The 56,017-nt window shown below is 66.0% G+C and carries 47 protein-coding genes and 2 pseudogenes (2 of these 49 only partly in view); 28 read left to right on the plus strand and 21 right to left on the minus strand.

The window, feature by feature from the left end:
- The 4 genes from purT to ACTIEY_RS12730 form a co-directional block, all read left to right on the plus strand.
- Nucleotides 1-249 carry the final stretch of a formate-dependent phosphoribosylglycinamide formyltransferase gene (gene purT, locus ACTIEY_RS12715; RefSeq protein ID WP_439519502.1) on the plus strand. The gene continues 966 nt to the left of window position 1, outside the view, so the window shows 249 of its 1,215 coding nt (coding positions 967-1,215); its start codon lies off the left edge, out of view; the stop codon is at nt 247-249.
- A gap of 119 nt (nt 250-368) precedes the next feature.
- Entirely contained in the window at nt 369-974 is a 606-nt protein-coding gene (locus ACTIEY_RS12720) for a DUF3455 domain-containing protein (protein WP_439519503.1), read from the plus strand.
- A 99-nt stretch (nt 975-1,073) separates the two neighbouring features.
- Nucleotides 1,074-1,634, plus strand: a complete 561-nt coding sequence (locus ACTIEY_RS12725; protein ID WP_439520289.1) for a sigma-70 family RNA polymerase sigma factor — start codon at nt 1,074-1,076, stop codon at nt 1,632-1,634.
- Entirely contained in the window at nt 1,631-2,344 is a 714-nt protein-coding gene (locus ACTIEY_RS12730; protein WP_439519504.1) for an anti-sigma factor, read from the plus strand. Before ACTIEY_RS12725 ends, ACTIEY_RS12730 begins: the two co-directional genes overlap by 4 nt.
- A 12-nt stretch (nt 2,345-2,356) precedes the next feature.
- Here ACTIEY_RS12730 and ACTIEY_RS12735 read toward each other — a convergent pair whose 3' ends face one another.
- Nucleotides 2,357-3,865 carry an AMP nucleosidase gene (locus ACTIEY_RS12735; protein ID WP_439519505.1) on the minus strand — a complete coding sequence of 503 codons (1,509 nt, stop codon included), beginning with the start codon at nt 3,863-3,865 and terminating at the stop codon, nt 2,357-2,359.
- Between the two features lie 52 nt (nt 3,866-3,917).
- Here ACTIEY_RS12735 and ACTIEY_RS12740 point away from each other — a divergent pair, with 52 nt between their 5' ends.
- Nucleotides 3,918-5,198, plus strand: a complete 1,281-nt coding sequence (locus ACTIEY_RS12740) for an MgtC/SapB family protein (protein ID WP_439519506.1) — start codon at nt 3,918-3,920, stop codon at nt 5,196-5,198.
- On the opposite strand, the gene gorA is transcribed toward ACTIEY_RS12740, so the two are convergent.
- Both gorA and ACTIEY_RS12750 read right to left on the minus strand, forming a co-directional pair.
- Nucleotides 5,188-6,591, minus strand: coding sequence for a glutathione-disulfide reductase (gene gorA / locus ACTIEY_RS12745; RefSeq protein WP_439519507.1), 1,404 nt, complete (start codon nt 6,589-6,591; stop codon nt 5,188-5,190). The genes ACTIEY_RS12740 and gorA overlap by 11 nt on opposite strands.
- A 69-nt stretch (nt 6,592-6,660) precedes the next feature.
- Nucleotides 6,661-7,512 carry a 3-hydroxybutyryl-CoA dehydrogenase gene (locus tag ACTIEY_RS12750; RefSeq protein WP_439519508.1) on the minus strand — a complete coding sequence of 284 codons (852 nt, stop codon included), beginning with the start codon at nt 7,510-7,512 and terminating at the stop codon, nt 6,661-6,663.
- A 166-nt stretch (nt 7,513-7,678) separates the two neighbouring features.
- On the opposite strand from ACTIEY_RS12750, the pseudogene ACTIEY_RS12755 reads away from it, so the two are divergent.
- Nucleotides 7,679-9,283 (plus strand): annotated as a pseudogene (locus ACTIEY_RS12755) (GMC family oxidoreductase); the annotation flags it as partial.
- Nucleotides 9,284-9,292: 9 nt separating this feature from the next.
- On the opposite strand, the gene rocF reads toward ACTIEY_RS12755, so the two are convergent.
- Nucleotides 9,293-10,210, minus strand: a complete 918-nt coding sequence (gene rocF, locus ACTIEY_RS12760) for an arginase (RefSeq protein ID WP_439519509.1) — start codon at nt 10,208-10,210, stop codon at nt 9,293-9,295.
- Between the two features lie 77 nt (nt 10,211-10,287).
- Here rocF and ACTIEY_RS12765 point away from each other — a divergent pair, with 77 nt between their 5' ends.
- Entirely contained in the window at nt 10,288-11,370 is a 1,083-nt protein-coding gene (locus tag ACTIEY_RS12765) for a DUF6352 family protein (RefSeq protein WP_439519510.1), read from the plus strand.
- A 7-nt stretch (nt 11,371-11,377) separates the two neighbouring features.
- Here the strand turns inward: ACTIEY_RS12765 and icmF are convergent, their stop codons facing one another.
- From icmF to ACTIEY_RS12790, 5 genes are all read right to left on the minus strand, one after another.
- The gene (gene icmF, locus ACTIEY_RS12770; protein ID WP_439519511.1) at nt 11,378-14,671 is read right to left on the minus strand and encodes a fused isobutyryl-CoA mutase/GTPase IcmF; all 3,294 of its coding nucleotides are present in this window, start codon (nt 14,669-14,671) and stop codon (nt 11,378-11,380) included.
- A gap of 33 nt (nt 14,672-14,704) precedes the next feature.
- On the minus strand, nt 14,705-15,583 hold the full coding sequence (locus ACTIEY_RS12775; RefSeq protein WP_439519512.1) for a PPK2 family polyphosphate kinase: 879 nt from the start codon (nt 15,581-15,583) through the stop codon (nt 14,705-14,707).
- Nucleotides 15,584-15,714: 131 nt separating this feature from the next.
- Entirely contained in the window at nt 15,715-17,733 is a 2,019-nt protein-coding gene (locus ACTIEY_RS12780) for a TRAP transporter large permease (protein ID WP_439519513.1), read from the minus strand.
- Nucleotides 17,733-18,350 (minus strand): TRAP transporter small permease subunit, encoded by a 618-nt coding sequence (locus ACTIEY_RS12785; protein WP_439519514.1) that lies wholly within the window; start codon nt 18,348-18,350, stop codon nt 17,733-17,735. Before ACTIEY_RS12785 ends, ACTIEY_RS12780 begins: the two co-directional genes overlap by 1 nt.
- Nucleotides 18,351-18,409: 59 nt before the next feature.
- On the minus strand, nt 18,410-19,528 hold the full coding sequence (locus tag ACTIEY_RS12790; RefSeq protein WP_439519515.1) for a TRAP transporter substrate-binding protein: 1,119 nt from the start codon (nt 19,526-19,528) through the stop codon (nt 18,410-18,412).
- 249 nt (nt 19,529-19,777) lie between these two features.
- On the opposite strand from ACTIEY_RS12790, the pseudogene ACTIEY_RS12795 reads away from it, so the two are divergent.
- The 3 genes and pseudogenes from ACTIEY_RS12795 to cqsA form a co-directional block, all read left to right on the plus strand.
- Nucleotides 19,778-20,278: pseudogene (locus tag ACTIEY_RS12795) on the plus strand (MBL fold metallo-hydrolase); the annotation flags it as partial.
- Nucleotides 20,279-20,482: 204 nt separating this feature from the next.
- Nucleotides 20,483-20,902, plus strand: a complete 420-nt coding sequence (locus tag ACTIEY_RS12800) for a rhodanese-like domain-containing protein (RefSeq protein WP_439520290.1) — start codon at nt 20,483-20,485, stop codon at nt 20,900-20,902.
- 168 nt (nt 20,903-21,070) lie between these two features.
- Nucleotides 21,071-22,327, plus strand: a complete 1,257-nt coding sequence (gene cqsA / locus ACTIEY_RS12805) for an alpha-hydroxyketone-type quorum-sensing autoinducer synthase (RefSeq protein ID WP_439519516.1) — start codon at nt 21,071-21,073, stop codon at nt 22,325-22,327.
- On the opposite strand, the gene ACTIEY_RS12810 is transcribed toward cqsA, so the two are convergent.
- The gene (locus ACTIEY_RS12810) at nt 22,324-23,310 is read right to left on the minus strand and encodes a response regulator (protein WP_439519517.1); all 987 of its coding nucleotides are present in this window, start codon (nt 23,308-23,310) and stop codon (nt 22,324-22,326) included. The genes cqsA and ACTIEY_RS12810 overlap by 4 nt on opposite strands.
- A gap of 7 nt (nt 23,311-23,317) precedes the next feature.
- Complete coding sequence (locus tag ACTIEY_RS12815; protein ID WP_439519518.1) at nt 23,318-24,526, minus strand: sensor histidine kinase; 1,209 nt, start codon at nt 24,524-24,526, stop codon at nt 23,318-23,320.
- 210 nt (nt 24,527-24,736) lie between these two features.
- Between ACTIEY_RS12815 and ACTIEY_RS12820 the strand changes: the two genes are divergently transcribed.
- Nucleotides 24,737-25,405 (plus strand): helix-turn-helix domain-containing protein, encoded by a 669-nt coding sequence (locus ACTIEY_RS12820; protein ID WP_439519519.1) that lies wholly within the window; start codon nt 24,737-24,739, stop codon nt 25,403-25,405.
- 138 nt (nt 25,406-25,543) lie between these two features.
- A complete protein-coding gene (locus tag ACTIEY_RS12825) occupies nt 25,544-26,314 on the plus strand; it encodes a type III pantothenate kinase (RefSeq protein ID WP_439519520.1) in 771 nt (256 codons plus the stop codon).
- A 4-nt stretch (nt 26,315-26,318) separates the two neighbouring features.
- Here the strand turns inward: ACTIEY_RS12825 and ACTIEY_RS12830 are convergent, their stop codons facing one another.
- The gene (locus ACTIEY_RS12830; RefSeq protein ID WP_439519521.1) at nt 26,319-27,884 is read right to left on the minus strand and encodes a wax ester/triacylglycerol synthase family O-acyltransferase; all 1,566 of its coding nucleotides are present in this window, start codon (nt 27,882-27,884) and stop codon (nt 26,319-26,321) included.
- A gap of 160 nt (nt 27,885-28,044) precedes the next feature.
- Here ACTIEY_RS12830 and ACTIEY_RS12835 point away from each other — a divergent pair, with 160 nt between their 5' ends.
- Nucleotides 28,045-28,299 (plus strand): acyl-CoA-binding protein, encoded by a 255-nt coding sequence (locus ACTIEY_RS12835; protein ID WP_439519522.1) that lies wholly within the window; start codon nt 28,045-28,047, stop codon nt 28,297-28,299.
- Nucleotides 28,300-28,329: 30 nt separating this feature from the next.
- Here ACTIEY_RS12835 and ACTIEY_RS12840 read toward each other — a convergent pair whose 3' ends face one another.
- From ACTIEY_RS12840 to ACTIEY_RS12850, 3 genes are read right to left on the minus strand one after another with little or no spacing between them, the layout of a single operon-like run.
- Nucleotides 28,330-28,653, minus strand: a complete 324-nt coding sequence (locus tag ACTIEY_RS12840; protein WP_439519523.1) for a polyhydroxyalkanoic acid system family protein — start codon at nt 28,651-28,653, stop codon at nt 28,330-28,332.
- Between the two features lie 21 nt (nt 28,654-28,674).
- A complete protein-coding gene (locus ACTIEY_RS12845; RefSeq protein WP_439519524.1) occupies nt 28,675-29,766 on the minus strand; it encodes an aminopeptidase in 1,092 nt (363 codons plus the stop codon).
- Nucleotides 29,766-31,832, minus strand: a complete 2,067-nt coding sequence (locus tag ACTIEY_RS12850; RefSeq protein WP_439519525.1) for a molybdopterin-containing oxidoreductase family protein — start codon at nt 31,830-31,832, stop codon at nt 29,766-29,768. Before ACTIEY_RS12850 ends, ACTIEY_RS12845 begins: the two co-directional genes overlap by 1 nt.
- A gap of 190 nt (nt 31,833-32,022) precedes the next feature.
- On the opposite strand from ACTIEY_RS12850, the gene ACTIEY_RS12855 reads away from it, so the two are divergent.
- The 3 genes from ACTIEY_RS12855 to ACTIEY_RS12865 all read left to right on the plus strand — a co-directional run bounded on the left by ACTIEY_RS12855 (nt 32,023) and on the right by ACTIEY_RS12865 (nt 35,633).
- Nucleotides 32,023-33,174 carry an ABC transporter substrate-binding protein gene (locus tag ACTIEY_RS12855; protein WP_439519526.1) on the plus strand — a complete coding sequence of 384 codons (1,152 nt, stop codon included), beginning with the start codon at nt 32,023-32,025 and terminating at the stop codon, nt 33,172-33,174.
- Nucleotides 33,175-33,288: 114 nt separating this feature from the next.
- A complete protein-coding gene (locus ACTIEY_RS12860) occupies nt 33,289-34,506 on the plus strand; it encodes a M20 aminoacylase family protein (RefSeq protein WP_439519527.1) in 1,218 nt (405 codons plus the stop codon).
- Entirely contained in the window at nt 34,503-35,633 is a 1,131-nt protein-coding gene (locus ACTIEY_RS12865; protein ID WP_439519528.1) for a M14 family metallopeptidase, read from the plus strand. Before ACTIEY_RS12860 ends, ACTIEY_RS12865 begins: the two co-directional genes overlap by 4 nt.
- On the opposite strand, the gene ACTIEY_RS12870 is transcribed toward ACTIEY_RS12865, so the two are convergent.
- The 4 genes from ACTIEY_RS12870 to ACTIEY_RS12885 form a co-directional block, all read right to left on the minus strand.
- Complete coding sequence (locus tag ACTIEY_RS12870) at nt 35,597-36,370, minus strand: hypothetical protein (RefSeq protein WP_439519529.1); 774 nt, start codon at nt 36,368-36,370, stop codon at nt 35,597-35,599. The two genes, ACTIEY_RS12865 and ACTIEY_RS12870, sit on opposite strands and share 37 nt — an antisense overlap.
- Before the next feature lie 9 nt (nt 36,371-36,379).
- A complete protein-coding gene (locus ACTIEY_RS12875) occupies nt 36,380-37,039 on the minus strand; it encodes a TetR/AcrR family transcriptional regulator (RefSeq protein ID WP_439519530.1) in 660 nt (219 codons plus the stop codon).
- A gap of 8 nt (nt 37,040-37,047) precedes the next feature.
- Nucleotides 37,048-38,310 (minus strand): patatin-like phospholipase family protein, encoded by a 1,263-nt coding sequence (locus ACTIEY_RS12880; protein WP_439519531.1) that lies wholly within the window; start codon nt 38,308-38,310, stop codon nt 37,048-37,050.
- A 125-nt stretch (nt 38,311-38,435) separates the two neighbouring features.
- A complete protein-coding gene (locus ACTIEY_RS12885) occupies nt 38,436-38,972 on the minus strand; it encodes a phasin family protein (protein WP_439519532.1) in 537 nt (178 codons plus the stop codon).
- A gap of 226 nt (nt 38,973-39,198) precedes the next feature.
- Between ACTIEY_RS12885 and ACTIEY_RS12890 the strand changes: the two genes are divergently transcribed.
- The 9 genes from ACTIEY_RS12890 to ACTIEY_RS12930 all read left to right on the plus strand — a co-directional run bounded on the left by ACTIEY_RS12890 (nt 39,199) and on the right by ACTIEY_RS12930 (nt 50,644).
- Nucleotides 39,199-41,184 (plus strand): SDR family oxidoreductase, encoded by a 1,986-nt coding sequence (locus tag ACTIEY_RS12890; protein ID WP_439519533.1) that lies wholly within the window; start codon nt 39,199-39,201, stop codon nt 41,182-41,184.
- Nucleotides 41,185-41,243: 59 nt separating this feature from the next.
- Complete coding sequence (gene argB / locus ACTIEY_RS12895) at nt 41,244-42,143, plus strand: acetylglutamate kinase (RefSeq protein WP_439519534.1); 900 nt, start codon at nt 41,244-41,246, stop codon at nt 42,141-42,143.
- Between the two features lie 148 nt (nt 42,144-42,291).
- Nucleotides 42,292-42,984 (plus strand): nucleoid occlusion factor SlmA, encoded by a 693-nt coding sequence (gene slmA / locus ACTIEY_RS12900; protein WP_439519535.1) that lies wholly within the window; start codon nt 42,292-42,294, stop codon nt 42,982-42,984.
- A 168-nt stretch (nt 42,985-43,152) separates the two neighbouring features.
- On the plus strand, nt 43,153-43,854 hold the full coding sequence (locus tag ACTIEY_RS12905; RefSeq protein WP_439519536.1) for a TetR/AcrR family transcriptional regulator: 702 nt from the start codon (nt 43,153-43,155) through the stop codon (nt 43,852-43,854).
- Nucleotides 43,855-43,898: 44 nt separating this feature from the next.
- Nucleotides 43,899-45,695, plus strand: a complete 1,797-nt coding sequence (locus ACTIEY_RS12910) for an acyl-CoA dehydrogenase C-terminal domain-containing protein (RefSeq protein ID WP_439519537.1) — start codon at nt 43,899-43,901, stop codon at nt 45,693-45,695.
- Nucleotides 45,696-45,732: 37 nt separating this feature from the next.
- Nucleotides 45,733-46,173 (plus strand): DUF2147 domain-containing protein, encoded by a 441-nt coding sequence (locus ACTIEY_RS12915; RefSeq protein WP_439519538.1) that lies wholly within the window; start codon nt 45,733-45,735, stop codon nt 46,171-46,173.
- A 31-nt stretch (nt 46,174-46,204) separates the two neighbouring features.
- The gene (locus tag ACTIEY_RS12920) at nt 46,205-48,604 is read left to right on the plus strand and encodes a 3-hydroxyacyl-CoA dehydrogenase NAD-binding domain-containing protein (RefSeq protein ID WP_439519539.1); all 2,400 of its coding nucleotides are present in this window, start codon (nt 46,205-46,207) and stop codon (nt 48,602-48,604) included.
- Nucleotides 48,605-48,615: 11 nt separating this feature from the next.
- Nucleotides 48,616-49,824 (plus strand): acetyl-CoA C-acyltransferase, encoded by a 1,209-nt coding sequence (locus tag ACTIEY_RS12925; protein ID WP_439519540.1) that lies wholly within the window; start codon nt 48,616-48,618, stop codon nt 49,822-49,824.
- A gap of 4 nt (nt 49,825-49,828) precedes the next feature.
- Nucleotides 49,829-50,644, plus strand: a complete 816-nt coding sequence (locus tag ACTIEY_RS12930; protein ID WP_439519541.1) for an acyl-CoA thioesterase — start codon at nt 49,829-49,831, stop codon at nt 50,642-50,644.
- 8 nt (nt 50,645-50,652) lie between these two features.
- On the opposite strand, the gene ACTIEY_RS12935 is transcribed toward ACTIEY_RS12930, so the two are convergent.
- The gene (locus tag ACTIEY_RS12935) at nt 50,653-52,935 is read right to left on the minus strand and encodes a patatin-like phospholipase family protein (RefSeq protein ID WP_439519542.1); all 2,283 of its coding nucleotides are present in this window, start codon (nt 52,933-52,935) and stop codon (nt 50,653-50,655) included.
- A 92-nt stretch (nt 52,936-53,027) separates the two neighbouring features.
- On the opposite strand from ACTIEY_RS12935, the gene ACTIEY_RS12940 reads away from it, so the two are divergent.
- The gene (locus ACTIEY_RS12940; RefSeq protein WP_439519543.1) at nt 53,028-53,792 is read left to right on the plus strand and encodes an enoyl-CoA hydratase; all 765 of its coding nucleotides are present in this window, start codon (nt 53,028-53,030) and stop codon (nt 53,790-53,792) included.
- A 257-nt stretch (nt 53,793-54,049) separates the two neighbouring features.
- On the opposite strand, the gene ACTIEY_RS12945 is transcribed toward ACTIEY_RS12940, so the two are convergent.
- On the minus strand, nt 54,050-54,949 hold the full coding sequence (locus ACTIEY_RS12945) for an SDR family oxidoreductase (RefSeq protein WP_439519544.1): 900 nt from the start codon (nt 54,947-54,949) through the stop codon (nt 54,050-54,052).
- Between the two features lie 149 nt (nt 54,950-55,098).
- Here ACTIEY_RS12945 and ACTIEY_RS12950 point away from each other — a divergent pair, with 149 nt between their 5' ends.
- Nucleotides 55,099-55,335, plus strand: coding sequence for a hypothetical protein (locus tag ACTIEY_RS12950; protein WP_439519545.1), 237 nt, complete (start codon nt 55,099-55,101; stop codon nt 55,333-55,335).
- Between the two features lie 51 nt (nt 55,336-55,386).
- Nucleotides 55,387-56,017: the 5' portion of an ATPase domain-containing protein gene (locus ACTIEY_RS12955; protein ID WP_439519546.1), read on the plus strand. It continues 887 nt past the right edge of the window; the window shows 631 of its 1,518 coding nt (coding positions 1-631); it begins with the start codon at nt 55,387-55,389; the stop codon falls past the right edge of the window.

Below are 56,017 nucleotides of genomic sequence, written 5' to 3' on the forward strand. Positions count from 1 at the left end.
GTCTCCACCGTGCTCAAGAGCCCGGGCGCCAGCGCGGTCATCTACGGCGGCGTGGAGGCTTCGGGCATTGCGTTCGACGGCGTGGACGAAGCCCTGCGCGTCCCGCAGACCGAACTCCGCCTGTTCGGCAAGCCCGAAAGCTTCACGAAAAGGCGCATGGGCGTGGCCCTGGCCTTTGACGCCGACGTGGAGAAGGCGCGCGCCCATGCCAAGCTGGCGGCCTCGAAGGTGAAGCCTCGCAGGGGCTGAATCCCCGGATCCGGTTTTTTTTGCATCCGGGTGCATCCAAACGCCGCGCTGGGGCGTAGTGGGAGCAGTGGCGCTGTTTTTGCGCCGCTATCCACAACCCACCAACGAGGAGTTTTCCCATGATCATCAAGACCACCCTGGCTGCTGCCGCCGCGCTCGCTCTGACCGCCTGTGCCCAGACGGGCAGCTCCAACATGAACAGTTCCGTCAGGAACACCCCCTCGATGGGCAGCCCCACCACCGGCATGCCCGCCATGATGTTCTCGCAGGCCAGCCTGCCCGACGCCGTGAAGGTGCCTGCAGGCAACCGCGTGGCCCTGGAAACCGTCGGCGTGGGCCAGATCACGTACGAGTGCAAGGCCAAGGCCAACATGCCTGGCCAGTTCGAATGGGTGTTTGGCGGCCCCGATGCCAAGCTGATGGACCGCTCCGGCAAGCAGGTGGGCAAGTACTACGGTCCGCCCGCCACCTGGGAAGCGATGGACGGTTCCAAGTTCACCGCCACGCAGATCGCCGTGGCGCCCGCAGGCGACGGCAACATCCCCCTGCAACTGGTGAAGGCCAACCCCGCCATGGGCATGGGCGCCATGACCGGCGTGACCTACACGCAGCGCGTGGCGACCAAGGGCGGTGTGGCACCGGCTTCGGCCTGCGGCGCGTCCAACATGGGTGCCAAGCAGATCGTGCAATACCAGGCCGACTACATCTTCTACAAGGCTTCCTGATCGGTCTTCGGCTAGTATGGCCGGCAGTCACGGGGCCTGGCGCCACAAAGGTGCCAGGCCCCGCTTCTTCCGCCCAGCTGGTCCGAGCCGCCCTTGCCGATACCCGATACCGATCCGTTCGATCACGATGCCGCCCTGGCCGCTTGCGCGCGGGGCGATCGTGCGGCCCTGCGCCGTCTCTACGAGCGCGAGGGCCGCTATTTGTTGGGCGTGGCCTTGCGCATCGTGCGCGACCGCGCCACCGCCGAAGACGTGTTGCACGACGCATTCATGAACATCTGGACCCGGGCCGCCAGCTTCGATGCCAGCCGCGGCGCGGGCCGCGGGTGGATGTACGGCATCGTGCGCCACCGCGCGCTCGATGCGGTGCGGGCCGGTAGCCGCACCGTGTCTGCCGACGAAGACGACATGGACGCGCTGCAGACCGATGACGCCCCGGCCGCACCCGACATGGCCGAAGCCTTTGCCATGCGCGCCGACCTGGGCCGCCTCGACGACTGCCTGGCCCGCCTGGACACGCCCAAGCGCAACTGCGTGCTCTATGCCTACCTGGAAGGCTGCACCCATCCCGAGATCGCCGAGCGGCTGGGCGCACCGCTGGGGTCGGTGAAAGCCTGGATTCGCCGGGGGCTGGCCTCGCTGCGGGAGTGCCTCGCATGAGCGCGCAAGATTTCGACGACATCGACGCGCTGGCCTCGGCCTACGTGCTGGGCACGCTGTCGGGCGCGCGCCGTCGCGAGGTGCAGGAGCGCCTGCCCAACGACGCCATGCTGCGCACCGCCGTCGATGCGTGGGAAGCCCGCCTGCTGCCACTGACCGCCCTGGTCGAGCCGGTGGAACCTCCGGCGGCGCTGTGGACCCGAATCGAAAAGTCCTTGCCGGCCGTGGCGGTGCGTGGCCAGACCAACTCCAGCCCCTGGAACAACTGGTGGCGCAACATCAATTTCTGGCGCGCCGTGGCCGCCACGGGCTTCGTGGCCGCTTCGGTGGCGGTGCTGCTGCCCTCCGCCGGCCTGTTTGCGCCTGCCGCGCCGCAATACATGGTGGTGCTGGTGGCGCCCAACGGCACCGCACCCGGCTGGGTGGTGCAGACCAGTGGGCGGGACACGCTGCGTCTGGTGCCGCTGGGCACCACGGCCGTGCCGGAACAACGTTCGCTGCAGTTCTGGACCAAGGCCGACGACTGGAACGCGCCGGTGTCCCTGGGCCTGGTGCAGCCCGGCCAGCCGCTGGAAGTGAAGCTCGACCAGTTGCCGCCGCTGGTGCCCAACCAGCTGTTCGAAATCACGCTGGAACCCTACGCCGGCTCGCCGACCGGGCGGCCCACCGGGCCCATTCTTTACATCGGGCGTGCGGTCAAGCTGACCTGAACCCGGCCGCGTTCACTGGAACGCCACCTCCGCAAAACTCCGCAGCTTGCGGCTGTGCAACTGGTCGGTGCCGCCTTCGCGCAGGATGTGGATCGCGCGGATGCCGATGCGCAGGTGCTGGTCGACGCGCTCGCGGTAGAAGTGGTTGGCCATGCCGGGCAGCTTGATTTCACCGTGCAAGGGCTTGTCGCTCACGCACAGCAGGGTGCCATAGGGCACGCGGAACCGAAAGCCGTTGGCCGCGATGGTGGCGCTTTCCATGTCGAGCGCCACGGCGCGCGATTGCGAAAAGCGGCGCTGCGGCATGTTGTCCGGTAGCAGTTCCCAGTTGCGGTTGTCGGTGCTGGCCACGGTGCCGGTGCGCATGATGCGCTTGAGTTCGTGCGGCGGCACGCCGGTCACATCTGCCACGGCGCCTTCGAGCGCGAGCTGGATCTCGGCCAGCGCGGGAATGGGCACCCACAGCGGCAGTTCTTCGTCGAGCACGTGGTCTTCGCGCACGTAGGCGTGGGCCAGCACGTAGTCGCCCAGTTGCTGCGCGGTGCGAAGGCCGGCGCAGTGGCCGAGCATGAGCCAGGCGTGCGGGCGCAGCACGGCGATGTGGTCGGTGATGGTCTTGGCGTTGGCCGGACCCACGCCGATGTTGACCATGGTGATGCCGCTGCGGTCGGCGCGCATGAGGTGGTAGGCGGGCATCTGCGGCAGGCGCGGGGGTGCGTGGCCCAACTCGTCGCCGGGTTCGGCGGCCAGGCCGGTGCGACGCATCACCACGTTGCCGGGTTCGACGAAGGCGATGTACTCGCTCTCGGGATTGGCCATTTCGGCGTGGCCGAGCTTGATGAACTCGTCGATGTAGAACTGGTAGTTGGTGAACATGACGAAGTTCTGGAACCACTCGGGCGCAGTGCCGGTGTAGTGGCGCAGGCGCTGCAGCGAGTAGTCGACCCGCGGCGCGGTGAAGAGCGACAACGGATGCGCTTCGCCCGCCTTGGGCACATAGGTGCCGTTGGCAATGCCGTCGTCCATGGCGGTGAGGTCGGGCAGATCGAACACATCGCGCATCAGGGCGCGGCGCCCCACGTCCATGGCGCCTTCCACGTGGTCGTGTTCGGCGAAAGAGAAATGGATGGGAATGGGCTGGGTGCTGGTGCCCACTTCCAGTTCACCGCCGTGGTTGGCCAGCAGCAGGCTGAATTGCTGCAGGTAGTAGTCGGCGTACAGGTCGGGTCGGGTGAGCGTCGTCTCGAATCGGCCCGGGCCGGCCACGAAGCCGTAGCTCAGCTTCTTGATGGCGGGGCTGTCGGGCGCGGCGCCTCGGCGCAAGGTGCTGTGGGCGTGCACGCGCACGTAGGGATAACAGGCGCGCACATGCGAGCCAGAGAAGTCGCCACCGGCCACGTAGTCGCGCATGGCCTGGCGCAGGAATTCCACGTTGTCGTGGTAGATCCGTTGCACCTGGGCGAGGGCCTGGGCGGGGTCGGTGAAGACGAGGGGGGCGGTAAAGTCGGGCTTCTTGTGCATGGCGCTATTGTCACCCTGCGTTGTGACGGCCGCATCGACCGCCATCCCCCGAATGCCCGAACTCAACCACCCCCTGCTGGTCTCCGCCGCCCTCACGCTGGCCGTGGCACTGGGCTGCGGGCTGTTGATTGGTGTGGAGCGGGAGCGGCGCAAAGGCGTGGGCCCCGGCCGCGCGCTGGCGGGCCTGCGCAGCTTTGCGCTGGTCTGTGTCACTGGCGCGGCGGCCGCCCTCACGCAGATCGACGGGCTGGTGGTGGCCGGCGCGCTGTTCGTGGGCGCGCTGGGCGTGGTGGCCTACTGGCGGGACCGGTCCGACGATCCCGGCATCACCACCGAAGTGGCGCTGCTGCTCACCTACCTCATCGGCGTGCTCTGCACCTGGAGCCTGCCGCTGGCCGCTGCGCTGGCGGCGGCTCTCACGGTGGTGCTGGCCGGGCGCGAACGCATGCACCGCTTCGTCAGCCACTGGCTCAAGCCCGCTGAAGTGCGCGACGGCATCGTGCTGGCCGCCCTGGTGCTGCTGGCCCTGCCACTGATGCCCGACCGCCCGCTGTGGGGACCCGTGCTCAACCCGCATGTGATGGTGCAACTGCTGGCGCTGCTGCTGGCGGTGCAGTCGCTTGCCCACCTGGGCCGGCGGCTGCTGGCAGCGCGCCACGCCGTGGCGCTGTCTTCACTGGCGTCGGGCTTCGTCTCCAGCACCGCCACCATCGCCACGCTGGGCCTCGCGGTGCGCGAAGGCCGCTCGGGTGCTCGCCTGATGGCCGGCGGCGGACTGCTGTCCTGCGTGTCCACCCAGATGCAGTTGCTGCTGGTGGCAGCCGCCGTGCAGCCCGCCTGGCTTTCGCGGCTTTGGATGCCCGCCCTGGCGGGCGCTGCACTGGCCGCGATATGGGGCTTCTGGCTCGTGCGTGGCGCGCCGGCCGAGGGTGAGTTGGGCGCCGTGTCCACGCCACGCGTGGAAGGGGCGCCCGGCGCTGGCGAGGAACGCATGTTCAGCTTGAAGGGCGCTGCGGCTGTGGCCGCTCTGCTCACTGGCATCCAGCTGCTGGTGCACGCGTTGGAGCTTTGGCTGGGCGCGGCGGGCTTGATGGTGGGCACCTTGCTGGGGGCATTGGCCGACCTGCACGCCGCGCTGGCAGCGGTGTTCGCCTCCAGCCTGCCCGCCAGCGGCGCCCAGCAGGCGGTGATGCTCGCGCTCGGCGTGCACGCGTTCAGCAAGAGCGTGACGGCCTGGCTGGTGGGCGGTGCGCAGTACCTGGTCTGGCTGGCGCCAGGACTCTGGGCTCACACCTTGCTCGGTGTGACGCTCCTCGCCATCGTCAGGTCTTGACAGGTTCTCTCATCGTCACGAACTCCTCCGCCGCCGTCGGATGGATGCCGATCGTGCTGTCGAACACCGCCTTGGTGGCACCGGCCTTCATGGCCACCGCGAAGCCCTGCACGATTTCGCCGGCTTCGGCGCCCACCATGTGCAGCCCCACCACGCGGTGGCTCTTCGTGTCCACCACCAGTTTCATCAGCGTGCGCTCGGTGCTGCCCGAGAGCGTGTGCTTCAAGGCCTTGAACTCGCTGCGGAAGACCGTCACATCGCCGAATTTCTCTCGCGCTTTCTCTTCGCTGTAGCCCACGGTGCCGATGCTGGGATGCGTGAACACCGCGGTGGGCACGAACTCGTAGGCCATGCTGCGCGGCATCTTGCCCGCGGCCGGGCCGAAAAGCTGGTCCACCACCACCATGGCTTCGCCCAGTGCCACCGGTGTGAGCTGCAGTCGGTTGGTGACGTCGCCCAGCGCAAAGACGGAGGGCACGTTGGTCTGGTAGCGCTCGTTGACGAGAATCTCGCCCTTCGCACCCTGGGCCACGCCCACGGTTTCCAGGCCCATGTCGGCCACGTTCGGCACGCGCCCGGTGGCGTACAGCACGGCATCGGCCATCACCAGCGCGCCGCCTTCGCATTCCACGCGCAGGCCTTCGTCGGTCTGGCGGATGTCGACCACGCCGGCATTCAGGTGGAGATTCACACCCGCCTTGACCATCTCGGCCGAGACGAAATGCCGGATCTCGTCGTCAAAGCCGCGCAGGATCTGGTCACCTCGGTAGAGTTGGGTGACCTTCGACCCCAGGCCATTGAAGATGGAGGCGAACTCGCTGGCAATGTAGCCACCACCCACCACCACCAGTCGCTTCGGAAAAGGCTCCAGGTCGAAGATTTCGTTGGACGTGATGACGTGCTCGCGCCCCACGAAGTGCGGCACGTGGGGCGTGCCGCCGGTGGCGATCAGGATGTGCCTGGCCGTGAATTCCTGGTGGCCGGGTGATCCGTCCGCATTCAAGGTGGACAGCGCAACGCCATTGGCGCCGGTCAGCCGCGCGAAGGCCTCGAACACCGTCACGCCCGAGCCGCGCAACAGGTTGCCATAGACGCCATTGAGTCTGCTGATTTCCCGCGCGCGGTTGGCCTTGAGTGTGGCCCAGTTGAAGACGGGTTTCTCGCCTTCCCAGCCGAACCCGTGCGATTCCGCGAACGCCTCGCCGTAGTGCGCCGCATAGCTGTACAGCTTCTTCGGGATGCACCCCACGTTCACGCAGGTGCCACCCAGGCCTTCTTGGCCCAGCACTTCGGCCATGCCCACGCGCGCGCCGCGCTGGGCGGCCATGCGCGCGGCACGCACGCCGCCGCTGCCGCCACCGATGACGAAGAGGTCGAAGTCGAATGAAGTCATGCGGTGCTGTCCTGAGGTGGAGCAGGGATGTTAGGTCCGAGCCAATGACACTGCCGGCGCAGGTTCAATTCAATAGGTGTACACACCCCGCCCGGTCTTGCGACCCAGCCAGCCCGCGGCCACCATTTCCTTCAGCAGCGGAGCAGGGCGGTACTTGCTGTCGTTGAACTCGGCCATGTAGACGTTCATCACGGCCAGGCACACGTCAAGGCCGATCATGTCGGCCAGCGCCAGCGGGCCGATGGGCTGGTTGGTGCCAAGCTTCATGCCGGCATCGATGTCGTCGGCGCTGGCGCTGCCTTCGGCCAGCACGAAAAAGGCCTCGTTGATCATGGGCACCAGGATGCGGTTGACCACGAAGCCCGGCGCGTTCTTCACCGTGATGGGCGATTTGCCCAGCGCCTCGGCGAGGCTTTTCACCGCGTCGTGCGTGGCATCGCTGGTCTGCAGGCCACGGATGATCTCCACCAGCGCCATCATGGGCACGGGGTTGAAGAAGTGCATGCCGATGAAGCGGTCGGGCCGTTGCGTGGCGGCAGCCAGCTTGGTGATGCTGATCGAACTGGTGTTGGTGGCCACGATCACCTCGGGCGCGAGCAGGCCGTCGAGCTGCTGCAGGATCTTGATCTTCAGGCCCTCGTTCTCGGTGGCGGCTTCGATGACCAGCTGCGCGCCCTTGAGGTCCTCGTAGTTCGTCGAACCTTTGATGAGCGCCAGCGCCGCGTCCTTGTCGGAGGCGCTGATCTTCTCCTTCTTGATCAGGCGGTCCAGGCTGCCGGCCACGGTGGCCAGCCCTTTGTCCACGGCGGCCTGCGCGATGTCGACCATCACCACGCGGATGCCCCGCGTGGCGCAGGCTTGTGCGATGCCGTTGCCCATGGTGCCCGAGCCGATGATGCCGACGGTCTGGATGGTGTTCATGAATGCCAACTCCTGAATTTGATTGCGGTCTTGTTGGGGGTTTTCCCGGCGTCGCCGGTGTGTCTTTCCTAGGCAGCACCGCCTACTGGTGCCCGGGCGCCTGTGCTAACTTGCCCCACGGATTGTCGCGCACCGGCTTCGGCGCGTGGCCCACACGGAGACACCCATGTTCGACTACATCATCGTCGGCGGTGGATCGGCCGGCTGCGTGCTGGCTTCCCGCCTGAGCGAAGACCCTGCGGTTCGCGTCGCCCTCATCGAAGCCGGCCCGAGCGACCGCAGCGTGCTGATCCACTGTCCCGCCGGCCTGGCCGCGATGGCGCGTTTCGAGCTCAATGGCTGGGGCTACGGCACGGTGCCGCAGCCCGGCCTGAACGGGCGGCGAGGCTACCAGCCGCGCGGCAAGGTGCTGGGAGGATCCAGCTCCATCAACGCCATGATCTACGCGCGCGGTCACGCCAGCGACTACGACCGCTGGGCGGCTCAGGGCAATCCCGGGTGGTCTTTTGCGGACGTGCTGCCGTATTTCAAGCGCGCCGAACACAATGAACGCGGCGCTGACGCACTGCACGGCCAGGGTGGCCCGCTCAACGTGATGGACCTGCGGAGTCCGAACGCCTTCCTCCCTTCGTTCGTGGAGGCGGGCGTGCAGGCAGGCTATCCGCTCAACACCGACTTCAACGGCCCGCAGCAGGAAGGCGTGGGCGTCTACCAGGTCACGCACAAGAACGGCGAGCGTTACAGCGCGGCCAAGGCCTACCTCACACCGCACCTGGAGCGAAGCAACCTCCAGGTGATCACCCGTGCGCTGACCACCCGGGTGGTGCTGGACGAAGAGGAATCGCCACCGCGCGCCGTGGGTGTCGAATACCGTGGCAACGGCGGCCGCGGGCCGCTGCAGATCCTGCGGCTGCGCGAAGGCGGCGAGGTGGTGCTGAGTGCCGGCGCCTTCGGTTCACCGCAGCTGCTCATGCTCTCGGGCATCGGCCCGGCTGACCACCTGGCCGAACACGGCATCCGGGCGGTGCACGACCTCCCGGGTGTCGGGCAGAACCTGCACGACCATGTGGACGTGGTGCTGGTGGTCAACGCACCCAAGGTGAAGGATCTCTTTGGTCTTTCGTTGGGCGGCGTGGGGCGCATGGTGCGGGGCATCTTCGATTGGCGGGGCCGGCGCAGCGGCATGCTCACCACCAACTTCGCCGAAGCCGGCGGCTTCATCAAGAGTTCGGCGGACGAACCCATCCCCGACCTGCAGCTGCATTTTGTCGTCGGCAAGCTGGTCGACCACGGGCGCAAGACCGTGTTTGGCCACGGCTTCTCGTGCCATGTGTGCCTGCTGCGCCCGAAGAGCCGGGGCACGCTGCGCCTGTCCAGCGCCGATCCGCAGGCCGCGCCCCTGATCGACCCGGCCTTCCTGAAGGAGCCGGACGACATGGCGCGTCTGCTGCGCGGCTTCAAGCTCATGCGCAGCCTGCTTCAGCAACCCGCGCTCGCACGCCACGGTGGCACCGAGTCCGCCTCGTCTGCCCAGGCGCAGAGCGACGCGCAGATCGAGCAGTTCATCCGCAACCATGCCGACACCATCTACCACCCGGTGGGCACGTGTCGCATGGGTCCTGGTGCGATGGATGTGGTGGACGCCAGCCTGCGCGTGCACGGCGTGGCGGGATTGCGGGTGGTGGATGCGTCGGTGATGCCCGAGGTGGTAGGCGGCAACACCAATGCGCCGGTGATCATGATGGCCGAAAAGGCCGTGGACATGATTCGAGGTGAAAGGCTACTTCCGGCGCATCAGGGTCGACTTGCCGAACAGGCTCTCGATCAGGTCGACGGCCAGTTCGGCGGTGCGGTTGCGAACGTCCAGCGCGGGGTTGAGCTCCATCACGTCCAGTGAGGCCAGCCGACCGGTGTCGGCAATCATCTCCATGCACAACTGGGCTTCCCGGTACGTCGGCCCGCCGAGCACGGTGGTGCCCACGCCGGGCGCGATCTCGGGGTCGAGGAAATCGACGTCGAAACTCACGTGCAGGTGGGTGTGGTCGTCCACGCCCTTGAGCGCTTGTTCCATCGTGTGCCGCATGCCCATCTCGTCGATGTAGCGCATGTCGAACACCTCCAGACCGGCCTGGTGCACCAGGCGCTTTTCGCCCGCGTCCACGCTGCGGATGCCGATCTGCCGCACCTGGCTGGCTTCGATGGCGGGCGTGTGACCACCGATGCCGGTGAGGCGCGCCGGGCCGTAGCCGCAAAGCAGCGCCACCGGCATGCCGTGGATGTTGCCGCTGGGAGTGAGGTCGGCGGTGTTGAAGTCGGCGTGGGCGTCGAGCCAGAGCACGCGCAATTTCCGGCCCGATGCGCGGCAATGGCGCGCCACCGCGCTGATCGAGCCCAGGCCCAGGCAATGGTCGCCGCCCAGCACGATGGGCAGGTGCCCCTGCACCAGTTCAGCGTGCACCGCCTCGTGCAGGCGCTCGTTCCAGGCCACCACTTCGTCCAGGTGCCGATAGCCTTCGGCGGGCGGCTGCCAGGGATTGGAGGGCCCGGCGAGGTTGCCCCGGTCCATCACCCGCAACCCCTGGCCCTCCAGCACGGTGGCCAGGTTGGCCACCCGCAAGGCTTCGGGACCCATGGAAGCGCCGCGCGCGCCGGCGCCGATGTCGGTGGGGACGCCGATGAGGCTGATGTCGGGTTGCATGGCGCCATTGTGGTGGAAGGCGCGGGGACGTGGCGAGGTGAACGACAATCCCTCACCCTTGGCTGAGCGTTTTCTTCATGTCCGATTCCTCCGACGTCTTCTGGTCTTCCTGCGGTCACGACCGCCTCGCTCGCAACGCGCGGGGCTGGCTGGTGCCCACCGCCGACTACTGGCGGTTCTGGCTGTCGCGTCCCGAACTGGCGCTGGTGGAAGAGTCCTGCGATGCCGAGAAGGCGCTGCAAGCGAGCCTGATGCAGGAACCCCAACGGGCCGTGGCGGCACACGAACTCGAGGCGGTGGAAGACGCCGACGTTCGCGCCAACCACCGGCTGTTCCTGGACTGGCGCGACGCGGTGATCGCCGCCGGTTCGCTTGAAGCGGCCTACGCGGGCCTCTTCAAGGCAGGCGCCATCCAGGTGCCGCCCCTGTTCCTGGATCTCATGGTGCAGGCCATCGTCTGCCATTTGCTGGGCCAGGAGTCCGATCCCTGGCGCTGGCGGGCGGCGGAACTGCTGTTTCGCCGACAGCGCGTGAGCGTGCAGGACGGGCGGGTGCTCAGCGGCGACAGCGAGGTGCTGGACATGCTCAACGAGACCGCTGGCCTGGGCGAAGTGGGTCGCCTGCTCCTGCAGGGTGGCGCTGCCTTGCCGCAGACGCAGATCGAGGTGCTGGGCGACGACAGCGCCGAACGCTACCTGCGCAGCCGCCAGGGCGCTGGCCGGTTCAACTTCGTGCTGGACCTCACCCACGAAGTGCAGAACGAGTTGCCCCACGGCCTCACGCTGACCATGACGCGCGCACGCTCGGGGCTCAAGGCGCTGGCCGCGGTGCTGGAAATGTGGGTGCAGCATTTCCACGGTGTGGTGGTGAAGATCCAGCCCGAGGCACGGGTGGAAGATCCTTCATGGCGCTGGCACCTGGGGCTGGACGTGGAATCGAGCGCATTGCTCAACGACCTCTACCTCGGCCATGAGGTCGAGCCCGAACGCCAGCAGCGGCTCATCAGCCTCTTCCGGCTGACGTTTGACGACCCGCAGCACATGCGCGCCGACGTGCGCGGCAAGCCGGTCTACCTGGGCCTGGCGATGACGGCCGGCGGTTTGCTCAAGCTCAAGCCGCAGAACCTGCTGCTGAACCTGCCGCTGGCGCAGCCGGCCTGAACAGGCCCTACATGTTGCGGCGGTACTGCCCGCCCACCTCGAACAGCGCGTTGGTGATCTGGCCAAGCGAGCACACGCGCACCGCGTCCATCAGCACCTCGAACACGTTGCCGTTCTCGATCACCGCCTGACGCAGTCGCTGCAGCATGGCTGGGGACTCCGCAGCGTGGCGCGCATGGAAATCGGCCAGGCGCTGAAGCTGGCTCTGCTTTTCCTCGTCGGTCGAGCGGGCCAGTTCCAGCGTCTCGGGCGTGGGGTCGCCGTGCGGGTTGCGAAACGTGTTCACGCCCACGATCGGGTATTCGCCCGTGTGCTTGAGCATTTCGTAATGCATGGATTCGTCCTGGATCTTGCCGCGCTGGTAGCCGGTTTCCATCGCACCCAGCACGCCACCGCGCTCGGCGATCTTCTCGAACTCCTGCAGCACCGCTTCTTCCACCAGCTCGGTGAGCTCGTCGATGATGAAGGCGCCCTGGTTGGGGTTTTCGTTTTTCGCCAGACCCCACTCGCGGTTGATGATGAGCTGGATCGCCATGGCGCGGCGCACCGAGTCTTCGGTCGGCGTGGTGATGGCCTCGTCGAACGCGTTCGTGTGCAGGCTGTTGCAGTTGTCGTAGATCGCAATCAAGGCCTGCAGCGTGGTGCGGATGTCGTTGAACTGGATCTCCTGCGCGTGCAGGCTGCGGCCGCTGGTCTGGACGTGGTATTTCAGCTTCTGGCTGCGCTCGTTGGCGCCATACCGGTCGCGCAAGGCCACCGCCCAGATGCGCCGCGCCACCCGGCCCAGCACGGTGTACTCCGGGTCCATGCCGTTGCTGAAAAAGAAGCTCAGGTTGGGCGCGAAGTCGTCGATGTGCATGCCGCGCGCCAGGTACGCCTCGACAAACGTGAAACCGTTGGAGAGCGTGAAGGCCAGCTGGCTGATCGGGTTCGCACCGGCCTCGGCGATGTGGTAGCCGCTGATCGAGACCGAGTAGAAGTTGCGCACGTCGTGGTGCACGAAGTACTCGGCAATATCGCCCATCACCTTGAGCGAGAACTCGGTGGAGAAGATGCAGGTGTTCTGGCCCTGGTCTTCCTTGAGGATGTCGGCCTGCACCGTGCCGCGCACATTGGCCAGCACCCAATCGCGGATCTTGGCGGCTTCGGTGGCGGTCGGCTGGCGGCCGTTCTCGGCTTCGAACTTCTCCAGGTTCTGGTCGATGGCGGTGTTCATGAACATCGCCAGAATGCTGGGCGCCGGACCGTTGATGGTCATGGACACCGACGTGGCCGGGTGGCAGAGGTCGAATCCGCCGTACAGCACCTTCATGTCGTCCAGCGTGGCGATGCTCACGCCCGAGTTGCCCACCTTGCCGTAGATGTCCGGGCGCGGGTCGGGGTCGTTGCCGTAGAGCGTGACCGAATCGAACGCGGTGGACAGTCGCTTGGCCGGTGTGCCTGCGGAGAGCAGCTTGAAGCGGCGGTTGGTGCGGAATGGGTCGCCTTCGCCGGCAAACATGCGCGTGGGGTCCTCGCCCTCGCGCTTGAAGGCGAAGGTGCCTGCGGTGTACGGAAAGCTGCCGGGCACGTTGTCCAGCATCAGCCACTTGAGGATCTCGCCATGGTCCTCGTATTTCGGCAAGGCCACTTTGCGTATGACGGTGCCCGAGAGGCTTCGGGTGGTGAGCGCGGTGCGGATTTCCTTGTCGCGGATCTTCACCACGTACTCGTCGCTGGCGTAGGCCTTCTGCATGTCGGGCCATTGCACGAGCAGTTTGCGCGCCGCAGGATCCTGGTCGAGCTCGCGCACCTGGGCCAGGTCGATGACCGCTTCGGCGGCGCGCGAACGCTCCGGCTTTTCCACGCGCAGCATGGCGGCGCTGGCTTGAAGCTGCTGGATCTCGCGTGCCAGGCGGGCCTGCTCGATGGCTTTCTTCTTGTAGCCGCGCACGGTGTCGCTGATGTCGGCCAGGTAGCGCGTGCGCGCGGGCGGCACGATGGGCGTCTGGTTGGTGCTGTGCCGCACGGTCACACGGGGCAACTGGCCGTCCTGGAGCGGCAGGCCGAGCTCGCCCAGCCGGATCTTCAGCGCCTGGTAAAGCGCGGTCACGCCGTCGTCGTTGAAGCGCGCGGCCATGGTGCCGAACACCGGCATCTGGTCGGGCGGCGTGCCCCAGGCTTCCTGGTTGCGCTGCACCTGCTTGGCCACGTCGCGCAGCGCATCCAGCGCGCCCTTGCGATCGAACTTGTTGATGGCGACGAAGGCGGCGAAGTCGAGCATGTCGATCTTCTCGAGCTGGCTGGCCGCGCCGAATTCGGGCGTCATCACGTACATGGGCACGTCCACGTGCGGCACGATGGCCGCGTCGCCCTGGCCGATGCCGGAGGTCTCGACCACGATCAGGTCGAAGCCGGCACACTTGCAGGCCGCGATCACGTCGGGCAGGGCGGCGCTGATCTCGCTGCCGAAATCGCGCGTGGCCAGGCTGCGCATGTACACGCGCTGTCCCTGGCTCCAGGGGTTGATGGCGTTCATGCGGATGCGGTCGCCCAGCAGGGCGCCGCCGCTCTTGCGGCGAGAGGGGTCGATGGAGATCACGGCCACGCGCAGGCGGTCCGCCTGGTCCAGGCGCAGGCGGCGGATGAGTTCGTCGGTGAGCGAGGACTTGCCCGCGCCGCCTGTGCCCGTGATGCCCAGCACCGGGACCTTTTTCGATGCGGCCTGCTCGCGAAGCGCGGAGACCACCGAAGCGTCCGCGTTGCCGTTCTCCAGCGCGGTGATGAGCTGCGCGAGCGCGCGCCAGTTCATCTCCCCCTGGCCCTCGATGGCGGTCAGCGCCTTGGGCGCGTAGGGACTCAGGTCGCGGTCGCAGCGCATCACCATCTCACCGATCATTCCGGCCAGGCCCATCTTCTGGCCGTCTTCTGGGCTGTAGATGCGCGTCACGCCGTAGTCCTGCAGCTCGCGGATTTCGGCCGGCACGATCACACCGCCGCCGCCACCGAACACCTGGATGTGCTCGCCGCCGCGGCTCCTGAGCAGGTCCACCATGTACTTGAAGTACTCGACGTGGCCGCCCTGGTAGGAGCTGATGGCGATGCCCTGCGCGTCTTCCTGCAGCGCGGCGGTCACCACCTCATCGACCGAGCGGTTGTGGCCCAGGTGGATCACCTCGGCGCCCATGCCTTGCAGGATGCGCCGCATGATGTTGATGGCCGCGTCGTGCCCGTCGAACAGGCTGGCGGCGGTGACGAAGCGCACCTTGTGCGTCGGACGGTAGTTGGCCAGGGCCTGGAATTCGGCGGCTAGGTTGCTCATGGTTGTCTCTCTGGGGCGTCTTGTTCGGAAAACTCAGGCGATGCGCAGTTTGCTCAACGCGGGATTCTCGGGGGGATAACGCAGTTTCAATGCCTTGAGCGTGTCGCGCACCACGGTGGCGATCATCAGGTTGCGGTGGGTCTTGGAGTCCGATGGCACCACCGTCCACGGTGCCCAAGGGGTGCTGGTGGCGTTCAGCAGCGCTTCGTAGGCCGCTTGGTAGTCGTCCCACTGCTTGCGCACCTCGAGGTCGCCGAGGCTGAATTTCCAGTGCTTGGTGGGATCGTCCACGCGTTCCTGCAGGCGCTCGCGCTGCTCGTCCTTGCCGATGTGCAGCATGAACTTGAGGATGACGGTGCCGGTTTCGGCGAGCAGGCGCTCGAAATCCTTGATGTGCTCGTAGCGTCGTTGCGTCTGCTCGGGCGTGATCCAACCGTTGACGGTGGGCACCAGCACGTCCTCATAGTGGCTGCGGTTGAAGACCGTGATCTCGCCGGCGGCGGGCACCTTCTGGTGGATGCGCCAGAGATAGTCGCGCTCGCGTTCGGGTTCGGTAGGGGCTTTCCACCCCACGGTGTGCACGCCCAGCGGGCTGGTGCGCGCGAACACGCCGCGCACGGTGCCGTCCTTTCCCGAGGTGTCGGTGCCCTGCAGCACCACCAGCAACTTGAAGCGCCGATCGGCATAGAAGAGGTTCTGCAGTTCGTCCAGCTCGGCCGACAGCGCCGCGACGGCTTCCTGGTCGGCCGCCTTGTTGCCGCCGGAGAACGGTTTGGCGTCGGTCTTGAAGGATTTGAGCGACACGCCCCGCGCCTTGCCGGGCATCACCTGCCAGTCGCGCCAGGTCGAGCCCTTGCCGGCAACCACGGCGGAAGGGGGAAAGGGCAGGTCGGCGTCGTTCAGGCTGGGCATGGGCGTCGCATGAAGTGAGGTTTGGGACGTTGACGTTTACGTAAACGTCAACAACGCAGGATGTTAACCCCATCGGGCAAAAAAAGGGGCGCCGAAGCGCCCCCTGCAGGGTTTTGCCGGACGCGCCCGGATCAGCGGTACAGCACCTGCGGCAGCCACATGCCGATGGCGGGGAACTGGTACAGCAGCACGATGGCCAGGATCTGGATGCCCATGAAGGGCAGCATGCCGGCGAAGATCTGGTTCAGCGTCACGTGCGGCGGACTCACCCCCTTCAGGTAGAACGCGCTCATGGCCACCGGGGGGCTCAGGAATGCGGTCTGCAGGTTCAGCGCCACCAGGAGGCCAAAGAACAGCGGATCCACCCCGAAGTTGTCCAGCAGTGGAATGAAGATGGGCATGAAGATCACGATGATCTCGGTCCATTCCAGCGGCCAGCCCAGGATGAAGATGATCACCTGCGACAGGATCAGGAACTCCGTCTTGGACAGGTTCATGCCCAGCACCCAGTTTTCCACCAGTTCCTGCCCACCCAGCAGCGCGAACGCCGCCGAGAAGATGGCCGAACCGACGAACAGCCAGCACACCATGGCGCTGGTCTTGGCGGTGAGGAACACGCTTTCCTTGACCACGCCGAAGGTGAGTTGCCGGTAGGCCGCCGCGAGCAGGAAGCCACCGAACGCGCCCACCGCCGCCGCTTCGGTGGGCGTGGCCAGGCCGAACACGATGGATCCGAGCACGGACAGGATGAGCACCAGCAGCGGGAAGAAGCTGGAGAGCAGCATCTTGAACACTTCCAGTCGCGTGAAGCTCAGGATGGCGTAGAAGATCACCATCGCCAGGGCGCCCACGGCCAGCCCGATCCAGAAGCTCATGGAGGCGGGTTTCGTGGTGGCGACCTCTTCGGCTGGCGTCTGGGCACTGGCGGTCGCTGCGGCAGCAGGCTCGGCCACGGCACCGGGTGGCTCGGCCACACCGCCAGCCCGTTCGGCACCCGGCGGCTCCGACACGCCCCCTGCCTCGGTACTCGGCGGCTCGGCCAGGGCGCCGTCTTCCGACGGTGGCTCGGCCAGGCCGCCTTCATCGGAGGAGGGGGGCTCGGCCAGACCGCCTTCGCTGCCGCTGTCCTCATCCACGCTGGACCCGGCGCCCATGGGCTGCAGTTCTTCGTAGGTCTCCACCGGCACCACCGTGGTCGCGCTCTGGTAGCTCGCGAACGCCACCGCAGCAAACAGGATGGCGGGCAGCAGGGCGATGCCGAGCTGGCCCAGCAGGTAGCCCGTGGACACGCCCTGGTTGCGCTTGCCCTTCAAGGCCTTGACCAGGTGGGAGACGGCCCAGCCGTCGCCTCGGGCGCCAATGGCCGTCAAGGGCGCAGGCAGCGGCACGAAGCGCTGCGCAGCGGTGAGCGGCGGAGCCCAGGCCGGCTTGAGCTTGGCCATGATGATCACGTACAGGATGTACAGGCCCGCCAGCATGATGCCGGGGAAGAAGGCGCCCGCGTACAGCTGCACCACCGACACGCCGGCGGTGGCGCCATACACGATCAGCAGGACCGAGGGCGGGATCAGGATGCCCAGGCAGCCGCCGGCCGTGATCACGCCGGCAGAGAGCCGCACGTCGTAGCCCGCCCTCAGCATCTGCGGCAGCGCCAGCAGGCCCATGAGCGTGACAACGGCGCCCACGATGCCGGTGGCGGTGGCGAACACCGCGCAGGTCACCAGCGTGGCCACGCCCAGCGAGCCGGGCACGCGCGCCAGCGCCAGGTGCAGGCTTCTGAAGAGCTTGTCGATCAGGTTGGCGCGCTCCACGAGGTAGCCCATGAACACGAACAGCGGGATCGAGATCAGCACGTCGTTGCCCATCACCGAGAACGCGCGCTGCACCATCAGGTCCAGTGTCTGCTTCATGGCGCCGGCCGCGGTCTGGTCGCCCGAGTGGTAGGCGAAGAACGCGAACATCATGCCCATGCCCATGAGGGTGAAGGCAGTGGGAAAGCCCAGCATGATGGCCACGACCACCAGGGAAAGCATGAGCAGGCCGTAGTGCCCGTTGGTCATGGTCTCCACGCTGAACACCATCGCGAGTGCCGCGGCGCCGATGAGCGCCATCAGGGTGAAGCCGAACCAGAGTTCCTTGCGAATTTTCATCACTGGCCGCCTTTCTTCACGACCAGGCTGTCCAGCGCTTCAATGTCGGCGTCTTTCACGTTCACCATTTCCTTGAGCTTGTCCACGTCCACTTCTTCCACGTCCTCCTCCCGGGAGGGCCACGCGCCGGTCTGCAGGCACATGATGCAGCGGATGATTTCGACGATGCCCTGAAGCAGGAGGAAAGCGCCTGCGATCGGTACCACGAACTTGAACGGGTAGAGCGGCAGAGGGTCGGCGTTGAAGGTCTGTTCGCGGATGGCCAGCGATTCGTTGGCGAAAAACCAGCCGGCGTAGGTCAGGGCCACGATGCCGGGGAGGAAGAACAGCAGGTAGAGCGTGAGATCGATGGCGGCCTGCGTGCGGGGCCTGAAGAAGCCATAGAGCACGTCGCCGCGCACGTGGCCGCTCTTGGCCAGTGTGTACGCGCCGGCCGTCATGAACAGCAGGCCGTACAACATGATCTGCGCGTCCAGCACCCAGGCATGCGGGGTGTTCAGCACATAGCGGGAGAAAACCTCCCAAGTGATCAGCACGGTGAGCGCAATCACGCTCCACGCGCACGCTTTCCCGAACCACGTCGACAAACGGTCAACGGACAGCAGTAGTTGTTGCATGTGTATTTCCAGAAACAGAAAGGGGCGCCCGCAGGCGCCCCGAGCGACAGCGAGCCCGATCAGGACTTCTTGGCGCCCTTGCCGAAGTAGTGGTTGTACGCCATCTTGAAGTCGACCATGTAGTCGTTCTGCCACTGGCCGGCACGCTCGGCAAACGCCTTCTGCGAATCCAGCACCTTCTGGAAGACGGGGTTGGTCTTGGCCTTCTCGGCGATGGTCTCGTCCCATGCCGCGAGCTGGGCGCGCAGGATCGGGTCGGGCGTCTTGTAGAACTTCACGCCAGCCTTCTTCAGCTCGATGTAGTCCTGCGAATTGCGCTGGATCGCCTTCCAGCTCATGTCGGCGCTGGCGGCCTGCACGGCGTAGTCAACGATGGCCTTGACTTCGGCGGGCAGGGCGTTGAGCTTGGTCTTGTTGAACAGGATCTCGAACTGCTCACCGCTCTGGTGGAAGCTTTGCAGCATGCAGTTCTTGGCCACGTCGGGGAAGCCCAGCACGCGGTCAGAGGACGCGTTGTTGAACTCGGCCGCGTCGATCAGGCCGCGGTCGAGCGCGGGCACGATCTCGCCGCCGGGCAGCGGGTTCACGGCGGTGCCCATCTTGGTGAACACGTCCACCGCCAGGCCCACCGTGCGGAACTTCAGGCCCTTCATGTCGGCCACCTTGGAGACCGGCTTCTTGAACCAGCCCAGTGGCTGCGTGGGCATGGGGCCGTAGAGGTAGGAGGTCACGTCCAGGTTCAGGCTGCCATAGATCTCTTCGAGCAGCGCCTTGCCGCCACCGTAGTTGTGCCAGGCCAGCACCATGTTGGGATCCATGCCGTAGGCCGGGCCGGAGCCCCAGAGCGCCAGTGCGGAGTTCTTGCCGTAGTGGTAAGCCACCACGCCATGGCCGCCATCGAGCGTGCCCTTGGCCACGGCTTCAAGCAGCTGGAAGGCCGGCACCACGGCACCAGCGGGCAGCACTTCGATCTTCAGACGCCCGCCGGCCATGTCGTTGACCTTCTTGGCAAAGTCCTGGGCGTACTCGTGGAAGATGTCCTTCGAGGGCCAGGTGCTTTGAAAGCGCAACGAGGTCGTCTGTGCTGTTGCAATCATGGGCACGGACATGGCGCCAGCCGCGACGGCTGCACCTTTGAGGATGCCTCGGCGCGAAGTGACGGTTTTCTGATCTGACATCGGTTTGTCTCCAGTACGGGTTGATGAGCAGTCGATGATGCGCCATCGACCCTGTTGCACCGCGCAGGGTTTTCACCGACCGGCGGTCAATTAAGCGACGGCTCACGGTCACCTCTGCGGGGATACCCGCATCCCGATGAACCCGTTTGATCTATCTGATATTGCATTCTGGTATTTCCTTCGTTGTGGGTTCGCCGCCTCGGGGAGTTGCCGATATCCTTTGCCGCTCTGCCCGATTTCGCTGCTCCCATGAAACCCATCCAGCTCTTCGACCCCGCATCGAGCACCTACACCTACCTGCTGTTCGACCAGCAGAGTCGCGAGGCAGTCCTCATCGATCCCGTGGACGAGCAGCTTGAACGCGACCTCGCCACGCTGCAGGAATACGGACTCAAACTGGTGTGGACGGTGGAAACCCACGCGCACGCGGACCACATCACCAGTGCGGGTCGGCTAGCCGAGCTGGCAGGTGCGCGCACCGCAGCGCCCCATGGTTGTGGCATCGGCACGGCGGGCGTGCAGCTGCATCACGGCGACACGCTGAAATTCGGCGCCGAAACCCTCCAGGCCCTGCACACGCCGGGCCACACCGCGGGCAGCATGAGCTTTCTCTGGCGGGCCCACGTCTTCACCGGTGACACCCTGCTCATCAACGGCTGCGGACGCACGGACTTCCAGTCGGGCAGCGCCAGCGAGCTCTACCGCAGTCTCACGCAGGTGCTCTACACCTTGCCCGATGACACCGCCGTGTGGCCCGGACACGACTACCAGGGGCGCAGCCATTCCAGCATCGGACAGGAAAAGGCCGCCAACGCGCGGGTTGCCGGCAAATCGGAAGCCGAGTTCGTCGCCCTCATGGAGGCCCTGCAGTTGCCGCGGCCACGCCGCATCGACGAAGCGGTGCCCGCCAACCTGAGCTCCGGCTTGCGCCACGACGCCGACAGCGTGCTGCACATGCAGCCCAGCCCGGCCGCTGGCGTGCACCAAGGCAGCTACGCTGGCGACGTGTCGCCCGAACTGGCCTGGCAGTGGATGCAGGCGGGCGAAGCGGTGCTGGTGGACGTGCGAACCGATGCCGAGCGGGAATGGGTGGGCTTCGTGCCCGGGGCAGTGCCGGTGGCCTGGAAGCAGTGGCCGGGCATGGCCTTGAACCCGGAATTCGACCGCCAGATCCAGGACGCCGCCGGTGGCAAAAAGCTGGTGCTGCTGTGCCGCAGCGGTGTGCGTTCGATCGCGGCCGCCAGGCGGGCCACCGAACTGGGGCTGGAGGCCTACAACATCCTCGAAGGCTTCGAAGGCGACCCCGATGCCAGCGCCCAGCGCGGCAAAAAAGGGGGATGGCGCCGGCGCGGACTGTCATGGCGACAGAACTGAGACATATGTCACACACCGTCTGTGGCGGTTTTGCGTCACCGCCTGTCGGCTAAAACGACCGAAACTTGAGTAGAAAGCGTCACAACCCCTGTCAACCCTGACAGGGGTTGTGCGATTTTTCACGGATTTCTTTTTTCAATGGGGTTTTCTATCCGTTAGGAGAACTCCATGGCAACGCTGGAACTGGTCAGGGAAACCGTATCTAAGGAGCCGCCGCTCGCCAAATCTTTGCTGCAGCGCATTGAAAAAGACTTCAAACCGCGCTGGAACGGTCCATGGGGCGGCAAATTTGTGCTTCACGGTTCCCAGCCGGGTCCCAATGCGGTGCGTCTGGATGGCAACGACTACCTGAGCGTCACCGGCCACCCCGACATCGTGGCGGCCCAGGTGGAGGCCATCACCCGCAGCAGCGAGTTCGTCGTCCAGTCCGGCGTCTTCCTGTTGCAGCAGCACCCCACCCGTGCCCTGGAGATGTCGCTGGCCGACTGGGTGGGCAAGGAAGATGCCTTTGTCTGCCAGTCGGGCTATTCGGCCAATGTCGGCCTGCTGCAGTCCATTGCCGACGCCAATACGCCCGTGTACCTCGATACCCAGGCCCACGCCTCGCTCTGGGAAGGCGCCCACGCCGCACGCGCCCCCGCCCACGCGTTTCGCCACAACGATCCCGCGCACCTGGACAAGATGATGACCAAGAACGGTCCCGGCGTGGTGGTGGTGGACTCGGTCTACAGCACCACCGGCTCCGTGTGCCCGCTGGAGGACATCATCGAAGTCGTGGAAAAGCACGGCAGCATGATCCTGGTCGATGAGTCCCATTCGCTGGGTACCCACGGCCCGTCCGGGGCCGGTCTTTGCGCCGAACTCGGCCTCACCGATCGCGTGCACTTCATCTCGGCCAGCCTGGCCAAGTCGGTCGCCGGTCGTGCGGGTTTCTTCACTGCGCCGGCCAGCATGCGCTACTACATCCTGAGCTCGAGCTTCCCCAACATCTTCAGTTCCTGCCTGCTGCCCCATGAGATCGCCGGCCTCCGCGCCACCGTGGAAGTGCTGCGCAAAGCTGATGCGGAGCGCGCGCGCCTCAAGGTCATCACCGCCCGCGTGCGCGACACCCTCAGCGGCCTGGGATACCCCATCCACCACGGCACCGAGCAGATCATTGCGCTGGAGGCCGGCACCGAGCCCGACACCATGCGCCTGCGCGACGAGCTCGAAACGCGCGGCGTCTTTGGTGCGATCTTCTGTGCGCCCGCCACCAGCAGCAAGCGCGCCCTGGTGCGCCTGACGCTCAATGCGGCGCTCACCGAGGCCGAACTGCTGCACCTGGAAGCGGTGGCGCGCGAAGTCGCCCCGATCGTCAAGCCCTGGGACTGGCCATGTGCCCGCCGCGCCCGCGCCCAGGCCGGTCCACTGGAAATGGCCGCTTAGTTGTCGTGCACGGCCCGCCCGCCCTGGGCTTCCAGAAAATGCCGGTAGGCATAGATGGGCTGGGGCAGGTCGTCGGCATTCAGTGAGAACACCGCGGCGGTGAGCACGCCGTCGTCGCCAATGGGGAACGACACCGCAGTGCGCACCGGGCCGCGCAAGCCCATCTGCTGGTGAAGCTCGACGGCCGCCAGGCGCTGCCCGGCGCGCACCGCTCGCACCGCGTCAAAACCCAGCCCGGCCGATCCCGCCAGCTCGGCGAGATCCGGCAGGCTGGACGTGGGCTCCAGCTGCAGCCAGTGGCACTGGCCAGAGGCATCGAGGCCGATCAGACCGAACGGCTCACCCAGCACCACGTACTCCACCCAGTGCTGCTCCGTGTAGGTGCGCAGCGCCTGAGCCACCGAAGGAATCTGGAGCATCGACTGTTGCGCAGGCCGAAGCGCGGCCCGCCACAAGGTGTTCAGCCGGGGATGTGGTGTTTGCGACAGCTTGCGCAGCACACCCAGCAAATGGCGCGTGATGTCAGTGGTCTGCTTGGGCACGAACTGGTCGATGAGGCCGTTGTTGAAGGCCTGGATGGCGATCTGCTCGTCGGCCTGCCCGGTTAGCAGGACGCGCGAGCCCGGCCAGTCCAGCAGGGTGTTGAGCACCTTGAGCCCGTCGGTGCCAGGCATGGCGTAGTCGACCACGCAAGTCTGCGCCAGTTCGTAGCGCGAGGCGTTGATGGCCCAGTAGCGCAGCACCTGCGGCAACAGCGGCTGGCCCTGGCGCCAGCGCTCGATCATCTGCAGCTGCGCCATGGCATCGGCTTCCCATCGCGCGGGCTCGTTCTGCATGCGGGTAAAGAAGCCCGAAGGCCGGGAAAACAGCTCCACCTGCCAGTGCGCGGGAATGACCATTCCGAGCATTTCCAGGTAGTCGGTGTCGTCGTCCAGGAACAGGATGCCTCCCGGTCGGTGGAAAAGGGAAATGGTGAGTGCCATGTTGTCTTCAGCCTGGTGCAACCTCGGTCGGGTCGGCGGGGTTGTTGAGCGGCAGGTCGATCATGAAGACCGCGCCGAGCCCGGGTTCTGAGTGCACGCTGAGTCGGCCGTGCGCTGCTTCGACCACGTTCTTGCAGAACGTCAGGCCCAGACCGTTGCCGGCGCCGGCCTGGGTCGAGAAAAAGGGTTCGAAGATCCGCTGCTGTTGCTCGTGCGTGATGCCGATGCCGTCGTCCGACACAGCGATGCGCCCTTTGCCATGGTGGATGCCGACGTCCACACGCAGGTCGCCCGGACTGGGCGCGTTGCTCGCCGCCGCCAGCGCATGCAGCGCGTTCTTCATCAGGTTGGTCAGCACTTGGGCAAACAGGGGGCGCGAGGCGAGAAAACAGAAGTCGTGCTGGATGTGGACCTGCACGCAATCGCGCTCGCGCGACGAGCGGTAGGGATACTGGCTCACCACTTCCTGCACAAGCTCGGCCGCCATGATGGGGGACTGCTCGCGCGGCAGGCGCATCAGTTGCGCGTTGGAGATCTGCGTGTCGATCTGGCGGTTCATGCTGCGCACGAGGTTCTGCAGGCGCGTGGCCAGTTCCTCCAGCTTCTTGCGCTTGGCTTCAGGTACCTCGTGCTGAACCAGGTTGCGCAGCACATCGCCCATGAGGTTGACGGTGGCCAGTGGCGTGCGCAGCTCGTGCGCCATGACGCCCATGGTGCTGAGCGTGTTGAGCAACCGCGCTCGCCGCAGGTTGGCGCTGGAGAAACCCAGCATCAGGCCCATCAGCCACGCGAACACGATCACCACCGCGTTGGCCAGGGGTTGCTCGATGGTGTGCGTGGAGCCGCTGAGCAGCTCGGCAGAGAGCCACCCCGCCGTGCCGCCAGAGATGAGCCCGATCGTGGCGAGTCGCCAGTCGGTGGCGTGGTAATAGATCAGGATCATGGCGGCCACGCTGGCCACCCAGGCCGCATTGCCGCCGTTCATCCAGTACATCCAGGTGAAGAACCAGGGCAACTGGATCCAGGTGGCGATGGTGAACAGCCGGCCGCTTTCGGTGGACGTGGGGTCCTTGCTGGTCTTGGGCAGCACATAGATGAGTGCCAGGAACGCCATCAGCAAGCGAGCCCACACGTTTTCATAAGGCTGCGGAACCCAGTGGCCCCAGATGCCGTAGATGATGAGGTGGCCGGTGAACGTGAATGCGCCAATCCACAACAACCGATTCCTGGAAGGGTGCAGAATAGGCTCCATGGGGGCGTGGACGACTTCGTCCAGCAGCCACCGCCAGAGTCGGGCTCTGGCGCTGACCATCCACAACCGGTCCAAAGACAATATGCACTCCTTCGTTCGTCGGACACCTGCCGCGTATGACAACTCCCATCCTGACCCAGATGGCATTGTCTATGCAACAGGGTGTTGCAAACCATGACCTTGCCTGTCAACTTTGACAGTGTGGGCCTGGACGGCATTCTGGCCGACTGGTTGTGCGCGCTTCGCGAGCAGGGTGTGGAAGCGGTGCTGGTGCTCGGGCCCGATCCACTCGGTGGACGTGACCAGCGCGACGTGCTGGCGGTGCACCCGCCGCGCTTGCTCGGACCTGCTCAGGCGTTGGCCGAAAGCCTGGACTTCGGCGCTGGCTGGCGCGACAGCGATGCGCCGCTGGTGGCCTGGCAGGACATCTCCAAATCGGCTTTCGAACAATCCAGCCGCTGGCGGCGCCTGTGGCTGGCGCACGGCTACCAGACCTTGGTCCGGGTCGCGTTCAGCCTGCCCGCGGGCCGCGCCTTCGAGTGCTTCATGTTCAGCCCGCGTGCGTTCGCAGACCGTTCCGAGGCTGCCGCGCTGGCCTGGTCGGCCTTCAATGTGTGGCCGATGCTGCGGCGATCGATCGCCGAGCAGCGGGTGGCGCTGAGCCCTCGCGAACTGGAAAGTCTCAACCTCGCCTTCGAAGGGCTCACCGCTCGGGAAACTGCGCAGCGCATGGATTGCTCCGAGCGCACGGTGAACTACCACCTGGCCAATGCCATGGCCAAGCTGCAGACGGACAACAAGCTGGCGGCCGTCCAGCGGGCCTGCTGGATCGGCCTGATCTAGGCCCCCCGCGCTCCACCGCTGCGCGGGTCGCTGCCCCCCGTGGGCCTGATCCGGCTTGGGGCGGCCCGGGGCCGCATCGTCAACGCCACGTGCTGCACCGCATCAAAGGTGCCGCCGGCCCATGGTCATAATCCGCGCATGACTTTTCTGGCCCTCGACGTAGGGAACACCCGTCTCAAGTGGGCCCTGTACGACGCTCCGCGCGTGGGGGCCGCCCTGCTGGCCAGTGGCGCGCAGTTCCTCGAAAACATCGAATCCCTGCAGGAAGGCGACTGGCACGACCTGCCCGCGCCCGACAAGGTGCTGGGCTGTGTGGTGGCCGGTGATGCGGTCAAGCGGCGGGTGGAAGAGCAGCTCGAGCTGTGGGACGTGGTGCCGCAGTGGGTGGTCTCGAGCAGCGCCGAGGCGGGGCTGACGAATGGCTATGACCATCCGGCCCGGTTGGGCTCCGACCGCTGGGTCGCCATGATCGGTGCACGCCAGCGTCTGCTGGCCAGAGGCCTTCGCCGTCCGTGCATTGTGGTGATGGTGGGCACGGCCGTGACGGTGGAGGCCATCGACACCGAGGGGCGTTTTCTGGGTGGCATCATCCTGCCGGGACACGGCATCATGCTGCGCGCGCTCGAGTCCGGCACCGCCGGACTGCATGTGCCCACTGGCGAAGTCTGCGACTTCCCCACCAACACCAGCGACGCGCTCACCAGCGGAGGCACCTTCGCCATTGCCGGCGCCGTGGAGCGCATGGCCGACAACCTTCGCCGGCACTGCGGCGAGGAACCGGTCTGCTTCATGACCGGCGGCGCCGGCTGGAAGATGGCACCCAGCATGTCCACGCCGGTGGAGCTGGTGGAGAGCCTGATCTTCGACGGCTTGCTGGAAATTGCGGATCGCCGGCTGGCGATGGCCTGAAGGGTCAGGCCTTGGCCCGTGCCTCCCCCCAAGGGAGCATGAGGGTGAGCGTGAGCAAGCGTGAAAACTCCGGTTCGAACTGGTCAATGATCTTCTGCGGGTCCGGGCACAGGGTGGTGTCGGCGATCACGCCGAACTGCACGCCGCCGCCGTAACTCAGGATCGATACGCCAAGTCCCACGGTGCCGGTTTGTGGCACCCAGAACATCGTCTGCTCCAGGGTGGCGCCGCACACCTTCAGCTTGGTCGCCGGCCCAGGCACGTTGGTCATGACCGCCGTTGTCTTGCGCCCAAACAGGCTGAGCATGGCTTCCTGCGCGGGCTTGATCATCAGCCCGGCCACCGACAGCAAGCCGAAGGTCAGCAGGGGCTGAAGGCTGCCCTTGAGGTTGTTCATGCGTGAGCGCACGGTGAACACGCGCTCGATCGGATTGTCGAGCCCGATCGGGAGCACCAGCGGCACGAGGCCGAAGCGGTTGCCCAGTTTCCACGCGTCTTCCATGGGGCGAAGGTTGATCGGCACCATGGCGCGAATTTCCTTGCCCTGGATGTCGTCGCCCAGGCTGCGCAGATACGCGCCGATGGCACCGGCCACACAAGCCAGCAGCACGTCGTTGACCGAGCTGTTCAGCGCCTTGCCGATGGCCTTGACCTCATCCAGCGGAATGGGCTGGCACCAGGCCACGCGCTTGGCGGTGCCAGGCTGGCCCTTCAGGCGCGTGGGGGAGTCGTCGGGCATCAGGGCGAGCGCCGCCAGGTCGCTGGCGAGCTGGCCGCCCATGCGCGCCAGATCCATGGCCTGCCCCAGCGTGCTGCCCAGGCTTTGCTGTGGCGCGGCCAGCATGGAGAGCGATCTCGCGGCCCCGCCGCCCGCGGCTTCCAGGGCTTTGGCGGTGATGTCGCCAAAAGGCCGAATCAGGGTGTCGGCCAGCCAGTCCTCGGCACCGTTCAGGCCTGCCTTGCGCGACCGGCTCTGGCGCTGCGGCGGTGCGCCTCCGCCATCGACCAGGCTCATCATCACGCTGATCAGCGCGATGCCGTCGGCGATGCAGTGGTGGATGCGTGCAATCAGCGCCGATCCACCGCCGTATTGCTCGATGAGTTCAAAACGCCAGAGTGGGTGATCGTGGTCCAGCGGCTGCATGGCGAGTTCGGCCACGCGCTCCTGCAGGGCTTCCTGTTCGCTCTGTCCCCGTTTGCGCTTGAGCGCGCGAGTGACCACATGGCGTTCGAGTTGAAAGTCGGTGTCGTCCGACCAGTGCGCGCCTGCAGCGTCCTCGCGCGCCACCTGCACAAAACGCCGGTAGGGCAGGAGCCGCTCGCGCACGCGCTCGGCCAGCGCGGCATGGTCGATGCCCGGGCGCAGGATCCAAACGCCCACGATCATCATGAGGTTGGAGGGTGAGTCCATGCGCAGCCAGGCGGTGTCCACCTTGCTCATGCGCTCACCTTCCAGGCCCAGCGTGGTGGCCAGGGTCTGCTTGACCAGCGGCAATGGGCTGGAGCGGATCGGGCGAGCCGCGCTCGTGCGCTCGTCAGCGCCGCTTCGGGCGGCAACGCGTTGAACCATGGATGCTCCTCGGGTGCGAGAACCGGTCGATGCAAACCGGCGCCGCTGGTCTTGGGGTTGTGGGGCTATTGTGCAGACAGCTCAAACCGTAAGATAGCGGGACACCCCTAAGCCCGGCCGGTTCGAGCCGGGCGTTTCATGCCAACCAGGAGCAACCTACATGGCCGATCTCAAGTCCCGTTTCGACGCCGCCGTGGCGAATTCCAAGAACCTGAGCGAGCGGCCGGACAACGCCACGCTGCTGAAGATCTATGCGCTGTACAAGCAGGCAACCGCAGGCGACAACGCCGAGAAGAAGCCAGGTTTTGGCGACATGGTCGGCCGTGCGAAATGGGACGCCTGGAACGGACTGAAGGGAGCGTCGGGAGACGACGCCATGCAGCAGTATGTCGATCTCATCGAGAGTCTGAGCTGAGCTTGCGCGCTCGGACTCAGGGCCGGCTTTTCAGCCGGCTTTTTTCTTTTTGGCCGCGGGTTTCTTCTTCGCCAGCAGATCGTCCAGGTTTTTCACGATCTCGCCTTCGATGCGGTCCTTGAAGGCGCCCAGGAGGAAACCGAGCCGGGCATCGAGTTCGAAACGCTCTGCCGACACCTTGAGCGTGCCGCTCACGCCCGAGCGGGTGAACTGCACTTCGTCACAGTCATCGCCTTCTTCGTACGTGCAGCTCATGTCGAACTCGTTTTCGGCCTGCTCGGCCCAGCGCCAGGCCAGCTTGCGCGCGCCCGCCAGACCCAGCTGGTGATCGCGCTCGATGTGGATGTCTGCCATGGTGGTCTCGTCCTTCTTGATTCAGGGTCTTGCGCTGGTGCCACTGGCCACCGCGGTGCCGGCGAGGCCGTGCAGGGCCTTGTGGCGTTCTTCCTTGGGGAGTTCAGCCAGCGCACGCACCGCATCATAGAACCGCGCATAGTCGCGGTCTTCGCGTTCGAACAGGGTCATGAAGCCCGGAACCAGTTCGTCGTACGCAGCCTGCGCGGCGAAGCTGGCGTTGTTGGCGCGGGCCACGAAGCCGTCGTACCCGGCAAAGCCATTCCACTGGCTGCGCAGTCCAGCGTACTCGCGTCGGAAGTCTTCCATGACCACTGCCTTGCGCTGGAGCTTGGTGGCGTCGTCGAGCGAGGGGTCGCGGTAGAGCGTCTGCAGGCGCAGGCGCACCGTACCGGTGAGGGCGCGGAAGGCGCGGCGGCGTTCGTCGAAGCGGGCGTACTCGGCCTGGGCCTGCGGGAGCGCTCGGGTCTGCAGCCAACGCGTACCGCCCAGTCGCTCGACAGCGGTGGCGAAGGACTCGTTGAACACGGTGTCGTTGCGCACGTAGACAACCTGGTGCGCGAGTTCGTGGAACACCAGGCGCGCGAGTTCGCCTTCCGGATAGCCGATGAAGGTGTTGAGCAGCGGATCACCCCCGGCCCAGTTCATCCAGCCCAGCGTGGAGTAGGCCGGCACCGGGTACACGTTCACCTCCAGCGAAGCGTCCAGGCTGCGGCCGAAGGCCTGCGCATCGTCTTCGCTGAAATACCCGCGGTAGCCCACGCAGCCGGCCACCGGAAAGCACCAGGTCTGCAACGTGAGCGAGAGCGCGGGCGCGGCCACCACGTTGTAGACGACCGCGCGGCGCTGGAGGTCGGCGTAGCGGTGGTAGCTGGCGTTGTCCGGCAAGGCGAGATCGGTCACCGCAAAGTTGCGGATGCGCTGGGCCAGCGCCAGGCGGTCCTTGAGCGCAGAAGGCGTTTGAGGGTCGCTCAGCCACTGGTCCACCGGGCGCGCAGCCTGCATCAGCCGCAGATGTCCTGTGACGGACTGCCAGTAGTAGCCCACGCCCGTGGTGCTTGCACAGCCTGCGCCCAGCAGCGCCAGCATGATCAAGGCCAGGCGCGCGCGCATCACCCCGCCGCCGGCACGCCGGCCACCTCGACCAGGCAGTCGTAGAACACCGGACCGCGGCCCATGTCGGTGAGTCGCTGGCTGGTGACCTGATTGACGTTGGTGCCATCCAGACCCAGCTTGCGCCACCAGATGCCCAGGCCGTTGACCACACCTGGCCGCGCGCGGTGCGACACACGGGCCTTGCAACGGTATTCACCCCGGTCATTGAACACCCGCACCACCTGTCCACTTTGAATGCCACGCGGTTCGGCGTCGTCGGCGTGGATCTCCAGTACAGGCTCGCCCTCGATGTCGCGCAGGCTCTGCACGTTGACGAAGGTGGAGTTGAGGAAATTGCGCGCGGGCGGCGAGATCATGGCCAGCGGGTAGTACGCGGAACTGCCTGGCGTCTCGAAGTTGGGCAGGTGGTCGGGCAGCCCGTCCTGACCTTGCGCAGCCAGTCGGGCGCTGTGGAACTCGCAACGCCCCGATGGGGTGGAAAAGCCGCCCTGCGCAAACGGTGCCTCGGGCAGCGCCAGCGTGGCGAACCCCTGGTCCAGCAACTGCTGGAAGTCCACCGCATCACCAAAAGCGGCGCGGCACAGCGCCAGGTCGTCGTCGGCGAAGCAGGGGTCATCGAAGCCCATGCGGGTGGCCAGCGCGCGAAAGATGTCGGTGTTGGTGCGTGCCTGGCCCGCGGGGGCGATGGCGGGGCGGTTGAGCAGCACGTCGGTATGGCCGTAGCTGGTGTGGATGTCCCAGTGCTCGAGCTGCGTGGTGGCAGGCAGGACGTAGTCGGCGTGGTCGGCGGTGTCGGTCTGGAAATGTTCCAGCACCACGGTGAAGAGGTCTTCGCGCAGGAAGCCCTGCACCACCTTGCCCGAATCGGGTGCCACCGCCACCGGGTTGCTGTTGTAGACCACCAGCGCTTCGATCTTCGGACCAAACTCTGGCGAAGATTCGCGCAACAGATCGTCACCGATGGTGATCATGTTGATGGTGCGGGGGCGGTGGGTGCCCAGCAGGTCAGGGCGCTGCAAGGCTGCGCGGTCGACCGGGAAGTGCCCCGAAGCCGACAGCAGCAGGCCGCCTGCAGGATCACGCCAGGCGCCGACGAGCGCAGGCAGGCAGGCAATGGCGCGCACCGCGTTGCCGCCGCCGCGAACACGCTGCATGCCGTAGTTCAGCCGGATCGCCGCGGGCTTCGTGGTGCCGTAGTCGCGCGCCAGGTCCACGATCTGCTGCACCGGCACGCCACAGACCTCGGCCGCGCGTTCCGGTGGCCACTGCAGCGCGCGCTCGCGCAGGGCCTCCCAGCCCAGGGTATGGCGCTCGATGTAGTCGTGGTCGAGCCAGCCATGCTGGATCAGCTGGTGCATCACCGCCAGCGCGAGCGCGGCGTCGGTGCCCGGGCGCAGCGCAATGTGCTCGTGGCACTTGTCGGCCGTTTCCGTTCGGCGCGGATCGATGCACACCAGCCGCGCCCCCTCGCGCTTGGCCTGTTGCGCCAGGCGCCAGAAGTGAAGGTTGCTGCCGATGGAGTTGCTGCCCCAGATGAGGATCAGCTTCGACTGCGCAAAATGCTCCACCTTCATGCCGAGCTTGCCGCCCAGCGTCTGCACCAGGGCCTCTCCGCCCGCAGAGGAGCAGATGGTGCGGTCCAGGAACGAGGCACCAAGCCGGTGGAAAAAACGCGCCGCCATGGCTTCGCCCTGAACCTGGCCCATGGTGCCGGCGTAGCTGTAGGGCACGACGGCCTGCGGGCTGCGCGCTGCGATGTCCTTGAGTCGATGGGCGATGTCGTCCAGCGCCGTGTCCCAGTCCACCGGTTCGAACTGGCCGCTGCCTTTGGGGCCGCTGCGGCGCAACGGTTGCAACAGGCGATCGGGGTGGTAGGTGCGCTCGGTGTAGCGCGAGACCTTGGTGCACAGCGCCCCGTCGGTGTGCCGATGAGACGGGTTGCCCTGCACGCGCGTGGCCACACCGTTCTCCACCGTGGTGATGAATGAGCAGGTGTCGGGGCAGTCGTGCGGACATGCGCCGCGCACTTGCACAGCGGTTTCGTCAGCGGTCGCGATGTTCATGGTCTTGGGGTCTGGTGGGGGTCTGAAGCAGATGATACGGACACCTGAAAAGTGACCCAGGCGACGGACGGATTCGTGGCGGGGATGAGCGTAGGCCCTCGCGAGATTTGTGAGAAGAAATACCTTTGCCGATAGGAAGGAAATCGCATACGCTGCCTGTCACCCCATGACAACACGGAGTGACCCGACGATGCGACGCAGAGACTTACTCGGATACGCAGGCCAGCTGGCCGGCCTGCACGCATTGGCCAGTGTGGCGACTTCTGCACATGCCCAGTCGGCGGGCGTGAGCGACAACCGCATCCTGCTCGGCCAGTCCGCGCCCTTCAGCGGCGCGGCCGAACAACTCGGCCTGCAGTTCCATCTGGGCGCTCAGCTTTATTTCGAGGCGCTGAACCAGCGAGGTGGCGTCAATGGCCGGCGCATCGAGCTCAGGCGCCTGGACGATGGCTACGAGCCCGAGCGCTGCGCGGCCAACACGAAACAACTCATCGGCGAAGGCGTGTTCGCGCTGTTCGGCTACATCGGCACGCCCACCAGCGTGGTGGCGTTGCCACTGGCCACCGAGGCCAAGGTGCCGTTCTTCGCGCCCTTCACCGGGGCCGAGGTGCTGCGCGATCCTTTCAACCGTTACGCGATCCACGTGCGCGCGTCGTATTACGACGAGACCGCCTCCATCGTGCGGCAGACCACGTCCACCGGCATCAAGAAGATCGCTGTGTTCTACCAGAACGATGCCTACGGCAAGGCCGGTCTGGAAGGCGTGAGCCGCGCGCTCAAGGCGCTGAACCTGGAGCCAGCGGCGCTGGGGACGGTGGAGCGCAACACGGTCGATGTGGCCAAGGCGGTCAATGACATCATGGCGCAGCGACCCGAGGCGATCGTGCAGATCAGCGCCTACAAGTCGTGCGCTGCCTTCATCCGGGAGGCACGCAAACGCGGCTTCGTGGGCAACTTCTACAACGTCTCTTTCGTCGGCACGCAGGCGTTGCTGGACGAACTGGGGCCGGACGCCAAGGGCGTGGTGGTGAGTCAGGTGATGCCTTTCCCCTACACACCGGTCACCGGCATCTCGGGCGAGTACCTGGCGGCAGTCCGGGCCAAGCAGGGCCGTGCCGCGAACTACTCGGGCATGGAAGGCTTCGTGGCGGCCAAGGTGTTCACCGAAGCGGTCGATCGCGCGGGGCGCAACCTCACGCGCGACGGATTCATCTCCGCCATCCAGAGCATGCGCAACCTGGACATGGGTGGCTTCCCGGTGGATTTCGGACCGAACAAGCACACCGGTTCGAAATTCGTCGAGCTCACACTGCTCACCGAAGACGGGCGCATCCGCCGCTGAAGGCCCCTGCGCCTGGTTGGTTGTCGCGCCTGTGGCGGTCGCGCCGGGCCGTCTTCGCTACCATGGACCCTTTGAAATTCGCAGTGCCCGGCCCGGGCGCGCTCAGAGGTGCCCATGAAACTGATCGACTCCATCCTGACCCAGGCCGCCGGCATTGCCGCCGTGCGCCGTGACATCCACGCCCACCCCGAACTGTGCTTCGAGGAGGTGCGCACCGCCGACGTGGTGGCGCAGAAGCTGACAGATTGGGGCATTCCCGTGCACCGCGGCATGGGCACCACGGGCGTCGTGGGCATCGTGCACGGCCGCGACGGCGGCGCCTGTGGCCGAGCCATCGGCCTGCGCGCCGACATGGACGCCCTGCCCATGCAGGAGTACAACACCTTCCAGCACGCCAGCCAGCACGCCGGGAAAATGCACGCCTGCGGACACGACGGGCACACCGCCATGCTGCTCGCCGCGGGCCAGCACTTTGCGAAACACCGCAACTTCGACGGTACCGTCTACCTCATCTTTCAGCCGGCGGAAGAGGGTGGCGGCGGCGCCCGCGAAATGATCAAGGACGGTCTGTTCGAGAAATTCCCGGTGGAGGCTGCGTTCGGCATGCACAACTGGCCCGGCATGGCAGTGGGGACCTTCGCCGCCAGCGCCGGTCCGGTCATGGCTTCGAGCAACGAGTTCCACATCACCATTCGCGGCAAGGGGGCGCACGCCGCGCTGCCGCACAACGGCATCGACCCGGTGCCGGTGGCCTGCCAGATGGTCATGGCTTTCCAGACCATCATCTCGCGCAACAAGAAGCCGGTGGATGCCGGCGTGGTGTCCGTCACCATGATCCACACCGGCGAGGCCACCAACGTGGTGCCCGACAGTTGCGAGATCCAGGGCACCGTGCGCACCTTCACCTACGAGGTGCTCGACCTGATCGAACGGCGCATGCAGGAAATTGCCGAGCACACCTGCGCCGCTTTCGGTGCCACGGTGGAATTCAAGTTCAAGCGCAATTACCCGCCCACCATCAACCACGCCGCCGAGACCGCATTTGCCCGCGAAGTGATGGCCGAGATCGTGGGTGCCGACCGTGTGGTGGAGCAGGAGCCGACCATGGGCGCGGAAGACTTTGCCTACATGCTGCAGGCTCGCCCGGGCTGCTACGCCTTCATCGCCAATGGCGACGGCGCGCACCGCGAAATGGGGCATGGCGACGGGCCGTGCATGCTGCACAACCCCAGCTACGACTTCAACGACGACCTGATTCCGCTGGGTGCCACCTACTGGGTGCGACTGGCTGAAAAGTGGCTGGGCCAGCCACGCACCGGGGGCGCGCAATGATCTCTCCCCAAGCTGCCTTCTCGGCTTCATACGCCAGCGCCCGCATCAAGTTTCTCGAGGGCGCCGCAGCCGCCGGCATGGCCATCACCAGCCACAACCACCCGCTGCCCGGGCGAGATGGTGAAACCCTGGCGATGGATGTGGCGCTGGAAGGCTCGCCCGATGCCGAGCGCCTGCTGGTCGTCAGCAGCGCGTGCCACGGGGTGGAAGGCTACTGCGGCTCCGGTGTGCAGGTGTTCGCCACCCACGACGCCGAATGGCGGGAGCATGCCCGCAACGCTGGCGTGGCCGTGCTCTACATCCATGCGCTCAACCCCCACGGCTTTTCGTGGGTGCGCCGCGTGACGCATGAAAACGTGGACCTGAACCGCAACTTTCAGGACTTCAGCCAGACGCTGCCGAAGAACCCGGCCTACGCCGAAATCCACCACCTGCTGTTGCCCGAGCAGTGGCCTCCGGGTCCGGACAACCAGGCCGCAATCCAGTCCTACATCCAGACGCACGGCCTGCAGCGTTACCAGGCGGCGGTGTCGCAAGGTCAGCACGCTCACGCTGATGGCTTGTTCTTTGGTGGCACGTCCCCCACCTGGAGCAACCAGACGCTGCGCCAGGTGCTGCGCCAGCACGGGCGACGCGCGAAGCATCTGGCGTGGATCGATCTGCACACCGGGTTGGGCGAGAGCGGCGTGGGCGAACGCATCTGTGCCTGCCGGGATGACAAGGTGGCGCTGGCCCGGGCCCGCGAGTGGTGGGGCGGTGGCGGCAAGACGCCGGTGACATCCATCTACGACGGCTCCTCCACTTCCGCCCTTCTGACCGGGCTGATGTGGAGCGCCGCGTACGAGGAATGCCCGCAGGCCGAATACACCGGCATCGCCATGGAGTACGGAACCGTTCCCATCACCGAGGTGATCGACGCGCTGCGCGCCGATCACTGGCAACACGTGCACCCCGAGGCGCCGGCTGAACTTCGTGCCGCCATCAAGCAGCGCATCCTTGCCGCTTTCTACACCGACACCGACGAGTGGAAGGCGCAGATCGTGGCGCAGGCGCGCCAGTCGATGTTCCAGGCCGTCGACGGCCTGGCCGGTCAGCCTTCCAGCGCGACCCTGGCCGAGGCCACGTAGAGCCGCTCCATCGCGTCCAGCGGCTCCATGGCCGCGGCGCGGTCGAGCAGGGCAGTGGCTTCGGGCAGGCGTTTTTCTCCCTCCAGCATCACCAGCCCGTTGGCGTACTCGGTCAGCGTCACGGCCGAGTCGGGGTTCAGGGCCATGGCCGTTTCGTACAGGCCAAGGCCGGTGACCTTGTTGGCGCCATACGTCATGCCCCCGATGAGGTGGCCCACCTTGTCGATCACCTCCGCGTGAAAGGTGGCCAGCGCGAGGTGGGCGTCCGCGTGGTGAGGACAAAGCTGGATCGTGGTCTCCAGCGCGGTCTTGATGCGCACACCCAGACCCTGGGTGAGGGCCTTGGCCACACTGATGCCCTGGCTGTAGCGACCCAGCGCGTAGGCCTGCCAGAACCACGCTCCCGGATTCGAGGGTTGGCGCTGCTGCTGCTTTTCGGCGCGCGCCGCGGTCTCCAGCAGCAGGTTCTCGCGCGTGGCCTCGCGGCGCTCCACATAGTTGGCATGGATGGCTGTGGCCTTGTTGGCCACGTTCAGACCGGCATCGTCCAGCGCGAGCCCGGCTTCCGCCGCGCGCTGGAACGCGCCGCTGTGGAACAGCATCCAGGCCTGCTGCAGCGCCGGATCGGTGGGCCAGGGTTCGGCGTCGCCCTTGTGCAGACGGCCCCAGAGTGTTTGCAGGCGCTCGATGTCGAAAGGTTTTTCACCGGGTGAGGCGTAGGCGTTCCATTCGGTCATGGTGTCTCCTCAGGGTGGCGAGCCATAGGCGCCGGTGAGCTGCTGAAGGTGCTGCCGCTGCGCCGGTTCCAGGTAGGGCGTGAGCAGGTTGAGCACGTGCCAGGCACCACGCAGCAGGGCTTGTTGTGCATTTTCGGGTTCGAGCGCGTGGCGCGGATCGCGCACGTACTCGAAGCTGAGCCAGTAGGTCAGTACCACCACCATGCTCGTGGCCGTGGGCTCCACGTCGCGGCTGTCGATGTTCACCGCGCCGTGGCGGCTCATGCCGTCAAGCACATGGCGGACGGCGCGCGTCTTGTTTTTCAGCACCGCCTGGAAGCGTGTCTCCAGCAACCGGTTCTTCGACAGCAGGTCGTTCAGGTCGCGGTACAGGAAGCGGTACTGCCAGATCAGCTCGAACAGCGAATGCAGGAAGAACCAGGCGTCTTCCACATTGCGCACACCTTCGCTGGCGCCCAGCAGTTCACCGAGTGCTCGTTCGTAGCGTTCGAAGAGCGAGTTGATCAGCTCGTCCTTGGCGGGGTAGTGGTAGTAGAGGTTGCCAGGGCTGATGCCGAGCTCGGCGGAAATCAGCGTGGTCGATACATTGGGTTCACCGAAGCGGTTGAACAGCTCCAGCGTCACCTCCAGGATGCGCTCGGCGGTGCGTCGGGGGGCTTTCCTGGCCATCGCGGCGCTCAGCGGCTGCGGGCCGGGCCGGGCACAGGACGTGCAGCGCGTTCCAGTTGTTGCTGGAGCTGGTCCAGCGTGGCGTGCAGCCGATTCGCAACGGCCGTGCGGGGCCGTGCGAATCGGTTCTGCAAGAGGTGTCGGCCCGGATCCTGCAGGGCTTCGACGTCCAGCGCCACCCCGTGGCGCGCGAGCATCGGTGCCAGCTCGGGCCGGCGCTCCAGGAGCATGCGCCGCGTTTCCTGGTAGGCATGCTCGGCGATCTCACGTCGCTGGCGGTAGCTGAAGGTGTTGGCGAAGAACAGTGTGGCGTCGCGCTGGTCGGGCTCCAGCAGCACGATGTCGCTGCCTGGGTAGGCGCGTTCGTAGTGTTTCAAGCCCAGCGCCAGGCGAGAGTGGATCATCGAGCGGAAAGTCTGGCTCATCACCGCAGGAAATCCGCCTTCCACCAGCGAAGGGATGCGCCGACCGTCGCGCAGGCTCGGGCTGGTGTGAAACGGCACCAAGGGGTTGAGGCACAGCAGCAGGTCAGCGCCTTCGTCCAGTGCCACGGTGGCGTGCAGGGTCTTCTTCAGTGCGCCGTCCACGTAGTGCTGGCCCCTGATCTCCACCGGCGGGAACAGCCCGGGCAAGGCCGCGCTGGCCTGGATCGCGCGCGAGATCGGCACATGGTCCCAGCCGGGGCGACCAAAGGGCGCGGCTTCGCCGGTATCGAGCTGCGTTGCCACCAGCGTGAGACGGGTGTGCAGTTCGCGGAAGTCGTTGGTGCGGCCAGGCTGGCTGAACAGCCGCTCGATCTGGCGGTGGATGCCTTCGTTGTCCAGCACCCCGGTGGGAAGGGCCGCACCCATGCGCTCGAAGGCGTTGGTGAACGACCTGCCTTGCACCGCCCAATCCCAGGTCGCGTCTCGCAGCAAGCCCGGCAGGCGGCGCAGTCGCGCACCGAACTCGCCCCAGGCGGGCTTGAGCAACCACGACGGATCGAAGTTGTCCTCGCTGGCCCGGTCTTCGATGAAAGCCTCGCAGAGCTGGCGAGGCCGGATGCCGTTGGCGAGGCCCGCGGCGATGAAGCCGCCCGCGGACACGCCCACATAGTGGTCGCAATCGTTAAGATCCAGCCCCAGCAATCCGTCGTCCAGCGCGCACAACGCACCGATTTCGTAGATCGCCCCGAGTGGCCCGCCGCCGGCCAGCGCCAGCGCGATGCGCGGGCGCCCCGTGTTCCGCGTGCTCGGGCTGGAGGAGGCCTTGCGGCCCGGGGTTCGGGACATGCTCATGCAATCGAGTGTAGACGGCGAAGCGCCGATGACGTGCTGCGTTGCAGCATCCGGAGTGGGCGCAAAAAAGGGGCGTCATGCGCCCCTCTGTCTGCGTGCCTTCGATGGCGGCTTCCTGGTCAGGCCGCCTTGGTGCTGCGGCTCGTCTTGCGTGCGGTTTTGGCAGGGGCCTTCTTCGCGGGAGCGGCCTTGCGGGCCGAAGCCCGGGCGGGCGCTTTGGCAGGGGCTTTGGCGCTGAGGCGCTGCACGTGCTGGTTGAGCGCGTCGATGCGTTCGATCAGGGCCTCGACATCACGAGCGGATGGCACGCCCAGCTTGTTCAGTGCCTTGGCCACGCGCTCCTCGAAAATGTTCTCCAGCTTGTCCCACTGGCCAGCCGCCTTGGACGAGATGTCCGTGGCCATGCTGGTCACGCGGCTGGTGGCTTCTGAGATGCGCTCTTCGGCCACGGCCTGCGTCTTGCGCTGGATCGACATGCCTTCCTTGACCAGCGATTCAAAGGCCTTGCCGCCTTCTTCCTGGGCCTTGGAGAAAGCGCCCAGGCCAGCCAGCCAGATCTGTTGCGCGGAGTCCTTGATGGCGCCGGACAGGGGCGAGGCCGACGCGGAAGAAGATGCTTTGCTGCTGCTGCCGGTTTTCTGGATTTTCTTGACCATGGAGGCTCCTGAGAAGAGAAATGAGGGAGAGTGGCTGCGCCACGGCGTTTGACCACTTTACGGTGCGCGCCGTGCGGCTGTGTAGGGGCGCGCGACTAAACAAGCTCCATGTGGGCGGCGCCTCACGCGGGTTTTTGCGGAAGGCAGCGCGCGGTGTCATGGTGAAGAATGGCGGGCTGCCGCTTGCCTCTCACACCGAACCCCTCAACGCCTCAGGAGACCCCCCATGCATTATTTCGTCACCGGTGCCACCGGCTTCATTGGCAAGCGCCTCGTGGGCAAGCTGCTGCAGCGCAAGGGTTCGGTGGTGCACTTCCTCATCCGAAAGGAAAGCGAAGGCAAGGTGGCGGGATTGCGGGAGTACTGGGGCGTGAGCGCCTCGCGCGCGGTGCCCGTGTTTGGCGACCTCACCAGCAAGAAGCTGGGGGTGTCGGCCGAGGACACGAAGGCGCTCAAGGGTCAGATCGATCATTTCCACCACCTGGCGGCCGTGTACGACCTCGAAGCCGATGAGGAAAGCCAGATCGCGGTGAACGTGGACGGCACGCGCAACACGGTGGAGTTCGCCAAGGCGATTGGCGCAGCCCATTTCCACCACGTGTCCTCCATCGCCGCCGCCGGCCTTTACGAAGGCGTGTTCCGCGAAGACATGTTCGAGGAGGCCGAGAACTACGAGCATCCCTACTTCATGACCAAGCACGAGAGCGAGAAGATCGTGCGCGAGGAATGCAAGGTCCCATGGACCGTCTACCGGCCGGCGGCCGTGGTGGGTGATTCGCGCACGGGCGAGATGGACAAGATCGACGGGCCTTACTACTTCTTCAAGCTGATCCAGCGCATGCGCCAGATCCTGCCGCCCTGGATGCCCAGTGTGGGCCTGGAGGGCGGGCGCATCAACATCGTGCCCGTGGATTTCGTGGTCGACGCGCTCGACCACATCAGCCACCAGAAGCGCAGCAGCGGCGCTTGCTTCCACTTGGTCGACCCCATGGGCTACCGCGTGGGCGACGTGCTCGACATCCTCAGCAAGGCAGCGCACGCACCGAAGATGAACCTGTTCGTCAATGCCGCGCTGATGGGCTTCATTCCCAAGAGCGTGAAGAAAGGTCTGATGGCGCTCGCGCCGGTGCGTCGCGTCTACAAGGCCATCATGCAGGACCTCGGGCTGCCCGAGGACATGATGACCTTCGTCAACTACCCCACGCGCTTCGATTGCCGCGAGACCCTCTCGGCGCTCAAGGGCAGCGGCATCGCGTGCCCCAACCTGAAGGACTACGCCTGGCGGCTGTGGGACTACTGGGAGCGCCACCTCGATCCGGACCTGCACATCGACCGCAGCTTGAAGGGCACCGTGGGGGGCAAGGTGGTGCTGGTCACTGGCGGCAGCTCGGGCATTGGTCTGGCGGCGGCACACAAGTTCGCCGAGGCAGGTGCCACCACCATCATCTGCGGACGCGATCAGGACAAGCTGGACGAAGCCTGCAAGGAAGCCAGAGAAAAGGGCTATGAGTTCATCGCCTACCCGGCCGACATCGCCGACATGGCCGATGCCGATCGCTTCGTGCAGGTGCTGATCCAGAACCACGGCGGTGTCGATTTCCTCATCAACAACGCGGGCCGATCGATTCGCCGTGCCATCGAGGGCAGCTACGACCGCTTCCACGATTTCGAGCGCACCATGCAGCTCAACTACTTCGGCTGCCTGCGGGTGACCATGGGCCTGCTGCCGGGCATGGTGGCCAAGCGCAAGGGCCATGTGGTGAACATCAGTTCCATCGGCGTGCTCACCAACGCACCGCGCTTCTCGGCGTATGTGGCGAGCAAGGCGGCACTGGACGCATGGACGCGTTGTGCCAGCAGCGAGTTTGCCGACCAGGGCATCAGCTTCACCACCATCAACATGCCGCTGGTGCGCACGCCGATGATCGCGCCCACCAAGATCTACCAGAACGTGCCCACGCTCGCGCCCGAGGAAGCGGCCGACATGATCGCGCAGGCCTGCATCTTCAAGCCGGTGCGCATTGCCACCCGCCTGGGTGTCACGGGCCAGATGATGCATGCCATGGTGCCGCGCGTGGCGCAGATCGTGATGAACACCAGCTTCCGCATGTTCCCGGACTCGTCCGCGGCCAAGGGTGAAAAGGGTGCGAAGCCACAACTCTCCGCAGAGGCGGTGGCGATGCAGCAGATGATGCGCGGAATTCATTTCTGACCGGGGCTGCAGGGCGGGCGCCTAGAATTTCCACTTTGCCCGCCTTTGCAGGACCCCGCATGACCACGCCCGCCGACATCACCTCCATTCCCCCGCGCGACAAGGCCGAGATCCTTGCGCAGGCGCTGCCGTACATCCGCAAGTACCACGGCAAAACCATGGTCATCAAGTACGGTGGCAACGCCATGACCGACCCGGCGCTGCAGCAGGACTTCGCGGAAGACGTGGTGCTGCTCAAGCTGGTCGGCATCAACCCTGTGGTGGTGCATGGCGGTGGCCCGCAGATCGAAACGCTGCTCAAGCGGCTGGGCAAGCAGGGCCAGTTCATCCAGGGCATGCGCGTCACGGACCCGGAAACCATGGAGGTGGTGGAATGGGTGCTGGCTGGCGAAGTGCAGCAGGACATCGTGGGCCTGATCAACCAGGCCGGGGGCAAGGCCGTGGGCCTGACCGGGCGCGACGGCGCCATGATCCGCGCGCGCAAGTTGCGCATGACCGACCAGAAGGACCCGAGCCTGGAGCACGACGTGGGACAGGTGGGCGACATAGAAAGCATCGACCCGGCGGTGGTGAAGGCCCTCCAGGACGACCAGTTCATCCCGGTGGTGAGCCCCATCGGCTTTGGCGAACAGAACGAGAGCTACAACATCAATGCCGATGTGGTGGCCGCCAAGCTCGCCACGGTGCTGCAGGCCGAGAAGCTGCTCATGCTCACCAACATCCGCGGCGTGCTCGACAAGGACGGGCAACTGTTGACCGAACTCACGCCGCGACGCATCGATGAACTGGTGGAAGACGGCACGATATCCGGCGGCATGATCCCCAAGATCGCTGGCGCGCTGGACGCGGCCAAGAGCGGCGTGAATGCGGTGCACATCATCGATGGCCGCGTTCCCCACGCCCTGTTGCTCGAAGTGCTCGGCAACGAGCCCTTCGGCACCATGATCAAGTCGCATTGACACGGTGGAGGCGGTCACTCACTGACCGCAGGTGGCGCGGCTGTGCTGAGCACGCTGCGCCGCGGGCCTGTGCGAGAATCGCCCAGCGGAAGACAAACCAGGGCCGGGTACACGGTCCCGCAGCTCATCACGAACGGATCGATCACCCATGACCTCCAACGTCCCTGAGTCCCCGTCCCCTGCCGATGATGCGGCACAGGAAGCAGCCAATGCCATCGAGGCTGCAGCCCACCCGGACGGTGCCGGACGCAAACGGCCCAAGCCCGGCGAACGCCGTGTGCAGATTCTGCAGGCACTGGCCACCATGCTGGAGCAGCCGGGCGCCGAACGCATCACCACCGCCGCACTGGCCGCCCGACTCGACGTCAGCGAGGCCGCCCTCTACCGGCACTTCGCGAGCAAGGCCCAGATGTTCGAGGGTCTCATCGAGTTCATCGAGCAGTCGGTGTTCGGCCTGGTCAACCAGCTGGCCGATCGCGAACCCGATGCCAACGCCCGCTCACGCAAGCTGGTCACGCTGCTTCTGCAGTTCGGCGAGAAGAACCCCGGCATGGCGCGCGTCATGGTTGGCGACGCGCTGGTGTTCGAGAACGAGCGCCTGCAGCAGCGTATGAACCTCTTCTTCGACAAGATCGAATCCACCCTGCGCCAGAACCTGCGCGAGACTTCGGTGGTGGCCGGTGCGGCCACGCCCACCGTAGACGCGCAGGCCGATGCGTCGGTCGTCACGTCCTTTTGCGTCGGGCGATTGCAGCGCTTCACGCGCAGCGGCTTCAAGCGCTCGCCGTGCGAGAGCCTCGAACACAGCCTGAACCTGCTGCTGCCCGACGGCAAGCTCTGAAAGTTCGCGCTGGCAGGGCGTGATTTAGGGCGCAGACCCTAAACAATCGTCCCCACAAACACCCTCGGGTTTGCATCAGGGGCTGGTTTTGCGGTAAAAATAGAACGACCGTTCGATTTATTCGAGCGGTTTCTTCTTTTCACCGATCCAGCCCCGAGGACCGAATCCATGAGCGTCACCCCCACCGCCCGCCGCGCGCGCGCCGACGCCTCGGCCGACAAGCCCTTGCAGAAGGGCCAGCAGACCAAGGCCGCCATCGTGGACGCCGCACTCGGCCTGGCCACCCAGATCGGCCTGGAAGGGCTGTCCATCGGTGCGCTGGCCGAGGTCATGCAGATGAGCAAGTCCGGCGTGTTCGCCCACTTCGGCTCGCGCGAGGAACTGCAGATCTCGGTGGTGCGTGAATACCACCGGCGCTTCGAGGAAGAGGTGTTCTACCCGGCGCTGGACACACCGCGTGGCCTTCCGCGACTGCGCAAGCTGTTCGACAACTGGATGAAGCGCACCTCGGTGGAGATCGATTCGGGTTGCATCTACATCAGCGGCGCGGTGGAGTTTGACGACCGGCCCGGACCCGTGCGCGATGCGCTGGCCAGCTCGGTGAACACCTGGCTCACGGCCATGCGCCGGGCCATCGAGATGGCCATCCAGGAAAGCCACCTTGACGCTTCCACCGACGCGGCCCAGATGGCTTTCGAGGTCCATGCCCTGATCCTGGCCCTGCACTACGAAGCGCGCTTCCTGCTGACGCCGGGCTCCGTGCAGCGCGCACTGACCGCGTTCGAAGGCATCGTGCAGCGTTATGGCGGCTTGCCGCCGGTGGACGCCATGAACCGCATATCGCCAGCTGCTGCGCGCCCGCAGCGCTGATCCCGTTTTTTCGCTTTTCACAAACCCAGCACAGGAGTTTCCCCATGCCCGTTTACAACCCGCCCCTGCGAGACATGCAGTTTGTGATGCACGAAGTGCTCAAGGTCACCGACGAATTCAAGGCCATCCCGCAGCACGCCGACACCGACGCCGACACCATCAACGCGGTGCTGGAAGAGGGCGGCAAGTTCGCCTCGCAGGTGATCTTCCCGCTCAACATCAGCGGCGACACCGAGGGCTGCCAGCTCGACCAGAAGACGCACGAAGTGACCACGCCCAAGGGTTTCAAGGAAGCCTACAAGACCTATGTGGAAGGTGGCTGGGCAGCGCTCTCGTGCGACCCCGAATTCGGTGGCCAGGGCCTGCCGCTGGTGGTGAACCAGTGCCTTTATGAAATGATGAACTCGGCCAACCAGGCGTGGACCATGTACCCCGGCCTCACGCACGGCGCCTATGCCGCGTTGCACACGTATGGCACCGACGAGCAGAAGAAGACCTACCTGCCGAAGATGACCAGTGGCGAATGGACCGGCACCATGTGCCTCACCGAACCCCATTGCGGCACCGACCTGGGCCTCATGCGCACCAAGGCCGAACCGCAACCCGACGGCACCTACAAGCTCACCGGCAACAAGATCTTCATCAGTGCCGGCGAACATGACATGGCCGACAACATCATCCACCTCGTGCTGGCTCGCCTGCCCGATGCGCCCCCCGGCATCAAGGGTGTGAGTCTGTTCATCGTGCCCAAGTACCTCGTGAAATCCGATGGCTCGATCGGCGAGCGCAACGGCATCTACTGTGGCGGCCTGGAGCACAAGATGGGCATCCATGGCAACGCCACCGCGCAAATCGTGATCGACGGCGCCACCGGCACCATCGTGGGCCAGCCCAACAAGGGCATGCAGGCGATGTTCGTGATGATGAACGCCGCGCGCCTGGGCGTGGGCAACCAGTCGCTCGGCCTGACCGAGGTGGCCTACCAGAATGCTCTGGCCTACGCGAAAGACCGGATCCAGATGCGCTCGCTCACGGGCCCCAAGGCCAAGGACAAGCCGGCCGATCCCATCATCGTGCACCCCGACGTGCGCCGCATGCTGCTCACCGCCAAGGCGTACGCTGAAGGTGGCCGCGCACTGGCGATCTACTGCTCGGTGCTGCTGGAGAAGGTGCATCACCACCCGGACGAGAAGGTGCGCAAGGACAGCGACGACATGCTCTCGCTCCTCACGCCCATCACCAAGGCCTTCCTCACCGACAACGGCTACAACGCTGCAACGCAGTGCCAGCAGGTGTTCGGTGGCCATGGCTACATCAAGGAATGGGGCATGGAGCAGTTCGTGCGCGATGCCCGCATCAACATGATCTACGAAGGCACCAACACCATCCAGAGCCTGGACCTGCTGGGCCGCAAGGTGCTGGGCAACAACGGCGCCACGTTGAAGAAGTTCGGCAAGCTGGTGGGTGCGCTGGTCATGGAAGAGGGCGTGAACGAGAAGATGGCCGAGTTCATCAACCCGCTGGCGGTGCTGGGTGAACAGATCACCAAGTTCACCACCGAGATCGGTTTCAAGGGTCTGCAGAATGCGGACGAGGTGGGCGCTGCGGCGGTGGACTATCTGCGCGTGGCCGGGCACCTGGTGTTCGGCTACTTCTGGGCCCGCATGGCGCAGGTGGCGCTGCGCGAGATCGCCGCAGGCAACACCGACCCGTTCTACACCGCCAAGCTGCAGACCGCGCGCTTCTACTTCGCCAAGCTGTTCCCCGAGACCGCGACGCTGATGCGCACGGCGCGTGCCGGTTCGAAGGTCCTCATGGACACCAACGAAGCCCTGGCGTAAACACGGGTTCCGTTCACACCACCACCAGGAGACACGCATGATCAAGACCGCACTGACCGCCATGGCCCTTTCCGTGGCTTCCCTGTCCGCGTTCGCGCAGATGTCGCCGGTGGGTTTGTGGAAGACCATCGACGACGACTCGAAGAAGGAAAAGTCGCTGGTCCGGATCACGGAGACCAACGGCGTCTACAGCGGCAGGATCGAGAAGTTTCTTGACCCGGCCACGAAGGCCGACGCGGTCTGCGACCAGTGCACCGACGAGCGCAAGGGCAAGCCCATCCTGGGCATGACCATCCTGCGCAACCTCAAGCAGAGCGCCGACGACAAGACGGTGTACGACGGTGGCGACATCGTCGATCCCAACAACGGCAAGGTCTACCGCACCCGCCTCAAGCCCGTGGAAGAAGGCAAGAAGCTGGAGATGCGCGGCTACATCGGACCGTTCTACCGTACTCAGGTCTGGATTCGCGTGGAGTGAACGCGCGCACCCCCGACAACATGGAAAACCAATGAACCGATTTCAAGTGAAGAAAGTCGCCGTGCTCGGCGCGGGCGTGATGGGCGCGCAGATCGCTGCGCACCTGGTCAACGTCAAGGTGCCCGTGGTGCTGTTCGACCTGCCGGCCAAGGAAGGCCCGAAGAACGGCATCGTCACGCGCGCGGTGGAGGGCCTGAAGAAGCTCAAGCCTTCGCCGCTGGGCGTGGCGGCCGATGCCGACCTGATCGGCCGGGCCAATTACGAAGAGCACATGGCGCAGTTGAAGGACTGCGACCTGATCATCGAGGCCATCGCCGAGCGGATGGACTGGAAGCTGGACCTGTACACGAAGATCGCGCCCTTCCTGGCCGAACACGCCATCGTCGCGTCCAACACCTCGGGCCTGTCGATCACCAAGCTGTCGGAAGTGCTGCCCGAGGCGATCAAGCCGCGCTTCTGCGGCATCCATTTCTTCAACCCGCCGCGCTACATGACGCTGGTGGAACTGATCGCCACGCCCACCACCGATCCGCAGATCCTCAACGACCTGGAGACCTTCGTCACCAGCGGCCTGGGCAAGGGCGTGGTGCGCGCCAAGGACACGCCCAACTTCGTGGCCAACCGCATCGGCATCGCCGGCATGCTGGCCACGATGAAAGAGGTGGAGAACTTCGGCCTCACCTACGACGTGGTCGACGACCTCACCGGCAAGCGCCTGGGCCGCGCCAGCAGCGGCACCTTCCGCACCGCCGACGTGGTGGGCCTGGACACCATGGCCCACGTGGTGAAGACGCTGCAGGACAACCTGAGCCTGGAGACCGACCCGTTCTACGGCAGCTTCGGCACGCCGCCGGTGCTCAAGGCGCTGATCGAGGCCGGCAACCTGGGCCAGAAGGCCAAGGCGGGTTTCTACAAGAAGGTGGGTCGCGACATCCTGCGCTTCGACCTGGCCAGTGGCGAGTACGTGCCCGGTGGCGAGAAGGCCGACGAGGTCTACGGCCGCATGCTCAAGCGCCCCGCCGCGGAGCGCCTGAAGCTGCTGCGCAACGCCGAAGGCCCGCAAGGCCAGTTTCTCTGGGCCATCCTGCGCAACAGCTTCCACTACGCTGCCGTGCACCTGGCCACCATCGCCGAAACCGCGCGCGACGTCGACCAGGCCATGCGCTGGGGCTTCGGCATGAAGCAGGGTCCGTTCGAGCTCTGGCAGGAAGCAGGCTGGCTCGAGGTGGCGAAGATGATCCAGGAGGACATCGACGCGGGCAAGGCGCTCTCCAGCGCGCCGTTGCCCGGCTGGGTGTTCAAAGGCCCGGTGGCCGACGCGGGTGGCGTGCACACGGCGCAGGGATCCTGGAACCCGACGAAGGGCGAATTCGAAGGCCGTCTGCAACTGCCCGTGTACCAGCGTCAGCATTTCCCCGAGCTGCTGCTGGGCGAGGCTGGACCGAAGTTCGAGACCGCCGGCAACACGATCGAAGAGAACGATGCGATCCGCATCTGGACGCTGGATGAACACGTGCTGATCGTCAGCATCAAGACCAAGATGCACGCCATCAGCCCCGAGGTCTGCGAAGGCCTGATGGCCGCCGTGGACCTGGCCGAGAAGGAATACCAGGGCCTGGTGATCTGGTCGGGCGACGAGCCCTTCAGCGCGGGCGCCGACCTGCAGGCCATGCTGCCGGCCTTCATGGCCGTGGGCGTGAGCGCCATCGAAGATGCCGAAGGCTTCATGCAGCAGACCATGCTGCGCCTGCGCTACGCCAACGTGCCGGTGGTCAGCGCCGTGCGCGGCCTGGCGCTGGGCGGTGGTTGCGAACTGGCCGTGTACAGCGCGCGCCGCGTGGTGCACATGGAGAGCTACATCGGCCTGGTCGAAGTCGGCGTGGGCCTCGTGCCCGGCGCCGGTGGCCTGACCTACATCGCGCGCCGCGCGGCCGAGAACGCTGAAACTTCCACCGGCAAAGACCTGCTGCCTTTCCTCACCGAAGGCTTCACCGCCGCGGCCATGGCCAAGGTGGGCACCAGCGCGCTCGAATCCCGAAAGCTCGGCTACGTGCTGCACTCCGACGTGATCGTGCCGCACAAGGACGAGCTGCTGTTCGTCGCCATCAACGAAGCGAAGGCCCTGTTCAACGGTGGCTATCGCGCACCCCACAAGCGCCTGTTCCCCGTGGCCGGTCGCGACGGCAAGGCCACCATCCTGGGCAGCCTGGTCAACATGCGCGACGGCGGCTTCATCAGCCAGCACGACTTCCACATCGCTTCGCTGATCGCGAACGTGGTGACCGGTGGCGACGTGGAGCCCGGCACGCTGGTGAGCGAGGACTACCTGATGACGCTGGAGCGCAGGGCGTTCTGCTCGCTGATCGTGCACCCGAAAACGCAGGAGCGGATCCTCGGGATGTTGAACACCGGCAAACCCGTGCGGAACTGAAGGAAACGACCATGAGCAAACAGATTCAAGACGCCTACATCGTCGCCGCCACCCGCACCCCCATCGGCCGTTCGCACAAGGGCTCGTTCAAGCACCTGCGTCCGGACGACATGCTCGCCCTGGCGTTGCGGTCCGCACTCAGCCAGGTGCCCGGGCTCGACCCCAAGGCCATCGAAGACGTGATCTGCGGCTGCGCCATTCCCGAAGCGCAGCAGGGCCTGAACGTGGCGCGCATCGGTGCCATCCTGGCCGGCCTGCCCAACAGCGTGGGCGGCATCACTGTGAACCGCTTCTGCGCATCGGGCCTCTCTGCCGTGCAGATGGCGGCGGACCGCATCCGCGTGGGCGAGGCCGACGTGATGATTGCCGCCGGCACCGAAAGCATGAGCATGGTGCCCATGATGGGCAACTCGCCCAGCCTCTCGCCCACCATCTTCACCAACACCGACGACGTGGAGAGCTATGGCATCGCCTACGGCATGGGCCTCACCGCCGAGAAGGTGGCACAGAAGTGGAAGGTCTCGCGCGAGGCGCAGGATGCCTTTGCGTTGCAGTCCCACCAGCGCGCCGTGGTCGCCATGAAGAATGGCGAGTTCACCGACGAGATCACGCCGGTCGAAGTCACCGAGCGAAGTGTGGACCTGGAGAGCGCCGAGGTCACCACCCGCACGCGCACGGTGAACCTGGACGAAGGCGCACGGCCGGACACGTCCATCGAAGGGCTGGCGAAGCTGCGCACCGTGTTCGCCGCGCGCGGCTCGGTCACGGCCGGCAACAGCTCGCAGACCAGCGACGGTGCGGGCGCGCTCATCCTCGCCAGCGAAGCCGCCATCCAGCGCTTCGGGCTCACGCCGCTGGCGCGTTTCGTCAGCTACGCCTCGCGCGGGGTGCCGCCCCACCTCATGGGCATTGGCCCCATCGAGGCGATTCCGGCTGCCCTGAAATATGCAGGACTCACGCAGGACGCCATCGACTGGATCGAGCTCAACGAGGCGTTTGCCGCCCAGTCGCTCGCCGTCATCAACACGCTTGGCCTGGATCCCGCCAAGGTCAACCCCATGGGCGGTGCGATCGCGCTGGGCCATCCGCTGGGCGCCACCGGCGCCATCCGCTCGGCCACCGTGGTGCACGCGCTCAAGCGCCACAACAAGAAGTACGGCATGGTCACCATGTGCGTGGGCATGGGGCAGGGCGCTGCCGGCATCTTCGAGCGCGTCTGAGCCCATGCCGGCATTCGATCAAGCCATCGCGCTGACTTCGATCGGCGAGAACCTGTATGGCGGCGCCACTTCGGCGGCGTACGCCAACATGGTCGGCCCTTTCGGTGGCGTCACCGCCGCCACCGTGCTCAACGCGGTGCTCAAGCACCCCGCGCTGCTCGGCGAGCCGGTGGCCCTCACGGTCAACTTTGCCGCCGCGCTGGCCAGCGGGCCGTTCACGGTCGAGGCGCGACCGGTGCGCACCAACCGTTCCACGCAGCATTGGGTGATGCAGATCTCGCAGGCCGATGAGAACGACCAGGCGAGCACGGTGCTCACCGCCACCGCAGTGACCGCTGCACGGCGCGAAACCTGGAGCGTGGACGAAGAGCCCATGCCTGAAGTGGCCAGGCCCGACAGCGTGGCCCGACCCAACATGGCGGCGATGGTCGAGTGGGTGAAGCGCTACGACATCCGGATCCTGGAGGGACAGATTCCCGTGGTGTGGAACGGCGCCGGGAATTCCAGCCGCACCACGCTCTGGGTGCGCGACGAGCCGGAACGACCGCTGGATTTCGCCAGCCTCACCGCGCTGGCCGACGTGTTCTTTCCGCGCGTGTGGCTGCGCCGGGCCACCGCGGTGCCTGCCGGCACGGTGTCCATGACCGTGTACTTTCACGCCGATGGCGCCCAACTGGGCAGTCACGGTACCGACTGGTTGCTCGGGCAGGCGCGTGCGCAGGCCTTGCGCAATGGCTTCTTCGATCAGACCGCGTTGCTCTGGAGTGCCGGTGGCCGGCTGCTGGCCACCTCCCACCAGATCGTCTATTTCAAGGCGTGAACAGCCCCCTAGGGCCGCCCCAGGAAGAGGTAGAGCCCGGTGTAGCCGCGCGGTGCGCTCACGATGCTCAGGTAGAGCGGCCCGATGCCGGTGTCTGCGCCCACGAACAGGCTGCTGCCCGCGCGCATGCCACCCAGCGTGATGTCGCTGCGCTCGCTCCGCGCGTTGCCGGCTTCCAGCGAACCGCCCACGAAGAGCGCCCGCGCCACGCCCACGCGGTAGGGGAGGCGCCGGTAGTAGGTCAGGCGTCCGAACACCAGGTAGTTGCCTGCCACCTGGCCCACGCGGTACCCGGAGAGTTGCTGGAAACCGCCGAGTGCGTATTCATCCACCGCACCGATGGGAATCTGGCTGGCGTAGGCAAAGCGCGCACCGGCATTGAGGGTGTGCACACCCCAGGTCTTCACCCCCGTTGCAGTGCCTTCGAGCCGTGTGAAGCTGCTGCTGCCGGTGGCCACACCGCTGAACGTGCGGCGTCCCACCACCAGCTCGCCTTTGGCGCGGTAGCCGCGAGATGGAAAGTTGGCGAAGTCCAGCTGGTCCGCGATGACCGCGCCGCGAAGGCCCACCTCGTTCCAGTTCAGCGTCCCCACCAGGTCCTCCGGTTCCACACCGGCAATGAGCTCCGGTTTGACCTTGCGGTGCCCCGCCACGAGACCCACGCGCATGTCGCCCACGTTGCCGATCAGGCCCATTGGCCAACCCAGATCGAAGCCGACCTGAACGCCCTGGCGCTGCACCAGCGCCAGTGACCGGCCCACCTCGTCGTAGAGCTCCACACGCCTCAGACTCGCGTCCACGTAGCCGGAGACGAAGCGGTCGCTGCGCAAGGTGAGGGGCTGGTACAGCTCCGAATACAGGCCCAGCGTTTCCCCCACCTGCAGCCGGTTGCGCCATTCGGCGCCGCTGTCGTTGATCCAGTGCCGGTTGTGGCTCAGTCGCAGATTGAAGGCACCCTGGCCCTGGAAGTCGGTGCGCAGGTCCAGCCCCACGCGCAGGTAGTTCGGGCCCCACGTGTTTTCATTCAGTCGCAGTGTCAGGTCTTCCGCGCCGTCGTCGCGTCGCGTCAGGCTGTAGTCCACGCGCTCGTAGTCGCCTGTCGCGGCCAGTTTCTGAAGGTCGCGCTCGAGCTGCGGCACGTCCAGCCGCTGGCCTTCGGCCGTGTCCAGCAGGGACGCCAGGCGCGCCGCGTGAGCTTCGTTCACGCCCTCGAACTTCACCGAAGCCACCGCCCCGATCCGCGCCGCGTTGTCCTGGACTTTCGACGCCCGCGCCTGCGCCCATTGCCGGTACTGTGGCGCGTCCACGGCGTAGCGTGCCAGGGCCTGGCCCACCGTCCTGCCGTAGGCGTTGCCCAGCTCCACCAGTTCCGCCACCCGGCCAAAGTCCGACGACGTCAGCGTGCCCAGTGGCGGCTGCAGCAGCAAGTCGTTGGGGGTGAGTGTGGCGATGCTGGCGCGCACGTTCTGCTCGGTCAGGATGTGCACCATCTGCATGGTCACGCCGAACAGCGTGCCCAGCGAGGCACGCCCACCCAGTGGCGTGCCGATGTCCACGGCGATCACCACGTCCGCGCCCATGCGCCGGGCCACGTCCACCGGCAGGTTGTTCACCAGCCCGCCATCCCCCAGCAGCCGGCCTTCCAGGTCCAGCGGCGCGAACACGCCAGGCACCGACATGCTTGCCCGCAGGGCCGCCGCCAGATCACCGTGGTCCAGCACCACCGGCTGGCCGTTTTCCATGTCGGTCGCCACGGCGCGAAACGGTGTGGGCAGGCCATCGAAATTCGCCAGGTGCCGCGTGGACAGCGTGTAGCGGCGCAGCAGCATTTCCAGCGAGCGCGAGGACACGGCCCCGCTCGGCAGGATGAACTGGCCATTGCGAAAACCCAGCGTGAGCACGGGGGAGAGTTCAAAGTCCTCTTCCTTGCGCCGCTGAGAGAGCAACTGGCGCGGCTCGCGCCGGTCAAACAGGTCGCCCCAGTCCACCGCCTGGATTTCGCGCTCCAGCGTGTCTGCGCTCATGCCGCTGGCATACAGCCCGCCCACGATGGCGCCCATCGACGTGCCCACGATCACATCCACGGGCACGCGCGCAGCTTCCAGTGCCTTGATGACGCCCACGTGCGCGAACCCGCGGGCGCCGCCACCCGACAGCACCAGGCCGATGCGGGGTCGCTCCCCCGCACCGGTCGATCCCGGCGCCTGCGCCCTCGCCGGCGCGCTCAGCAGCAGCAGGGCCAGCGCACCCGCGAGGCCCTGGGCAACGAGAGAGGGGAGTGGGAACCGCATGAGGTCGCCAGTGTAGAGGGCCGTCCACTAAAAAAAGCACGCCCGTTCGTGGTAATTTTCGGGTCCCATCCGCGAACCCACCGAGACACTCCATGAGCGACATCCTCGTCCACACCGAAGCCGGCGTCTGCACCATCACCTTCAACCGTCCCGACAAGAAGAACTCCATCACCTCGGCCATGTACGGCGCCATGGCCGACGCGCTGCAGGCCGCGCAGGACGACGCCAGCGTGCGCTGCGTCGTGTTCCAGGGCAGTGAAACGATCTTCTCGGCCGGCAACGACATTGCGGACTTCCTGAACAACCCGCCCGCCGGGGTGGATTCGCCGGTATTCCGCTTCCTTCGCGGCATCGCGCAGTTTCCCAAGCCGTTGATTGCTGCGGTGTGCGGCCCTGCCGTCGGCGTGGGCACCACCCTGCTGTTCCACTGCGACCTGGTCTACGCCGGCGACAACGCCGCTTTCTCCATGCCCTTCGTCAACCTCGGCCTGTGCCCCGAAGCGGCGTCCAGCTTGCTGGTGCCGCAGATGCTGGGTTACCACCGCGCGGCCGAAGCGCTGCTGCTGGGCGAGCCCTTCATGGCCGAGGCCGCGCTGGAAGTGGGTCTGGTCAACCGCGTGCTGCCGCCCACCGAGGCCGCCGGCTACGCGCAAGCCGTGGCGCGCAAGCTGGCGGCCAAGCCCATCACCTCGCTGGTGGAAACCAAGCGCCTCATGAAGAAGAACCAGACTGCGCAGGTGATGGACGTGATGGGCGAGGAAGGAGCGAGCTTTGGCCGCATGCTGCGCGAGCCGGCCGCACGCGAAGCCTTTGGCGCATTCATGGAACGGCGCAAGCCCGATTTCTCGAAGGTGTGACGCTCGTGCACCGGGTGGGTATGCGCCTTGCCCCAGGTGGTCCTCTCACTGAACAGGACCAGGCATGGACCAACACGACAAGCAGCGCGTGCTCAATCAGCGCAAGCCGGGCACCGACGATGCCCAGGACCCCGACTCGGTCCCGGAGCATCTTTTCAGCCAGTATGGGCTGAGCGACCCGGACGCCAAGCCTGGACCGACGGCAGAACCGCAGAAGCCAGCCGACGGGCCGGACGCTGGAAAAGAAGCCGATCCGGTCAGATCGCGCCCACACTCCCCGTCACCGGCAACACCACGCCGGTGATGTAGCTGGCGCAGCTGGGGGCTGCAAGGAACACGTAGGCGGGGGAGAGTTCTTCCGGCTGCGCTGCGCGCTTGAGGTCCGTTGCCTGTCCGAATTCGGCCACCTTGCCTGCCGGCAGATCCTTCGGGTTCAACGGTGTCCACACCGGTCCGGGGGCGACCGCGTTCACGCGGATGCCGCGGCCGAGCAGGTTGCTCGCCAGGGATTTGGTGAACGCGTGGATGGCGCCCTTGGTGGCCGAATAGTCCAGCAGATGCGCACTGCCGTTGAGCCCGGTGACCGAACCCGTGTTGATGATGCAGGCCCCTTTCTGCAGGTGGGGCAGCGCCGCGCGCGTCATGCGGAAATAGCCACCCAGGTTGGTGTCCCAGGTTTCCTTCAGGCGGTCGTCGTCAATGTCCTCGATGGACGCTTCGTGTTTCTGGAACGCCGCGTTGTTGACCAGCACGTCCAGGTGGCCGAAGGTCTTCACGGTCTTCTTGACCGCGTCCTTGCACCAGGCCGCGTCTTTCACGTCGCCCTGGAGCACCAGGCACCGCCGGCCCTCGGCCTCGACGCAACGCCGCGTTTCCTCGGCATCCTCCCAGGAAGACAGGTAGGTGATGGCCACGTCCGCGCCTTCGCGGGCGTACAGCACGGCCACGGCGCGACCGATGCCCGAATCGCCTCCGGTGATGAGCGCGGCGCGCCCTTCCAGTTTCTGGCTGCCCTTGTAGTCCGGCGCCATGAAGCGGGGACGCAGTTCAAGATCAGCTTCCTGGTCCTGGGCGTCGAGGTGTTGCGCCGGCATTCTGGCCGGCTGTTGGCGTGCGCTGGTGCGCTTTTTCTTCTCAGGGCTTGAGGTGGCTCGCATGGCTTGCTCCGGTGGGAAGGTTGAGGGGAAGCCTTCACGGGCACACCGCGTGCCGGAACAACGCCGTGCCGAAGGCACCTGACGGGGCCTCATGGAAGCAACTGCTGCAAATGAGGGCGCTGACCCTTGGAAAATTGGAGACACAAGCAATGGATTTGCTGCAATGGCCTGCGATGCTGGTCACCTTGCTGGCCGCGTGGCTGGTCGCGTCGACCCGGCCCTGGCGACGCCTGGTGGGTTTCTGGACCTTCCTGGCCAGCAACGTCATGTGGGTGGCGTGGGGCTGGCACGCGGGTGCGTACGCCCTCATTGCGCTGCAGGTCGGCCTGGCGGTGTTGAACATCCGCGGAGCGGTGAAGAACAACGACGATACCCACACAAAATGACGGGTTGTTGTCCTACAAAAGGGCGTTCTCACCCGCGCCAGAATTTATTCCATGAGTTCCGACAACCCCACCCCAGCGGCTCTCCTGGTGTCGCCCCTGCACAAGACCGGCGTACCTGGCCTCGACGATGTTCTCGGTGGCGGCCTCACCCGAGGGCGCCTCTATCTCATCGAAGGCAACCCGGGGTCCGGCAAGACCACCCTGGCCATGCAGTTCCTCGCCGAAGGCGCGCGCATGGGCGAACGGGTGCTGTACATCACTTTGTCTGAAACTGCGGATGAGCTCCAGGGCGTTGCCGAGTCGCATGGATGGGACCTGAACGGGATTGATATTCGCGAAATGCTGCCAGGTGCCGATGCCCTTTCGCCCGACGAGCAATACACGATCTTTCATCCGTCCGAGGTGGAGTTGGGTGAGACCACGGTGCGCATCCTGGAGGATGTGAATCGCATCAACCCGACGCGCGTGGTGTTCGATTCGCTGTCCGAATTGCGCCTGCTGGCAGGGAGTTCGCTGCGTTACCGCCGCCAGATCCTGGCGCTCAAGCAGTTCTTTGCCGGTCGCAATTGCACCGTGCTGCTGCTGGACGACATGACCGCCGTCGAACACGACCTCCAGGTCCAGAGCATTTCCCATGCCGTGGTGCGGCTGGAACAGATCCATCCCGACTACGGCAGCTCGC

The organism is Hydrogenophaga sp., assembly GCF_051858985.1.
Classification (GTDB): domain Bacteria; phylum Pseudomonadota; class Gammaproteobacteria; order Burkholderiales; family Burkholderiaceae_C; genus Hydrogenophaga.

What these genes read in the sequence shown, in the direction of transcription:
- ACTIEY_RS12780 (WP_439519513.1), bottom strand. Translation starts at nt 17,733, where the DNA reads ATGAAAATTCGCAAGGAACTCTGGTTCGGCTTCACCCTGATGGCGCTC.
- ACTIEY_RS12845 (WP_439519524.1), bottom strand. Translation starts at nt 29,766, where the DNA reads ATGCGCGCGCGCCTGGCCTTGATCATGCTGGCGCTGCTGGGCGCAGGC.
- ACTIEY_RS12735 (WP_439519505.1), bottom strand. Translation starts at nt 3,865, where the DNA reads ATGCACAAGAAGCCCGACTTTACCGCCCCCCTCGTCTTCACCGACCCC.
- ACTIEY_RS12935 (WP_439519542.1), bottom strand. Translation starts at nt 52,935, where the DNA reads ATGCGGTTCCCACTCCCCTCTCTCGTTGCCCAGGGCCTCGCGGGTGCG.
- ACTIEY_RS12925 (WP_439519540.1), top strand. Translation starts at nt 48,616, where the DNA reads ATGAGCAAACAGATTCAAGACGCCTACATCGTCGCCGCCACCCGCACC.
- ACTIEY_RS12865 (WP_439519528.1), top strand. Translation starts at nt 34,503, where the DNA reads ATGATCTCTCCCCAAGCTGCCTTCTCGGCTTCATACGCCAGCGCCCGC.
- ACTIEY_RS12850 (WP_439519525.1), bottom strand. Translation starts at nt 31,832, where the DNA reads ATGAACATCGCGACCGCTGACGAAACCGCTGTGCAAGTGCGCGGCGCA.
- ACTIEY_RS12860 (WP_439519527.1), top strand. Translation starts at nt 33,289, where the DNA reads ATGAAACTGATCGACTCCATCCTGACCCAGGCCGCCGGCATTGCCGCC.
- icmF (WP_439519511.1), bottom strand. Translation starts at nt 14,671, where the DNA reads ATGAGCAACCTAGCCGCCGAATTCCAGGCCCTGGCCAACTACCGTCCG.
- ACTIEY_RS12915 (WP_439519538.1), top strand. Translation starts at nt 45,733, where the DNA reads ATGATCAAGACCGCACTGACCGCCATGGCCCTTTCCGTGGCTTCCCTG.
- ACTIEY_RS12775 (WP_439519512.1), bottom strand. Translation starts at nt 15,583, where the DNA reads ATGCCCAGCCTGAACGACGCCGACCTGCCCTTTCCCCCTTCCGCCGTG.
- slmA (WP_439519535.1), top strand. Translation starts at nt 42,292, where the DNA reads ATGACCTCCAACGTCCCTGAGTCCCCGTCCCCTGCCGATGATGCGGCA.
- ACTIEY_RS12835 (WP_439519522.1), top strand. Translation starts at nt 28,045, where the DNA reads ATGGCCGATCTCAAGTCCCGTTTCGACGCCGCCGTGGCGAATTCCAAG.
- ACTIEY_RS12945 (WP_439519544.1), bottom strand. Translation starts at nt 54,949, where the DNA reads ATGCGAGCCACCTCAAGCCCTGAGAAGAAAAAGCGCACCAGCGCACGC.
- ACTIEY_RS12790 (WP_439519515.1), bottom strand. Translation starts at nt 19,528, where the DNA reads ATGTCAGATCAGAAAACCGTCACTTCGCGCCGAGGCATCCTCAAAGGT.
- ACTIEY_RS12855 (WP_439519526.1), top strand. Translation starts at nt 32,023, where the DNA reads ATGCGACGCAGAGACTTACTCGGATACGCAGGCCAGCTGGCCGGCCTG.
- ACTIEY_RS12840 (WP_439519523.1), bottom strand. Translation starts at nt 28,653, where the DNA reads ATGGCAGACATCCACATCGAGCGCGATCACCAGCTGGGTCTGGCGGGC.
- ACTIEY_RS12880 (WP_439519531.1), bottom strand. Translation starts at nt 38,310, where the DNA reads ATGTCCCGAACCCCGGGCCGCAAGGCCTCCTCCAGCCCGAGCACGCGG.
- ACTIEY_RS12870 (WP_439519529.1), bottom strand. Translation starts at nt 36,370, where the DNA reads ATGACCGAATGGAACGCCTACGCCTCACCCGGTGAAAAACCTTTCGAC.
- ACTIEY_RS12750 (WP_439519508.1), bottom strand. Translation starts at nt 7,512, where the DNA reads ATGAACACCATCCAGACCGTCGGCATCATCGGCTCGGGCACCATGGGC.
- ACTIEY_RS12905 (WP_439519536.1), top strand. Translation starts at nt 43,153, where the DNA reads ATGAGCGTCACCCCCACCGCCCGCCGCGCGCGCGCCGACGCCTCGGCC.
- ACTIEY_RS12785 (WP_439519514.1), bottom strand. Translation starts at nt 18,350, where the DNA reads ATGCAACAACTACTGCTGTCCGTTGACCGTTTGTCGACGTGGTTCGGG.
- ACTIEY_RS12875 (WP_439519530.1), bottom strand. Translation starts at nt 37,039, where the DNA reads ATGGCCAGGAAAGCCCCCCGACGCACCGCCGAGCGCATCCTGGAGGTG.
- ACTIEY_RS12800 (WP_439520290.1), top strand. Translation starts at nt 20,483, where the DNA reads ATGCAGCCCAGCCCGGCCGCTGGCGTGCACCAAGGCAGCTACGCTGGC.
- ACTIEY_RS12930 (WP_439519541.1), top strand. Translation starts at nt 49,829, where the DNA reads ATGCCGGCATTCGATCAAGCCATCGCGCTGACTTCGATCGGCGAGAAC.
- ACTIEY_RS12740 (WP_439519506.1), top strand. Translation starts at nt 3,918, where the DNA reads ATGCCCGAACTCAACCACCCCCTGCTGGTCTCCGCCGCCCTCACGCTG.
- ACTIEY_RS12950 (WP_439519545.1), top strand. Translation starts at nt 55,099, where the DNA reads ATGGATTTGCTGCAATGGCCTGCGATGCTGGTCACCTTGCTGGCCGCG.
- ACTIEY_RS12820 (WP_439519519.1), top strand. Translation starts at nt 24,737, where the DNA reads ATGACCTTGCCTGTCAACTTTGACAGTGTGGGCCTGGACGGCATTCTG.
- argB (WP_439519534.1), top strand. Translation starts at nt 41,244, where the DNA reads ATGACCACGCCCGCCGACATCACCTCCATTCCCCCGCGCGACAAGGCC.
- ACTIEY_RS12825 (WP_439519520.1), top strand. Translation starts at nt 25,544, where the DNA reads ATGACTTTTCTGGCCCTCGACGTAGGGAACACCCGTCTCAAGTGGGCC.
- ACTIEY_RS12765 (WP_439519510.1), top strand. Translation starts at nt 10,288, where the DNA reads ATGTCCGATTCCTCCGACGTCTTCTGGTCTTCCTGCGGTCACGACCGC.
- ACTIEY_RS12810 (WP_439519517.1), bottom strand. Translation starts at nt 23,310, where the DNA reads ATGGCACTCACCATTTCCCTTTTCCACCGACCGGGAGGCATCCTGTTC.
- gorA (WP_439519507.1), bottom strand. Translation starts at nt 6,591, where the DNA reads ATGACTTCATTCGACTTCGACCTCTTCGTCATCGGTGGCGGCAGCGGC.
- ACTIEY_RS12730 (WP_439519504.1), top strand. Translation starts at nt 1,631, where the DNA reads ATGAGCGCGCAAGATTTCGACGACATCGACGCGCTGGCCTCGGCCTAC.
- cqsA (WP_439519516.1), top strand. Translation starts at nt 21,071, where the DNA reads ATGGCAACGCTGGAACTGGTCAGGGAAACCGTATCTAAGGAGCCGCCG.
- ACTIEY_RS12910 (WP_439519537.1), top strand. Translation starts at nt 43,899, where the DNA reads ATGCCCGTTTACAACCCGCCCCTGCGAGACATGCAGTTTGTGATGCAC.
- ACTIEY_RS12830 (WP_439519521.1), bottom strand. Translation starts at nt 27,884, where the DNA reads ATGGTTCAACGCGTTGCCGCCCGAAGCGGCGCTGACGAGCGCACGAGC.
- ACTIEY_RS12720 (WP_439519503.1), top strand. Translation starts at nt 369, where the DNA reads ATGATCATCAAGACCACCCTGGCTGCTGCCGCCGCGCTCGCTCTGACC.
- ACTIEY_RS12885 (WP_439519532.1), bottom strand. Translation starts at nt 38,972, where the DNA reads ATGGTCAAGAAAATCCAGAAAACCGGCAGCAGCAGCAAAGCATCTTCT.
- ACTIEY_RS12940 (WP_439519543.1), top strand. Translation starts at nt 53,028, where the DNA reads ATGAGCGACATCCTCGTCCACACCGAAGCCGGCGTCTGCACCATCACC.
- rocF (WP_439519509.1), bottom strand. Translation starts at nt 10,210, where the DNA reads ATGCAACCCGACATCAGCCTCATCGGCGTCCCCACCGACATCGGCGCC.
- ACTIEY_RS12920 (WP_439519539.1), top strand. Translation starts at nt 46,205, where the DNA reads ATGAACCGATTTCAAGTGAAGAAAGTCGCCGTGCTCGGCGCGGGCGTG.
- ACTIEY_RS12890 (WP_439519533.1), top strand. Translation starts at nt 39,199, where the DNA reads ATGCATTATTTCGTCACCGGTGCCACCGGCTTCATTGGCAAGCGCCTC.